This is a genomic window from Pseudoalteromonas sp. P1-8, assembly GCF_001399985.1.
Classification (GTDB): Bacteria; Pseudomonadota; Gammaproteobacteria; order Enterobacterales; family Alteromonadaceae; genus Pseudoalteromonas.
In genome coordinates, this window is record NZ_LJSO01000019.1 from 1 (window position 1) to 57,671 (window position 57,671).

The window sequence follows — 57,671 nt, forward strand, 5'->3', positions numbered from 1 at the left end:
GATGCGAGGGACGAGATGCGAGGGACGAGATGCGAGGGACGAGGTGCGAGGACCGGGGTGCAGGGTGCGGGGGACGAGAAGAAAGGAGGTGATCAATTTTAGAGTTGCTTGATTAAAGGCTTTTTATTTCGTTTATAACTGTTTTCATTCGCTTGGCTAATGGTCTATTGCGATGATGGCATGCATATATATCTTCACAAACGGGGTGCGTTAGCTTGTGTACTTGTATCTTTTCTTGATTATGAAACGCACGAACCGCATGAGCGGGGAGCACTGTAAAGCCAAGCCCTAAGCTTACAGGCTCTAGAATTAAGTTGATTTGATTCGAAAATCCACTGCACTCAAACTGAGCTATCGATTCAAACTCAGTAAAGTTCACGCTTAACAGCTGTTGTGCATGATGTTGTCCATCTGGGTGATTAATAAAGCCTAATTGGCACAGTTGCTGCCAATCTATGGTTTTAAACTGAGCAGGCGTTATCAATAACAAGGGTTCACTTGCGATTTTTTGCCCTGTAACCTCATGCATTTTGGGTGCTTGGCTCATAAAGCCAATGTCTATTTGATGGCTCGCTATGGCCTTTTCGACCCCAGAATTAGGCGCAAATGCATACTCTATATAAAGTTTAGGGTGCTTTGATTGCAAGCTTAATAATTCATTATAAAACTTTAGCCCACAACTTCCCGGCGATTGTATTTTTACTCGGCCTTCAAAAGGTGAATCATTTTTTATTTGTTGCTCCAAAAATTGCCACTCTTTTAATAACTGGCTACCTCTGTTGTATAAGCTTTGGCCCTGTGGAGTAAGTGTAAATTGTTTGCCGTGTCGCTCCAGTAATAAAGCCCCAACTTGCTGTTCTAACTTTTTTATGTGCTGGCTTACGCCTGACTGGGTCATAAACAGTCGCTCTGCTGTTTTTGTAAAGTGATTTACTTCGACTAGTTCACAAAATGTTTTTAACCAAACCGGGTTTATCATAACAAAATATACTTATTTACATGTTGAATGATAATTTAACTTAATAAATGGGTAATCGTAAACTATAAACTCATTCTTACTGAGGAGAGTTAATTATGAGTAATACATACCCGCGCACTTTTTCGCATATTGGTATTTCTGTTCCGGACCTTGACGCGGCCGTTAAGTTTTATACCGAAGTATTAGGCTGGTATCTTATTATGGAGCCAACTGAGATTACCGAAGATGATAGCCCTATTGGCCAAATGTGTACTGATGTCTTCGGTGCTAACTGGGATAAGTTCCGAATTGCTCACCTATCAACGGGTGATCGAATTGGAGTTGAGATTTTTGAGTTTAAAAACCAACAAAATCCAGAAAATAACTTTGAGTACTGGAAAACAGGCATTTTTCACTTTTGTGTTCAAGATCCTAACGTTGAAGAGCTTGCAGAGCGAATTGTTGCTGCAGGTGGTAAAAAACGTATGGAAAAACCACGTTATTATTACCCAGGTGAAAAGCCATACCGTATGATTTATATGGAAGACCCATTTGGTAATATTTTAGAAATTTACAGCCATAGCTACGAATTAACATACAGTGAAGGCGCTTATTAATTTTGCCTATCAATTAGTAATTAGGTAGCCCTTGTGGGAAGTAGCGATTTATTTATGTAAATCGTTACTTTTCTGAGCTCACCGGAATAATGAAAAACAAAACTTCGCCGATCTTTAATACTTTCACCGCCTTAACATTGCACAATTGGCAATTTACTAGCACTATTATGTATTAAGAAGACTTTAGTCTGAGGTAAGCATGCACGACAAGCAAACTCATTGCCAGCCAACAGGTTGCAATAACTGTAAAGACAAATTAGAACTTGGTTTTGATTTTACAATGGCTTTTCAGCCAATTATTGATTGCACCGATAAACATATTTTTGGCTATGAGGCTTTAGTTAGAGGGCCTAATAATGAGTCGGCTTATTCTGTTATCTCACAAGTTAACGATGAGAACCGTTATACCTTCGACCAGCTTTGTCGTATTAAAGCTATTTCGCTTGCAGCTAAGCTGAAGCTTGATTCTATTTTGAGTATTAACTTTTTACCTAACGCGATTTACAAACCTGAGCGCTGTATTAGAACAACCCTTGAAGCTGCTAAGCAATATGACTTTCCGGTAGAACAGATTATGTTTGAGTTTACCGAGGTTGAAAAGGTTGAAGACAGTACGCACATCAAACGTGTTGTTGAGTATTACCAATCACTCGGGTTTATTACCGCAACCGACGACTTTGGCTCTGGGTATTCTGGTTTAAATTTATTGGCTGATTTTCAGAGCAATATTATTAAGCTCGATATGGAGCTGATACGCGATATTCATTTAAATAAAGCACGACAAATCATAGTGAACCATTGTATTGCTATGTTTGAAGAGCTCAACATTACCGCCCTTGCCGAAGGCATTGAAACAGTTGAAGAGTATCAATGGTTGCGCCAAGCTGGCGTAAGTTTAATGCAAGGGTATTTCTTCGCTCGCCCAGGGTTTGAAAGCCTGCCAGAAGTTGATTTTAGTAAGTTGGGGTAAGTGGTTGAAACGAGAATCGAGTTGCGACAAAACAAGAGCGGTCAGCCGTAAGCCCTCAGACGCATGAAGACATTAGGTGCTAGGTGCTAGGTGCTAGGTTCTAGGCGCTTGGACGCGATGTTAAATCGCTGCTACTTGTTCGGCGTTAAAACGCCTCCTACATCTCGCAACTTTCTCCTCGTATCTCGAAACTCGCATCTCTTATCTCGTAACTTTCCCCTTTACTCTTTCCCCTTGTAACTCGCTAACTTAAGACACTTCCCGGCTAAAGCCAGTCCTACACGGGAAACATTAGGTGCTAGGCGCTAGAACGCGATGTAAAATCGCTGCTACCTCGAATCTCGAATCTCGAATCTCGTTACTCGCACCTTTCCCCTTTACTCTTTCCCCTCGTAACTTGAAACTTTCCTTTTTTAATAGCGTTATTAGGGGCTGATCTGTATAATCCGCGGCCTATTATTTACCCTATTGCTTGTTTATTTTCGCAGTTGCTGCGCCCATAACCCTGCCAGTATTTTTCTAGGAACAATTCGTTGATTTCAACCGCAAATATCACCATGCAATTTGGTGCAGAGCCTCTGTTTGAGAACATTTCAGCTAAGTTTGGTAACGGTAACCGCTATGGTTTAATTGGTGCGAATGGCTGCGGCAAATCGACCTTTATGAAAATTCTAAGTGGTGCGCTTGTGCCAACGTCTGGCAATGTGTCGATTGCACCGGGTTTAAAGCTAGGCACGCTAAGCCAAGATCAGTTTGCATTTGAGCAATACACTGTGGTTGATGCGGTGATCATGGGTGATGCAGAACTATGGAAAGTTAAACAAGAGCGCGACCGTATCTACTCACTGCCAGAAATGAGTGAAGAAGACGGCATGAAAGTCGCTGAGCTTGAAAGCATTTTTGCCGAAATGGATGGCTACACAGCAGAAAGCCGTGCGGAAGAAATTTTGATCCAAGCGGGTATTGAGCAAGAGTTTCATTATGGCTTAATGGCAAACGTTGCGCCGGGCTGGAAACTTCGTGTGCTGTTAGCACAAGCGCTATTTGCAAACCCTGATATTTTGCTGCTTGATGAGCCAACCAATAACCTTGATATTCACACCATTACTTGGCTAGCTAACGAGCTTAACCAGCGTAAATGTACGATGATTATCATCTCGCACGACCGTCACTTCTTGAACTCGGTGTGTACACACATGGCCGATATCGATTACGGTGAGCTAAGAATTTATCCAGGTAACTACGAAAAGTGGATTGAAGCTTCAAGCTTGCAACGCGAACAGCTACTTGCGGAAAATGCAAAGAAGAGCGCCGAAATTGACGAGCTACAAGAGTTCGTAAACCGCTTTGGTGCTAACGCATCAAAAGCAAAACTAGCGAGCTCTCGTGCTAAGCGCATGGATAAAATTAAGCTTGATGAGGTAAAATCATCAAGCCGTATTAGCCCATCACTTCGTTTTGACGAAGGCAAAAAGATGTATCGCCAAGCATTAGAGCTTACTAAGCTAGGTCATGGCTTTGATGGCGAAACTCTGTTCAGCGGTGGAGAGTTATTACTTGAAGCCGGCGCTAAGCTTGCAGTTATTGGTGAAAACGGTGTTGGTAAAACCACCCTACTACGTTGCCTAGTGAATGAATTACAAAGTAACGAAGGTGTGGTTAAGTGGTCTGAAAATGCCAGCATTGGTTATTGCCCGCAAGATAGCAGTAAAGACTTTGATAACGACTTAACTTTATTTGATTGGATGTCGCAGTGGCGCACCGCTAAGCACAACGATTTAATGGTTCGTGCTATGTTAGGCCGTTTATTATTTACCGCAGACGACGCTAACAAAAAAGCCCGTAATTGCTCGGGTGGTGAAAAGAACCGCCTATTGTTTGGTAAGTTAATGATGCAAGACATCAACGTGCTCATTATGGACGAGCCAACCAACCACATGGATATGGAAGCCATTGAAGCACTCAATAATGCATTAAAAGATTACCAAGGCACGCTGATTTTTGTAAGCCACGACCGTGAGTTTGTATCGTCTTTAGCGACTCGTATCATCGATATTAAAGATCAACAGCTTATCGATTTTCAGGGCACGTTTGACGAATATATGGACCATGTTGCGCAACAAGCGCAATAAGCCCTTCCAAGAAAAGGTGAACAAGTTAGCTCACCTTTTTTGTTTACGTTCAGTTACATATTCACTTTACTGAATTACCTGTTTTAGGTAACTTAAATTTCTTTGACTTCAATAGAACAATAAATTTAAGGGACCTAAATGAAAAAACTTCTCAGCGTATCGGCACTGACTCTGGCTCTAACAGCCTGTGGTGGCGGTTCATCAACAGATAAAACGCCAGATGTAAAAGTAGAGCAAAATACTGCACCGACGCTTTCTGGCTCACTCACTCTCTCAGCCAAAGCGCTTGAATCAACTAATTTAGTTGTTGATTTAAAAGATGAGCAAAACGACAGTGTGACAACAACGATTATTGATAAACCAGAGTGGCTGACTGTAACCACCAGCAGTAATCAAGTAACTTTTAGTGCAGAACCAAGCTTATTCGAAGTAGCTAACCATGCTTTTACTGTGGAAGTGTCTGACGGTAAAGCGAGTAATCAATATACTCTAACCGTTAATGTCGCCGAGAATCGTGCAGCATGGCAACCTATTGAGCTTAGCAATAGCGAAGTGATGGGTAATTGGCAATCAAGCGATGGTAGCGTAGAGCTGGTATTTGCTACTGAAGATGCCGGGGTAATTGCTCAAAATGGTGAGCTAAGCCGTTTTGATTGGTCGAACCCTGATGTGATTGCATTAAATACCCAAGCGATTGATTGCTTGCAAGAATGTAATCAACAAGCCCTTCTTGAAATGGAAGTGTTGGCTAAGCGCGATGATGCTATTCGTGTTGAGCTTTTTAATGTTTCAACCGATAAAGGCGAAGTCGTTACCCTTTATAAATCAAATACAGAGTTTAGTTCTGCGTACTACGCTGATGTAGAGCAAAGCTCATTCCACTCAGTTAATTTTTTAAGTGCAGCAGGTGAAGAAAGTTACTTTGAAGTACCTTTAGCAAGCTTTATTCCGACGGCTTCAGGAAATACTACGTCATTCCCTCATGCTGAATTTTCGGCAACGTTAGATGGCAAAACATTAAAAATTGAGAGTGATACATTAGTTGTAACTCAAAACACAAAACAATTTAGTAACCTTGGTCATGAGGTAGATGTCGCATTTGATCTTGATCTTGTTGATGCAGAAGTCATTGCCCAATTTGATGACTTTTTAGTGCTAAAACTACGTCATGCTCTAACTTATCAAGATGAAAGTGCTCAGAATTATATTAATGAGTCAGCCGAACTTGCTGAAGCATTGCAAGTAAAAACAACGATTAGCACACTGCGCAAACTTACTCCTATTGCGGTTCCTGAGCTTACAGTAGGCAAATCATATACAGGCCGTTTGAATAACAAAAATTCAGATACAGGTGAAGGCCTAACGTTCCGCTATTTACCAACATTTTTCACCATCACTGCCGCCGATACTGCAACGGTAACATTTAATACGCCTGAAAATACTGACTCGTTTAAGTGGCATTACGACTTAGACAATAATGGCGAAACAGTTAAAGTAACAGGCAATGGCCTAGATACTAGCTTACAATTTTTCACTCAGCCTGATGGCAAAATGATCATGGCGCGCGAACGAAATAAAGACGAACGCCAAGCTCGCTTAGGGTATGAATTTATGGAAGTGATTGATGATTCAACCATCACACTTGATGACTATAAGCAGCTATTTAGTTACTTACGTCAAGGCTATACCAGTGGCAACCAGAAGATATACTGGTATATAAATGATGATGGTAAAGGCAGCTTCTATTATGCTGACCAATATGGCCTAGAAAACAGAGCTAACTTTACGCCAAGTAGTTATTGGCAATTAGAAGCTGATAACAGCATTAGCTTTGCAATGATGTCACAGTGCCCAGGTGCAGTTGATTATGCTAGCTGTAAAAATGAAGTGTTAGCAAATCAAGAAGTTGCCTATTCATCATTACTCAATTTTAAAATTCTTGCTAAAGAAGGTGATAAGTACCTTTTTGATCGTCTGTTTTGGCAAAGCACGTATGCCTACAGTGAAAGAGAGTTAAAAGAGAGTATTTTTCAAAATAGTTATTGGTTTGGGATTGAGAAGTAAAAGAGCATCAGCCTTCAGGTCAGACGCGCGAAACAAGTTTCACGCCTACGGTGAAGACATTAGGTGCTAGGTTCTAGGCACTAGGACGCGATGTAAAATCGCAGGCTTTTAGTCGATAGAGGTCAGATGTTAGATGTCAGCAGATCTGTGGGGTTATTTAGGTCGAGTGTCCTTCTCAGCATTCGACCTTTTCACTTTCCAGGTAAGTTGGGTCGAGCGGAGCGACACCCAACATATAGAATCGGTCAGCTGTCAGCCTTCAGCGATCAGACGCGCGAAACAAGTTTCACGCCTACGTGTAGCAGCGGGTTTATCCCGCGTCATCAGCGAGGTTCTGGGTTCTAGGACGCGATGTAAAATCGCTGCCACCTGGCATCTCTTACCTCGTAACTTTACTCTTTCCCCTCGTAACTCGTGACTAACAAAAAAAGGCCACACAGTTAAACTGTGTGGCCTTTGTACTTAACGGAATTTTAAATTAAATATCGAAGCGGTCGGCGTTCATTACTTTCACCCATGCGTCGACAAAGTCTTTTACAAAACGTTCGTTGTTGTCGTCTTGCGCGTAAAACTCTGCGTATGAGCGTAGGATTGAGTTTGAACCAAACACTAAATCAACGCGTGTTGCTGTCCATTTAGTTACACCTGTGCTGCGATCAATGATGTCGTAATAGCCTTTACCTAGTGGTTTCCACGTATTAGCCATATCGGTTAGGTTAACGAAAAAGTCAGTACTGAGTGTGCCTACGTTATCTGTAAATACACCGTGTAAAGTACCGTTATGATTAGTACCAAGAACACGCATGCCACCAACAAGAGCAGTCATTTCTGGTGCTGTTAAGCCCATTAATTGCGTACGCTCTAACATTAGCTCTTCTGCTGAAACCGCATAGTCTTTTTTGAGCCAATTACGGAATCCATCGTGAATTGGCTCAAGTACGTCGAACGAATCTGCATCTGTCATCTCGTCTGTGGCATCACCACGGCCAGGCGCAAATGGCACGGTTATATCAACACCCGCTGCTTTTGCTGCTTGCTCAACCGCTGCTGAGCCACCAAGTACAATTAAATCAGCGAGGCTTACTGGTTTACTTAAACCCGCTTGTACTGACTCGAGTGCGCTTAATACTTTAGCTAAACGCTCAGGCTCGTTACCTTGCCAATCTTTTTGTGGTGCTAGGCGAATACGAGCACCATTTGCACCACCGCGATGGTCTGAACCACGGTAAGTACGGGCGCTATCCCATGCTGTTGCGATTAAATCTGCTTGGCTTACACCACCGTTAAGTAGCTTGGTTTTAAGCTCGCTAATTTCGCTGTCTGATAAGGTGTAATCAACCGCAGGGATCGGATCTTGCCAGATCAGATCTTCGCTTGGTACATCGGCACCTAAATAACGTGATTTAGGACCTAAGTCACGGTGCGTCAATTTGAACCATGCACGTGCAAACACATCACTAAAGTATTCAAAATCATCGTTAAAACGCTCGATAATCTTACGATAGGTTGGGTCCATCTTCATCGCCATATCGGCGTCGGTCATAATAGGATTTAAACGAATTGATGGATCTTCTACATCAACTGGTTTGTCTTCTTCTCTAATATCGATTGGCTCCCACTGCCACGCACCTGCCGGGCTCTTCTTAAGTTCCCACTCGTAGTTAAGCAGTAAGTAGCAATAGCCGTTATCCCACTTAGTTGGGTGAGTTGTCCATGCGCCTTCGATGCCCGACGTCATGGTATCGCGACCAATACCACGTGAATTGTGGTTGTTCCAGCCAAGGCCTTGCTCAAATACATCAGCTGCTTCTGGCTCAGGGCCTACGTTTTCTTCACTACCATTACCATGAGTTTTACCCACAGTGTGGCCACCGACTGTAAGCGCTGCAGTTTCTTCGTCATCCATTGCCATACGGGCAAATGTTTCGCGAACTTGTTCTGCCGTTTTAAGCGGGTCTGGGTTACCATTCACCCCTTCTGGGTTTACATAAATTAAGCCCATTTGTACCGCTGCCAATGGGTTTTCCATGGTGTCTGGTTTAGCTACATTTGAATAGCGCTCATCACTAGGTGCTAACCATTCTTTTTCAGCGCCCCAGTAAACGTCTTTTTCTGGGTGCCAAATATCTTCGCGGCCACCGGCAAAGCCAAAGGTTTTTAAACCCATTGATTCATATGCCATATTACCGGCTAAGATCATTAAATCTGCCCAAGAAAGCTTGTTACCGTATTTCTTTTTGATTGGCCAAAGTAAGCGACGTGCTTTGTCTAAGTTAGCGTTATCTGGCCACGAATTTAATGGCGCAAAACGTTGGTTACCTGTACCACCGCCACCACGGCCATCTTCTAAACGGTATGAACCCGCTGAGTGCCATGCCATACGGATCATTAAACCACCGTAATGGCCCCAGTCAGCCGGCCACCACTCTTGGCTTTCGGTCATTAGATTTTTTAAATCGGTTTTAACAGCTTCAAGGTCAAGAGATTTGAAAGCTTCTGCGTAATTAAAGTCTTTGCCGTAAGGATTCGTTTTGCTGTCGTGTTGATGAAGAATGTCGAAATTGAGCGCGTTTGGCCACCAGTCAGTATTTGATTGAGCAGTGACAGTGTTACTACCATGCATTACCGGGCATTGGCCCGTTTTTCCATTACTCATTATATGCTCCTCATAAGCTAAAAATATGACGAAACGCTAAAAAGTCGCTTTTATCCCTTTCGTCATAAAGAGAGATTTTCTAATAGTTATGAATAACTAATAGCAAATAAGTTCCTGTTGTTTAAAACTATAGGAGTTGAATATAAATAAAGCTAGATCTAGATCATGGTTTTAAATCGATTGCACCGATAGAAAAATCTGATTTGATTCATTTTGTAAAACCGTCCATTTTATAAGGGTATTTTTTAACAGCGAGTAGCCCTTATGAAAACTATTAATCCTGACGTTGCTAGACAACTAAGCATTAACTTTTTTATCGCCAATTTACCTATTTTAATGTTAACGGGGCTGGTAGTTGCTTCGCTTGTGGGGCTAACCTTTAGAAGTTCGGTGTTGTTTTGGCTGGCACTGTTAATCACACCTTTAAGCATAAATTATTTATATTCTAAAAAACGTATCAAACAGTTTTGCAAAGACAACAAATGCACTGATATTTCTTGCCTTGCTAAGCAAACTGATTAATTTTTAATTTTATTACCCAGTCACCAGATTATTTAGACAACAACTTGTATAAATATTAATTAGTTATGTGAGTTTTTGCGGCAATTTGAAGGTGACAGTAACGCCGTTATCAGGTTTACTATCGATGTTCACTTCGCCTTGCAGCGCTTGCGTTGCAAGGTTATAAACTATCGACATACCTAAACCACTGCCACCATTACCTCGCTTGGTAGTGAAAAATGGCTCAAATACCTTGTACATTACATCTTCGGTCATGCCATGACCGTTGTCTTTATAGGTTATGGTGTAACTATTGGTGTCGTTATCGATACTTACAGCGATATCTATGCGGTTTTGCTCACGGCCAACAAATCCGTGCACACAGCTGTTATTTACAAGATTTAAGAATATTTGGCTAAGCGCCCCCGGCACGGTTATAAGCGAAAAGTCATCAACACAGTTGATGTTTACTTCAACACTATGACTACGTGTAAGTGGCATTAAGCTATGTAAGATATTTTCAAAGTAATCTTTAATGTTGGTTTCGAGTAAATTAAGGGATGATTGATCAACCGCCGTTTGTTTAAAGTCGCTTATGAGCTTTGCGGCCCGCTCAAGGTTGGTAAACGATATTTTGATACACTCGTTTAAATGATTCATGCCTTCAAGTAAGGCCGCTTTTGTTAAGGTATTTGAATCTATGTGTTTATTAAGCGTGTTTAGCTTATCTTTTGCTGAGCTATTTGCTGTGACAGCTATGCCAATCGGCGTATTTACCTCATGAGCAATCCCCGCAACAAGGTTACCTAGTGAAGCCATTTTTTCGGCTTCAATGAGTTTTTCTTGCATCGCAGTCAGTTCAGATAAGGTTTTTTCAAGCGTACGAGTTCGTTCTGCAACACGTTGTTCTAGATGCTGATTGGCACGCTCAAGTTCAGCATTGATACGTTCGTTTTCTTGTGCCGAGAGCGCTCTGCCATAAAGATCTGCCAAAGCACCGATGAATGAGCATTCATCTTCTGTCCATTGCCTTGTTCCACCTATGTGCTCACAGCAAAATATTCCGATCATTTTTCCTTTATAGCGAATTGGCGCATCGAGCATTGCACCTATGTTAAGAGGTGTTAAGTAACTTTCGCTAAATTCAAAGGTGGCAGGGTCGGTATGAGCATCTACTGCGGTAATCGTACGTTGGGTGTCGAGCGCTTTAAAATAGGCAGGATATGCATCACGAGGGAGCACTAACATTTGAATTTCTTTGCCGTTTTCTCTATCAAGTAATAAACGGCATTCAATCGCCGTATTTTCGTCGTTTAACAGCCAGATCCCAGCTCGGCCAATTTCTAGGCCATCAAGTACAGCATTCAGAATTAAGCGTTCAGCTAATTCAACATTGCCACTATCAAGATCAGAAGAAATCGATACTCCATACAGCAGTTGGACTAGTTGTTGGCGCATACTCTCACCTTTTAGTTTTACGACTCCTTAAGTCTAGACGAACATTGTGATTCTGACAGAACGAATATAAGTTTTTAAAAACTCATTAAGTATTAAGTAGTTGTTCAGATTAAAATGGGTATATTGTACCTAACTCCTGTTGATACCCCTTACGACTTTATGTTGTTTAAGCAGTTTGGCCAGCTCTCCCCCGAGCTGGCTTTTTTTTGCCTAGTCCACAATGCTCACGCATGTTACAGTTACCTCAGAAATCACTAAAAATTAATATGTCATGCGTTATACCTTAATTTTAATCACTTTTTTAATGAGCTTTAGTACATTTGCAGCAGCTCAAAATGAGCCAGAAAACCGCCCTGCTTTAACCGAAGCAGAGCAACAACAAGCTCTCGATAAGCTTCAAGAACCTATGTATAAGCCATTGTTAGAGCGCTATATTCTTGATGAATTAAAATCTGTGCGCCAAGACCAACAAAAACTGCGCGAAGATGTGACAAAACAAGTTGCTCATACGCAACTAGATACTGCCGATCGAGCATTAACTTATACAACAGACACCATTAATAATGTGTTTTTCATTATTACGATTACTGCTTCAATTTTGGTTTTAGTTGGTTGGAATTCACTGCGTGATGTGAAAAACAAAGTAGAAGACATAGTAAACTCACGTGTTAGTGCGATTACACAAGAATACGAAGAGCGCCTAAAAGTACTTGAAGAAAAGCTACGTGAGCGATCTGAAGAGATCTTATTAAACCAACAAAAGATCTCAATCACTAATGAAGTTCACTCTTTATGGATGCGTGCCAATTTAGAAAGCGACGTTGCGAATAAGATTGAGATTTTTGACGAGATTTTAAAACGTAAACCAGAAGACGTAGAAGCCATTGCCTATAAAGCAGATGCACTGTTAGAAATTAACGAAACAGGTGAAGCTATCGAGCTTTGTAATCAAGCATTAGAAATTGATAGCGACTACGGCTACGCATACTGGCAGCGTGCTTGCGCCTATGCGTTACTGCACAAACACGCCGATGCAATGGCTGATATTCGTATGGCCCTTGAGTATTCTCCTAACCTACGTAACGAGCTATTACACGAAAGCGCGTTTGCCAGCCTACACGACAACGACAGCTTTAATTCGTTGCTAAACGAAACGGCATAGCCGAAACCCGTGTAGCAGTGGGTTTATCCCGCGTCATAGACGCTAGGGTTTAGGATTTAGGTCCTAGGCTCTAGGTCCTAGGCGCTAGGACGTGATGTAAAATCGCTGCTACAGACTCGAATCTCGCATCTCGCATCTCGCACCTTTCCCCTCGTAACTTGAGACTTGCTAACTTAAGACAATTCCCGGCTAAAGCCAGTCCTACCGGGGAAACATTAGGCGTTAGGCTTTAGGCTCTGGGTTCTAGGTCGCGATGTGAAATCGCTGCTACCTCGCGTCTCGTTACTCGCACCTTTCCCCTTGTATCTCGCTAACTTTACTCTCGCTAACTTGACCCCGCTAACTTTACCTCCTCTATTGCAAAAAAATTAAATACCGCTAAACTAATCATTAAAAATCTAATGATTATAAAAGTAATCAATATGCGTTCTGAACAGGCTACAAAAATGGCACAAAAGCTGGGAGATTTGATACGCCAGCACCGAACACTTCATTATACGCAAAGTACATTTGCGAAAATGATTGGGGTATCACGTTCGACTGTACAAAAGTTAGAGCAAGGTGATGTTGTGAAAAGTGACATTCTTTTTGAAGCGCTGGTTGTACTTAACTTACAGGGATCGCTTCTTGATGAAATAAATGAATTAGCGGCCGACGTAGGTGGATACAATGCTCGCCAGCGCAAACGAAATTCACCACAGGAAATCAATGATGACTTCTGAGTGCTATGTTTTTATAGATGGTTTAGAAGAAAAACCCGTTATCTGTGGTTACTTTAAATTAGATAATCAATCAGGTCGAGGTGAGTTCAACTATGGTAAGAGCTATTTAGCCCGAAGCGATGCTTTTGCTCTAGATCCAATACATCTGCCATTAAAGTCGGGGATTTTCAATTACAGTGCAAACAGAGGTGTATTTGGCGTATTGAGTGATGCAGGAGCCGACTCGTGGGGGCGCAAGTTAATTCTTTCACTTCATACTACAAAACCCAAAAACGAGTTAGAATTTTTATTAGCCGGGTCTGGGTATGGCGTAGGAGCTCTTGTTTTTAGTCTCTCGCGAAGTGCCTCAAAGCATAAAACTAACAAAAACACCTTGTCTGATTTAGCCTTGCTAGACCAAGCTAAAGATGACTTGCTGGCGAATAAAACAATTTCTGATGAAGCTAAGAAAGCATTTGAATTTGGCCAAAGCATGGGGGGAGCTAGACCAAAGACCTCTATCCAAATTGACAACAAACTCTACTTAGCAAAATTCAATCGCCAAGATGATTTATTCAATCTAGTCAGAGCTGAACATGCTGCAATGAAAATGGCGGAACAGCTTGGTATTCGAACGGCTCCTACCTTTATTCATAAAACACATACCGGTGATGTGCTACTTGTTGAGCGGTTTGATGTTAGTAATGGGTTACCAACACACCACTTTTTAAGTGCGAATAGCTTACTTCAAAAACCCAAAGTTGCTATGAGTGATCTTTCAAATGACTACTCATATGGTCAATTAGCTGAATTTATTAGGCACCAAACAATGCAAAATGCAGGTGATGCTGAAGAGCTGTTTAAGCGAATGGTGTTCAATGCGTATATTGGTAATACAGATGATCACACTCGCAATCATGCATTCCTATATTCATTTTCACAAAAAAATTGGCGATTAAGTCCAGCCTATGACATCACTCCAATCAACAACTCAAAACAACATGGTCTTGGCTTTGGTGATGATGGGCGTTATGCAAGTAAAAGCAATTTTTTATCTCAGGCTAAGCGATTTGGGTTAGCAAATTCAGCAGCAAAAAACATCATTAAAGAGATTGAAGAATATTGCAAAGATTGGCCGACTCACTTTAAACATTTTGCAGACGTTAGTGATGAAGATATCACCCGTTTAAAAGGTGTAATTCCTGAAATTAATGAAGATTAATAGCGCGAAACAAGTTTCACGCCTACGTTTTATCCCGCGTCATAGGCGCTAGGATTTAGGCGCTAGGATTTAGGCTTTAGGTTCTAGATATCCTAGGCGCTGGGACGCGATGTAAAATCGCTGCTACCTCATATCTCGCATCTCATATCTCGCATCTCGTTACTCGTACCTTTACTCTTGCTAACTTAAGACAATTCCCGGCTAAAGCCAGTCCTACGGGGGAAACATTAGGCGCTAGGCTTTGGGTTCTAGGACGCGATGTAAAATCGCTGCTACCTCGAATCTCGTACCTCGCTAACTTTACTCTCGCTAACTTTACTCTCGCTAACTTTACTCTCACTTTCACCCATAAAAAAAGAGCAGCTGAGCTGCTCTTTTTTCTAACGGAAGAATAACACTTTGGTTATTTTGCCATTTTCTATTTTGTAGCTGGTAACGAACTCAGAGCGCTTGTCGACGACTTTGGGGTCTTGTGTACAGGTTTCAGAGAGTTCGTGATCAATCACGATGTTGCCAAGTACAATGCGTTTTATTGGCGATGACTTAATGCACTTTAGCTTTTTAAACATGATGCCGTATCGTGCAATAAGTTTTTCTTTACCGGTGAACATCAACTCATTCGGGAATGTATAAAACTCAACGTTTTCATCGTACATCTTAATAAAAGCATCAATGTTACGAGCATTATAAGCTGCAATCAGCTGTTCAATCACCGCCATCGATTCACGTGACTGACGTGCTTTTTCTTGCTGCTTCGCTGTTAGTGCTTCTTTAGCTTGATTAACGGCTTTTTCTGCTTCTGCAACGGCTTGCTGTTTTTCGGCAACTGTTTTTGGTTGCTCTGCAGGTGCAGGGGTTTGTGTACCGAGTACTTTGCTATCATCAACTTCTGCAACCGCTTTTAAGGCTGCGGCTGTCGCTTTTTGTTCGTCGCTGCTTGTGGTTGTTTCACTCGTTGCCTTCGCGGCTTCTTCAGCTTTTTCTTCTACTTGAGCGGATTCTACAGTCGCTTTTTCAGTTTCAGACGCTGATTTTTGCTCTGTAGCTGGCTTTTCTTCAATAAACTCTAAGCTAGGTACGTCCTTCTTTTCGGCTTTTTGTTCATTGCTCGTTTGAGGTTGGGTTTGTTCGGTGGTTTCGTCACTTGCAATTGACTGCCAAGAGAGTAATAAACTGATTGCAAAAAATAACGGTTTCATACTTTTCCTAAATGCATCATTCCTGATTTGAGGCGCTAAGGTAGCAAATTCTAGCTGTTTGGCATAGTTTTTTACCAATATTGCTCTACTGTGATCTGCCCTGGTTCACGGCGTCTGTTGCGGCTAAAACCAAGCTCTAACAAAATAGCCGTAGTATCTTTTACCATTTGTGGGTTACCGCAAATCATAAATTGTGCGGTATCAGGTTCAGTTGGGCGCCCTATTACATCAAATAAACGATGATCTTTAATTACGTCTGTGATCCGGCCATTAAAACCGATTGTGGCTGACTCTCGGCTGACTACAGGCGAATAGTAAAGATTTGGGTACTGCTGCTGTAGTGCTTTAATGCGCTCCTGATAACTTAAGTCCTCATTAAGACGAACTCCATGCACTAAATGAACATGCTCAAACTTTTGCCACACTTCGCCCTGCTCTAATATTGAAATAAAAGGCCCAAGCGCAGTACCTGTACTCAGCATATAGAGCTGCTCACTGCTTGGTACTTCATCAAGGGTAAAAAAGCCTGTCGCGCGGCGCTCTATAGTCACAGAGTCACCCGGCTTTAATTGTGCGAGTTGCTGAGAAAGTTGACCGTCTTTCACATTAATAAGATAAAACTCGAGGTCGGGATTGTTCGGTGCATTCACATAAGAATATGCACGAGCTACACGTTTATCACCCACTTGCATCGCAAGCTTTGTAAACTGCCCCGCCGTGAATGGTTCGACATCGGCATTAACGATTAAGCTAAATAATGAGTCGGTCCACCATTTAACGCCTTTTACCTTAGCTTCAACCCAATTAGACATACACATCCTCAATTATTGTTCCTCTATTAAAAGTGGCAACAATTGGTTGAATTTTCAAGTTTTAAGGGCCGGTTGCGAGATGCGGGCAGGATTTTACGCGAGGTAAACAGGCAGCTATAAAAAAAGCCGCATAAATGCGGCTTTGAGGTTAGTCTCACTTCACTTTGGGCGTGTTTCCAAATTTCAGTGAATACGTTACCAAGGAACTTATTTAAATTGATTCTAAAGCAATTTTAACCATTTCGTTAAAAGTGCTTTGACGCTCTTCACTTGGTGTTGCTTCACCAGTGATTACGTGGTCACTTACAGTAAATAGTGCCATCGCTTTTGCGCCGTATTCGGCGGCTACGCCGTACATGCCAGCTGTTTCCATATCAACAGCAAGTACGCCTAGCTTGTCTAATTCTTGATAGAATGTGTTATCTGCTTGGTAGAATGTATCTGTTGTAAATACATTACCTACTTTCGCTTCAATACCTAATTCTTTTGCTGCGTTAACACCGTTAAGTAATAAACCAAAATCAGCAATTGCGGCAAAGTCGTAACCACGTACTCGCGCACGGTTTACGTTTGAATCTGTGCTTGCACCTTGTGCAAAGATAACGTCACGGATTTTGATATCGCTACCAATACCGCCACAGGTACCAATACGGATTAGATTTTTAACGCCGTAACTAACGATCAATTCACGGGCATAAATTGACATTGATGGAATACCCATCCCAGAGCCCATAATACTCACTGGTTTACCTTTGTAGGTACCGGTAAAACCATACATATTACGAACGCCTGTTACTTGTTTTGCGTCATCTAAAAAGTTTTCAGCAATGTATTGAGCGCGAAGCGGATCACCCGGCATTAATACCGTTTCTGCAAATTCGCCTACATTGGCGCTGATATGAGGAGTACTCATTATTGGTTTCCTTTTTTGTTCGCTAATAGCTTGTCGTTAAAACTATCACCGTATTCAAGTGCAGGAAGATTAAACCACTGGGCAAGGGTTTGACCTATGTCTGCAAAACTAGCTCGTTCTCCAAGCGGGGTGTTTGTCATTCCCGGTTGGTATGCAAGTACTGGCACGTATTCACGTGTATGGTCAGTGCCTGCTGCTGTTGGATCACATCCGTGATCGGCTGTGATAATTAATACATCATCACTATTTAGCTGATTTAAAATAGTCGGTAGGTAATCATCAAACTCTTTTAATGCTTCGGCATAGCCAACTGCATTACGGCGATGACCGTACTTTTCATCAAAATCAACTAAGTTTGTAAAAATCAAACTATGGTCAGGTGCGCTTGCGATGACTTCTGAGGTTTTCTCAAGTAAGTTCATTAGCCCTGGCGCTTTGTGTTTTTGGGTGATGCCTTGGTGCGCATAGATATCGGCAATCTTACCAATACTGATCACTTCACCGCCGTCTTGCGATAATTTATCAAGCAAGGTTGGCGACGGTGGCAGCACCGAATAGTCACGACGATTGCCTGTACGGGAAAAATCGTCACGGCTCGAACCCAAAAATGGCCGCGCAATCACTCTTCCTATGTTCATTTCATCAAGCAGCGCCCGTGCGATTTCGCAAACCTGATAAAGTTTCTCCAGTCCAAATGATTCTTCGTGCGCGGCTATTTGAAACACGCTATCAACTGAGGTGTAGCAAATCGGCATACCGGTTTGCATATGTTCTTCACCTAGCTGTTCTAAAATGGTTGTTCCTGAGGCATAACAGTTACCTAAAATGCCAGGAATCTCAGCGCGAGCAATTAGCTCGTCAACAAATTCTTGTGGAAAACACGGCTGTGTATTAGGGAAGTAACCCCAATCAAATAACACAGGTACACCGGCCATTTCCCAGTGCCCTGAAGGCGTGTCTTTGCCGCTTGATAACTCTTTAGCGTAACCCCATGCGCCAATAGGTGCTTGTCGGTCACTGACTAAACAAGGCTCTTTACCTGCGGCTTCGCATGCATCAGCTAAACCTAAACGGGTAAGATTAGGTAGCGATAAGTGCTCACCTGTTTCTTCTGCGTAGGCTTTAAGTAAATGAGCAAAGGTATTTGCGCCTACGTCACCAAACTTCTCTGCGTCAGGTGCTGCGCCAATTCCTAGGCTATCTGCCATTAAGATGAGTGCTCTTGCCATGGGTACCTCGTTATCAATATGTGAATACTTTATATGCTCTTCGAATTTTTGGTACAGGACATAAGTCCTGTTTCATAAAACAGAAACATTATAAATTTGCATCTCTAAGCGAAGCAAAAGAGATTAATCGTGTCTTTTTTGCTATTGTGATCTACCTAACAATGTTTCCTTCTGTGTGGGCGAGAACTTTAGTGACACGAACAATTATAGCTATTGCTGGCGCATCTGCGTCGGGCAAGTCTCTTTTTAGCAAGACAATTTATAACGAATTAGTCAATGAGCTTGAACCGGGCGCGATCGCAGTGATCGAAGAAGATGCTTATTACAAAGACCAGTCGCATTTGCCGTTTGACCATCGAACGCAAACCAATTACGACCATCCTGATGCTTTCGAGCATGAGCTTTTGCATGAGCACTTACTTCAATTGCGCGCTGGAAAATCAGTAGACGTACCAACTTATGACTATGCAATGCATACCCGTAGCGATGAAACGCGTCGAGTGGCACCTGCAAAAGTACTTATCGTTGAAGGTATTTTGCTACTGAGTGATCCGGCACTTCGAAAAGAATTTGATATTAAGGTGTTTATTGATACACCTTTAGATATCTGCCTTATGCGCCGTATGCAACGAGATATGGAGCAGCGTGGCAGAACATTACAGTCCGTTGTTGATCAATATCAAGCGACAGTGCGACCTATGTTTTATCAGTTTATTGAGCCATCAAAGCACAAAGCTGATCTCGTAGTCACACGCGGCGGTATGAATCGCGTTGCCATTGATATAATTAAAAGTAAAATAAAATATTTACTGCAACAATAACAACGGGAAATAGTCAGTATGACAACATTTATGAGCTTAGTAGGCATAGTTGTGCTACTAGGCATTGCTTTTGCGGCTTCAACGAACCGTAAAGCAATTAATTTAAGAACTGTGGGCATCGCCTTTTTACTTCAAGTATTAATTGGTGGCTTTGTCTTGTTCTTTGAAGTGGGCAAAAACGTACTGGCAAGTATGTCACGAGGAGTCTCATCGGTTATTGGTTATGCCAATGACGGGATTAGCTTCTTATTTGGCTCACTGGCATCGCAAGATACCTTAGGATTCATTTTTGCGATACAAGTATTACCCGTTATCGTGTTTTTCTCAGCACTCGTTGCTGTTTTGTATCACATCGGGGTGATGGATTGGATAATCAAGATTCTAGGCGGTGGCTTACAAAAGCTATTGAAAACCTCGCGCCCAGAATCGCTTTCTGCAACCGCCAATATTTTCGTTGGCCAAACAGAAGCACCATTGATTGTTAAACCATTTATCGCCAGCATGACAAAGTCAGAGCTATTTGCGGTAATGGTAGGTGGCCTGGCTACCGTAGCAGGTTCTGTTATGGCAGGTTACGTAACAATTGGTGTAGAGCTTAAATACTTAATTGCAGCCAGCTTTATGGCAGCACCTGGTGGTTTCTTAATGGCAAAAATGATTGTGCCAGAGACCGAAACACCAAAAGAAGATTTAGCTGATTTAGACGTACAAGAAGAAAAACCGGTTAACGTAATTGATGCAGCCGCATCAGGTGCCGCAAACGGTATGCAACTAGCACTGAACGTAGGTGCGATGTTACTTGCTTTCGTAGCACTTATTGCACTTCTAAATGGGTTATTAGGCGGTATTGGTGGTTGGTTTGATCATCCAACATTAACGCTACAAGAAATTTTAGGTTACGTATTCGCTCCAGTTGCATGGTTATTAGGTGTACCTTGGAACGAAGCAGTAATCGCAGGCAGTTTTATAGGTCAGAAGGTGGTAGTTAACGAATTCGTTGCTTACCTCGACTTTATTAATTATCGCGATACGTTAAGTGCGCACACACAAGCGATTGTCACATTCGCGTTATGTGGGTTTGCTAACTTATCATCGATAGCAATTTTACTAGGTGGATTAGGCGGTATGGCGCCTAGTCGGCGAAAGGATATCGCACGCTTAGGGCTCAGAGCAGTGTTAGCAGGATCTATGGCTAACCTCATGAGTGCAGCAATTGCAGGTTTTTTCCTCTCGCTAGCTTAGAAACTTAATGAGATGAGCCGTAGTTGCAAAACAATAGGATAGGACTTTAAGGGGTTAAAGGTCTATCTGACTTGAACGATACTTCACCAAGGGCCGCAAGGCCCTTTTATCGTTTTATGTGCTAAGATTTAATTACTAAGTCCTTTTAAGTACATAAATGAACTATTTACGACTTTATTTGCTAATTCTTTTCTTTAGTTGGCCAGCACTGAGTAAGCCGACCCTAACCGTTGTGACTGAACTGTCGCCACCTAATCAAACTCTAATCAATAACCAAGTTGCCGGTGAGAGCACTAAGCTTGTGAAAGCCATTTTTGCTAAAGCTAATTTGAACGCGAATATAGAGCTTTACCCTTGGGCCCGTGCCTACAATATGGCACTGAAGAAACCGAATATATTTATTTATAGTATGGCGAAAACTGCTGAACGCGAAAAACACTTTCATTGGATTGGTGAAGTGGCAACCTATCAAATGGGCTTTGTTAAGTTGAGCTCTCGCAGCGATATAAACATCACTTCAAATGAGCAAGCCAAGCAATATAAGATAGCGGTACAACGTCATGACCTAGCAGCGCAGCGCCTAACAGAACGTGGTTATACTGTAGTATATACCTCTGATATTAATAAGTCGTATCAGCTGTTGATGTCGGGCAAGGTTGATTTAATCATTGATGATAAGAACTATATTGCGGCCATGGCTGAGCAATTAGCACTGGATGAAGCTCGTTTCAGCTTTGCTCATGCAATCGACTTTTTAACCATGAAAGGTTATCTCGCAGCAAATATTAATACCGACCAACGCTATATCGATGCCTTAAAAGCAGCGTTTAATGAAGTAATAATGACACCTAAATACGATGCTGTGATGATGCTAGCACAGCGCCCTTAATTTGCTTTATATTGCTCAATATAAGTCTCTAACAGGCCCTGCTTACTCAGCTTGTCATAACTTGCCTGTAATCGGCTGACTAGCTCTTCGGGTAAGGCCTTATTTAAGGCTAGAAAGTTTCCTACCGTGCCATTTAGAGGCAACTCAACTAACTTAACCACTTCTCGCCCTTGGTGACCGTACTGCATTAATTGGTACTTAAACGAAAGCTCAGATCCAATAATGAGCTCTATTTTATTTTTGAAAAATAAATTAATACACTCGTAATAGTGACTCACTTTGAGGAGGTTTTTATCCCCTTCAAAGCCAATGCTCTCTACAAATTTTTCGTAAATACTGTCTCTAACAACACACAGGCTATGATCTTTCACTTGCGATAAATCGATAGGATTAATACGGTCATTTGATTGTAAACGATAAAAAAAGTTACGAGAGGATGCCATTGGACCAATCCACTTGAATAAATCTTCACGGTCGGGAATACGTGCCGTAGAGACCAGACCTGACAGCGGCTTTTGCTGAGCTAAGTGATACGCCCTAGACCAAGGTAAGAGCTCGAATTGACATTCAATATCTGCATCAACACACATTGCTTTGACAAACTCGAGGTTTATGCCCTCTAAGTGCCCTTTGTTTGAAAAATTATACGGCGGAAATTGCTCGGTGTAGATGGTGACACTATCTTTTGCCAATACTACAGGTGCAAAGCTTAGGCATGCTAACAACAAATATTTTAAGATAATTAATACACTCTAATGACATAGCTGCATTAAATATAGAAATATTCACTAGCTCAGTCAATTTTTAGGCATAAAAAAAGCAAGCCGTAGCTTGCTTCTTCTTAACTTTTACTAAAAGTAAAAATTATAACGGAGTGATGTTATCCGCTTGAGGGCCTTTTTGACCTTGTGAAAGAGTGAACTCTACACGTTGGCCTTCAGCTAAAGTTTTGAAACCTTCGCTTTTGATAGCGCTGAAGTGAGCGAAAACGTCTGGACCATTTTCTTGCTCGATGAAACCAAAACCTTTAGATTCGTTAAACCACTTAACTGTACCTGATACGATGTTAGACATAGTATTATTCCTGATATAAAAAATTAAACATGCCCTAGTGGGCGGGTGTAGCAAAAAATGAGATGGTACTTAAAAACTTCAGGACGGTACTACAAGTATTACTTATACAACAACGAAATAAAGATTTATTAATTACACGCTTTCTTTCTAGCTGGTGCCCACTATATAGAGTTAGTTTGATAAGTCAAACACTATCGACATTAAAATTCAAACTCTAAAGCCAAGCGAAAGCTATGATCTTTGCCTGATTGGCTAAGCTCACTAATAAAACCTGCTTCCCATTTTAGCTGGCGTTTAGGGCTAAATCTGTGTAAGCCAATAAAGCCTGGCCCCACACCAATAAAGTCCTCACCCGCGTAGACTTCTATTGATGGTTGAAAAGCCGAACGATAGCGATAACGATACTGTAAGCGAAACTCACTTTCCCACTCGTTTTCAATATCAGCCCCCCATTCATACACTAAAAAAGCGTTCATAGTCAGGCTTGTACGACCAAACTCTTTTTCCCATAAAAAGCCGGTCGTTGCTTCGTAAGCATCTAGGGTATGCTGTTTTTCAAGCTCAAATAACGCCCCCCAATCGGCCCACAAACGGCCTTGCTCGACCAACTGCCAGCGTAACTCCACTTCATATGAAGATAAACCAAAGTCACCGTTATCATCGCGCTCGCCAACCAAGTAGCCTTCAAGGCTCATGGTGTCGTTAATTGCGCCGCCAAAGCCTGCACGCTGTGCAAGTACATTGCCGCTATCGGTTTGCCTAGACACCAAACGCCACTCAACTTCACGTTCAAACGGCATCACATAAGGGTGATATACCTTATCAACCACCATGCCATCTGCCTGCGCAAATTGGCTGATACTTATTAAAAACAAGCAACTTAAACTAACTATTAAGAACCGCATACAGGCTCCTTGGTCTTTTTGATTTTTAACACGCGAACTAAGGTGATAAATGCCAATGCTGCAATGACATACACCCAAAGCGCGGTTTTACTCGGCGTAGCTTCGTAACCGACTAAGGCTTTTAATACGCGCCCAAGCTCTGAGTTTTCAACTAAAAACCCGCGCCAATCTAAATAATTTGAGGTCACATCGAGTAAATCGATCTGACTTGCTAAATCAATAAATATCAATAGCTTTGCTGTTGCATTTAAGGCAAGTAACACAACCAAAGGCTGCACGCCCACGCGCTTAGTAATACTCTCAAGCAAAAAGAACAGTAACACGCCAAAGCTAATACAAATCCCCACACCTAAAAATGTACCCAGTAGCAATGGCTCAGCAGTATCTCTGCTATGCCAAAAGCTGACTAAATAAATCATGTAATGGCTTAAATACAACGTCATGGTTGCAATCAAGGCCAGCGCAGCCGCCATTTTTCGTTGCTGACAGCTAATTAATGCAGCGATAAAGATGACAATACACAGCAGCATTTGAATGAACTCTAAGCCTCTGTGATCAAATAACTGGCTCAGCCAAGCAGCGCCTTGCACAAACACTAAGCTTAGTAGCGTACCAATCACTGCATAAACACTCAGTTGGCGCTGGCTTAAAGGCACAATTAAACTCAAAAGCACGGCTAAAATCACCACAGGCAAAAGCTGATTAATGCTCATTAATAAACTAGTTATCAGCATCATTCACCTCCGTAGCCACGACAGTTCCTCTGGCTGTATTAGGCGAAAATTCACCAAAAAAGTCATAACGCCCAGGGCTGAGCGGCCCAATATAAATGACGCTCGTGCGACCTGGGTAAAGCACTTTTTCACGATTTAAGTCAAAGCTATCGAACTCTTCTGGAGTGTCATCTTGGTTTTCGATCAAAAGCCGCAGCTTTTTATTGGCAGGCACTTTTATTTCTGCAGGATAAAACAAATGGTCTTTTAAGATCAGCTTGTACTCTTTGGCATAGACTAGCCAAGACGGCATGCATAGTAGCAACATAGAAAGCGCCAAAATCCATTTATTCACTGACATCTCCTTGCATGAAGGAGACACTCACCCGCAAGCCACCAAGGTGACTGTCAGCTAAAGCTATATCGGCGTTATAAATCGACACTATGTGCTCAACAATGGCCATACCAAGACCTGCTCCTTGCTCACCTGATGGATGTTTATCGCCACCCACACGGTAAAAACGGTTAAAAATGCGCTGTTTTTGAGCTTCATCAATACCGGGGCCCGAGTCATCTATCTGCCAGATAAAACGATTTTTTTCGGTTTTCAGAGTAATAGAAATCTCTCCCGCAGCTGGGGTATATTTTATGGCGTTACTCAGTAAATTGCCAAACAAAGTAACTAAGGTGAATTCGTCACCGGCAATGATAAAATCATCGCCATCGATGCTAATGGTATGATCTTTTTCGTCAATACGATCATAAAGTTGTGAGGCAACTTGTTGGCTAATTTCTAACACCGACACGGGGCTAAATTGCGCTTGCCATTGCTCTGGATAAGTACGCCCCAAAATCAGCATTTGCTCAACGATATTGCTTAGTTTATCAACGCCTTTTTCCATCGCATCAAGCTCAACACTCTCAACACCTTGAGCCACTAAATTATGCACATTGATTTTTAAACTACTGAGCGGGGTACGCAGTTCGTGGGCCGCATCAGAGGCAAAAAAGCGCTCTCGTAAATAGGCACTTTCAACGCGTTTAAATAGATCGTTCAAGCGGCTAATTACGGGTTTTATTTCTTGCTCTGGGGTTTGCCAAGGGATTGCAGTAAAGTCATTTGCTTGACGGTGTTTTAGTTGATTAGATAACCGAGTTAGTGGTGCAAGCCCTTGTTTTACAAACACACTAATAAGGAGTGCAAGAATAGGCACACTCCATAACAGCGGCGTCATGGCCGACAAAATCACGGTTTCGGTTAGCGCCACACGTTTACTCAAAGGTTCTGCAATAAGCACGCGCTTATTACCTTCGCTTAAGCGATACACTTTGACTCGTTGCCCAGCCAAGTTCTCAACACTAAACCCGGTTTGCCACTGGCTTTGATTGCTAGGGTTATGCTGCAATGATTTTGAGCTTGAGGCCAAGCTGTCATCGACCCAAACTTGAAACAATAGCTGTGGTAAATCACTGGTATAAGCTGGGGTTTCTTTACTGAGTGGCTGTTCGATTAACACATGTGCCAGCGTTACCAACTCATTATCGAGCAGTGCTTCAGCCTGATTCATGCTTTCACGGTAACCTTTAGTGAAAGCCAAAAAGCAGGTTAAGATCACCATAGACAAAATGAGTAAAGTCAGCCTTTTACGAATTGACACTAGCGTTTACCCACCACATAACCAATACCGCGTAAGGTTTTAATAAACTCTTTAGGGAATTTTTTACGCAAGTGATGAATGTGTACTTCGATGGTATTAGACCCCACCTCTTCACCCCATTCATACAGTTTACTTTCTAACTGCTGTTTTGATTGCACACGACCTTGGTTTTCTAGCAAGGCTTTAAGAAGCATAAACTCTTTGCGCGGCAAGTTTACTGGCTCACCTTGAAAGCTCACGGTAAAAGCGGCGGTGTCCATTTCAACATTGCCAACTTTTAAAGTGCTGGTTTGTGCTTGGGTCAAACGCCTGCTGGCAACCCGTAGACGGGCAAATAATTCTGCGGGATCAAAGGGCTTTGCTAGATAATCATCAGCGCCTAAATCTAGCCCCATGACTTTATCATCAATACTGCCCCTGGCTGTTAAAATCACCACAGGTATATTTTTACGATGCTTTTTGATGTGCTTTAGAATATCAATGCCGTCACCGTCTGGTAGCCCTAAATCAAGGACTACCAGCTCAATTTCTTCACTTTGCAGCCACTGCATTGCTGATTGAACAGTAGAACTATGTTCAACACTGTATCCTTGTTGACGTAAAGAACGACATAGGCCTTCTGCCACTAAGTGGTCGTCTTCAACGAGCAATAAATGCATAGTTTATCTCTTTATTTTTTTCTCTACCTTAGCCAGTAATTTAGTAATTTCTTGCTGGCGGTAAAGATCTGCTTTTGGTCTTTCAGGACGCGCTGGCGCTTGCTGTGCAACCAATAAAAACTCTTTAGCTGATTTATATTTACGCTCGTCATACAAGAATGACGCATATAAATAGTTGCTATCGATACCACGCGGGTTTAGTTTAAGCGCTTGCTTAAACAATTTTTTCGCTTCATCGTCATCACCAAAACCAATTGGCCAACCTGGTACTTTACCGTATAAGGTTGCAAGGCTTGTGTATGCCGAGCCATCAAGCGCTTTTGGATCTAGGCTTAGCGCTTTTTCAAATTGCGCTTTAGCGTCTTTTGCAAGGCCTAGCGCGCCTAAGCCTCCTTTCGCCCCCGCATAGCTCGATAGCACAATACCGTACCAAATATGGCTGGCTGCTTGCTGGTCGTTCGCTTTGGTAAACTCTGCGGTTTCGCTTGCTAATTTTTCGAATGCATCTAACTGCGCATCGTCAACTAACTCGTAATTAACCACTGCCCACTGCTTTTGCACCGAACTTAAATCGCTATTAAAGTCGGCTTTTGCAGGCGCAGCCATGATAACACCTAACATCATTAGGGCTTTTAAATTTAGTTTAGTCATAATCATTCACCTTGATCAATTTAGTTGGCAAAAAAACTTTTAATTTTAGGAAGTTGTTTTGCTATTGCGTTATCAACGAGTGATGGAAATGCGCCGTTAATACGGGCAAATAATGTTTCTGGAAAACCAATAAAACGACGACGTTTTTTTGATTTAATTAAATCTATTAATGCATCAGCCACTTTTTCTGGCGGATCCATGGTGTTACCCAGCTCTTTATTCATCGCGCGCACTTGTGGCGAGTTAATTGCGGTGTCAGTTGCACGAGGCGCTAAATACAATACTTTCACATCGCTGTGGCTGAGCTCTCTGGCAAGAGCTTCGGTCATCCCTCTTAGGCCAAACTTGCTAGCGCAGTACAAGGTTTGATACGGATAACCAATGCTGCCAAACGATGAACCAATATTGACAATCGTGCCTTTATTGCGGGTCACTTGTGGTAAAAACAGCTGACACAATTTAATGGGCACATGCAGATTAATATTTAACAGGTGATCAATTTGCTGTTCGCTAATTTCACTAAACCCCTGCATTACATTAACGCCTGCGTTGTTGATTAGTAACGTTGCCCCGCCAATTTGCTGAGCAAACTTAGCAAGATCATCGCGAGATTCGCTGTTACTTAGGTCAGCCTGAAAATACTCAGCATCATTGCCACATTCCAATTGCAGTGCAGCAAGTTGCTTCACATTTCGACCAACAAGTAATAAACGCCAACCTTCTTTTGCAAGGCGAAGGGCAATTGCACGGCCAATGCCCCCTGTTGCACCGGTTAGCACACAAACTGGGCTACTCATGCGCTTTGCTCCAAGTCAGCCTCGCTAAAGAAAGGCTCGATATCGAGGTCACGGAAAATATTGCCGTACAATTTATAAAAACATTTTGCGGCGTGAATAATGGCTTGCTGGTCGTCTTCGTTGTCTATTTTGTTCATCAGTGATTCGAAGAACTTAACGTGTTCAATATCCAGTGCACCGTGCGAAGTAAGGTAGGTAAACGCCTTTTTAGGCAAACCTACAACCTCACGGATTTGCCCTGCTGCATTATCGGCTAATGCAATCGAAGTGCCTTCAAGCACATGAACCATGCCAAAGAATGCCAAAGGGTTACCGCGATTAATTGTATCGTAGGCGTACGACACCATTAATTCGGTCGAAAACTGTGGACGAGAATCGCGCACTAGCTCTTTATCAAAACCGCATGCTGCAATATCGTTTAGCACCCATTCTTGGTGGCCTAACTCTTCTTCGATGTATTCTGCAACGGCTTCGCGCAACCACTCTTGTTTATCGCTCAGCTTTGCACCGACTGCCATTAGCAGTGGCACTGTGTGTTTAACATGGTGATAAGCTTGCGTTAAGAACGATGCATACTCACTCAGGCTTACTTCACCTTTAAAAACGCGGCTAATAATTGGCGCAGCTAAAAGATACTCACGCTCAGTTTGTGTTTCGGCTTGTAATGTATTGAAAAATTGACTCATGCTCGTCGCCTCTTGATAAAGTGCTGAAATTTCTGTAGCAAAAAAATGATTGATAACATCGCGTTTAGGGCGATTATTGCTGGTTAATAAACCTTGCGTGTGGCTCATAGGCTCTGCCATTCGATGCCATTTTTTAATCTGTGCGTATTCGGGTAATTGCGCGTTTTGTGCCCTAATATGGGCAGCAAGTTCAGCGTCACTCATCGCTTGGTTTGCATAGATAAGTGCGGCTAGAAATGCCTGACCTTCGCCAATCACCACCGCTTGTTGTACCTGGCTGTGGCTAAGCAATAACGACTCTGGCCACTCAGCACTGATATTGCGACCAAAGCTGGTGATAAGTTGGTTTTTCAAACGGCCTTGTATAACCAAGCGACCTGCTTGCTCAGTAACGAGATCGCCAGTTGCATACCAATCGTCAGCATTATGTGCAGCTTGACCTAAATAGCCCAAAAACAATGAACCCTTGATATAAAGCTGACCATTTTCAATTTTGTATTGAATGTGCTTAAGCACTCGCCCTGCGGTGTCAATGTCATCATCATCGCGAGTGTTTAAACTCACTACCGATGACGATTCAGACAAACCATAGCCTTGATAAACGGGTAAACCGAGCTCACGGGCTTGCTTAATAAGCGCTTGGCTTACAACAGCACCACCTACTGCAATAAACTTTAAGCTTTTAGGTGCTTGCCAGCCTTGCTTTGCAAAAGCCACTAAACAAGTCAGTAGCTCAGGCACTAAAATAAGAGTATTTGGCTCAGTACGTTCAATTGCGGCTATTAATTTATGTGGTTCAAGTAGCTGCGCACCAGAAAAACCAAGTTCAGCTAAAGGCACTAAATTAACCGTACCGCCCGCTAATAGCGGCGCATACACACCGGCTAAATTCTCAAGCAAGACCGGTAGCGACAACAAACACAAATGGTTTGGTTTTTCTAAACCAATGCTTTGATAAAGTGATGTTGCCACCTGCAATTGGCTTTCAAGCGATAAACACACGCCTTTTGGTGTGCCTGTTGAGCCCGACGTAAAGGTGATCTTTTGCGTGTTTGCAAAATATGGCACAGGCTGTGTATTACTCAATTGGTAAACATACAAAGGGTAATGCTTGCATACATCGACTAACGCCACTAACTTTGCATGCTCACCTTCATAAGCGCGGTCACATACAAATAGCCCTGCTCCGCTATTTTGCAAACCAAACGCAACTTGCTGAGCCGTAAAAAACGTTGGTAGCGGAATTGCCACTCTTTTAAGTTCGCTAAGCGCAGCTTCTAATACACACCAAGCAGGTGTGTTATCTAATTGATAAGCCACACCTTGGGCATCAAATTCTGCCAAAGTAGGTAGTAAACGAGTTACTTGCTCAGTAAATTCTTTTTTAGTTAGTGAGCGCACACCATCGCTTTTGTGGCAAACCATTAAGGTATCGCTATCTTTATGTGGTAATTGTGTCAACCAACTCATAACACCTCCAAAAATACAGCAAGCTCACGCGATGACTGCAAACACTGCTGTTTGATATTGAATAAAACTGGGGTGTTTAGTACACGTTGATGTGCTTCGTTTAGATCAACCACACAAATGGTTGGTTGATTGTCGTAATAGCTACCCCAGCTTGCTGGGTCTTGTAGTGCTTGTGCATTGGCAACACCGATTTCTTTGCAATTCACACCCAGCATTTTTAATAGCGCTCTCACTTTACGGGTTGCGCAAAACACTAAATATTTTGCGCCTACTTGATAGAGCGCTTCATTCATTAAAACAAAATGTGCCAAGGTGGCTTTTCGATGCGTTGAGCATAAATTACCGAGCTCAAAAATGTGCTCACGCTTGGCACCAACAAAGTGCTCAATAGACGCAGGGAGGTATTGTTCAATAAACAAAGGTTGTGATGCAGAGCGAAGGCCTAACGTACATAATTCATCATCAATATTAAGCTCACAAAGAAGCGGCATGAACTGCGAAATTTTCGCGTCATAGGCTGCAGCAAAACCTTGCTTAATATTACGCTCAAGGCGGTCACGTAATTGACCTCCTTCACGCGTGCAAACAAAGGCAGGCTCTTGAACTTGAGTTTGATGTGATTGTTGAACTGAAAGCATAATTGTTCGCTCCACTTAGGTTATGTGTAAAATTTATCGAGCGAAACTTAAATAAAACTTAAGAAAAATTAATTTTTATAAATATTTTCAACCTTATGAAATTAAATGATTTTATTTTCATTAAAAACAAAAATGCCAGTCTGTTAGACTGGCATTTTAATACTTAAATTAACGTTAAACTTAGATTACTTAACGATAGCCATCTCTTTAAGTAGGTTCTGAGCATTATCAACTTTATCCATCACCCACAATATGTATCGTGAATCAACGTGAATTGAGCGATTTAAGTTTTCATCGTAATCCCAGTCACCAATAATGCTTTCGTACACACCATCAAACAACAAACCAACGAGCTCAGCATTGCCGTTTAACGTTGGAGAGCCTGAGTTACCACCTGTGGTATCTACATTAGATAAAAAGTTAACCGGAACCGTATTCATACCGCCTGTGTAATCGCCATAAAGCTTTTGCTTAATTAACTCGTTTTGTTTCTCTGGTGAGTTAAATGGTTCAACACCGGTGTTTTTAGCAAGTAGTCCTTCTAAAGATGTAAAGGGGGTTGCCACTAAGCCATCTTGCGGTGAATAGCCGCCTACCGTACCGTAAGTTACACGCAGGGTGCTGTTAGCATCAGCATAAACTGGCTTATTAAGTGCCTTGTTATAAGCGATGATTGCTTCCATTAATGCAGGGCGAGCAGCTTGCTGTTTACCAGCTAGTTCTTTTTTAGCATCTTCAATATCTTTTGTGACCGCAAAGATTGCATGCGCATACTGAATAAATGGATCGCTACTTTGCTTTAACTGAGTAAGGTCAAGGCCTGCCATCCATAAACGTTTGCTTTCATCTGCAAGAACCGATTTAGCGTACATGTCATCAAGCAAGGCTTGTTGTTTTTGTTTATCAAAACCGTTAGTTAGACCAAGAGCTTTATCAACCTCTGCAACTCGCTCGTCTTTAGGTAGTGCAGCATATTGCTCAATAAAGTACAGTAAAATAGCTTTATCAACGGCTTCATCATAACGACGGCTCATGCTTTTTAAACGAGACTCGATACGTGGCATATCACGCTCTTGATAACCACTTTCGCGCTCAGCATCTGGCTTTTGTTTTTCGTAAGCTAAACGGTATAAACGTCGAGCAGTTGCGATCATTTGTGAGCGGTGTACGTAACCTAACATGCGGTCGCGCTGGTTATGCTCTTGCGACTGAGCAACTAGCGCAGATAAATCAGCAAGTACATGTCCGTATTTAGCTTTGCGCTTACTATCTTCGTTGATCCACGCAGTGAGATCTTTTTCGAATTGTTGCTTACGGCTATACATTGACCCTTTATTGAAACTCTCAATCATTGAGCCATAGTTTTTAATGTAGTTGTTGTAGCCCGCAATCGTGCTTTCATAAGCGATACGTGCCTCTGAGCCTTCAGGCGCATTTTCTTCAATTAACGAGACATATTTAGAGTTATATTTACGCGCTAATGGGTAAGCTGTGTTAAACACGTAATCAACTTCAGGCGAAATACGGTAACGGTTTGTGCTGCCCGGATAACCAGTAACCATCACAAAATCGCCTTCTTGAACGCCTTTAGCGCTTACTTTTAAAAACGCATCACTTTGGTACGGCACGTTATCTTCTGAATATTCAGCTGGCTTGCCATCTTTGCCAACATACGCGCGATAGAATGAGAAATCACCTGTGTGGCGCGGCCACATCCAGTTATCGATATCACCGCCGTATTTACCTACGCCCATAGCAGGTGCATACGCTAAACGTACATCTTTAATTTCTAGCGATTTAATAAGGTAATATTCAAGACCACCATGGAAAGTATACACATTACAGCGGTAGCTCTTGTCTTGCTCACACTCACTAACAAGTGCTTTTTCATTTGCTTGAATAGCATCAAAACGTGCTTTACCGGTTAACTTTTCAGTGCCTTTATTTACTTTATCTGTAACGTCAGTTACTTGCTCTGTTACAAAAACACGAGAACCCGGCGCAGCAGGGACTTCTTCGCCGGTAGTTTTAGCTAAAAAGCCATTTTCTAAAATATTGTTTTCGGTGGTCGAGTTATATTGAATCGAACCATAGGCACAGTGATGATTTGTGACAACTAAGCCTTTTGGCGAAACAAACGAAGCAGTACAACCACCAAGGCTAATTACCGCGTTCATCGGAAACTCTGTTAATTTAGAAATTGACTCTACATCAATGCTCAAGCCTTTCGCTTTTAACACTGACTCAAGCTCTGGTAACTGGTGAGGTTGCCACATGCCTTCGTCGGCAACAGCAACATTTGCTACAGCGAGACCCACTGCAGCAGCAATAAATTTAAAACGCATAGTCGTCCTTTATATTTGTTATGTTTATCTTTTTAGCGCTCGTATCATTATCATTGTGCTAGCCAATAGCAATAATTTGCGACCGCTAATGTCAAAATTTGTAAACCATTTTAGGTTCATGGCCTAATACCATTAGACTCATGAGCTTAATATTTAGATTCATGAACCACAGCATTGTGGCCATGTAAGCTTTCTTGGTGTTCAACCTTAAACTGGTAATCAGCAATACTCGGCATGGTTTCGAAGCACTGCTTCAATCGCCTTGCTGCATCTTCACAAAACAGTAAGTTTTTAGCGTTAAGGGCGGCAAATGCTTGCTCATCTTCACGTTTAACAGCGGTTTGGACTGGAGTGCCAATAGCTTGTTCACATTCTGTGATAAAGCCGCCAATATCTGGCAACTTCCCACTACTAAACGTGACATCAATATACGCATATGAACGCTGGCTATGAGGGGTTGCAATAGAGCCTTGTTCACTTGCAAGCCAATTGAGTAAAGAAGCTTTATCTATATTCGCATCACTAAATTGCTTATCGACTGCTTCGCTCAAAAGCTGCCTCGACAATGCCGCTGAACACGGGCAGGTGCTACTGTAGGCAATATCGACTTTTAAGTTAATGGCAAGCGTTTGCTGCTTTGTAATAGTTAAAACGACAGGGTAAGCATTGTAACCTGCATTGTCGCTAAGTAGCGCTTGTTTTAGCTCGGGTAAATCAAAATGCAGCACCAGTTTTGCGCCTTTACTTAAGCCTTTTTGTGATGCTAAAACAGCCTCCATAAACTCATTAACACGCTGAGTCGTTAAACTTTGTTTAGCCAGTAGCTGATTAAGTAGTAAATAAAGACGCGACATATGAATGCCTTTAGCATCGCTATCAAGGCTAACGAACACATCAACTTTGGCATTCAGGTGCACATCAACATGAGTTTGTGCAAGCTTCAAAGGCAATGCTATTTTTTCCATGCCGACCCATTTTAAAGGCGACTGAAAATCTACATTAGAGTGCGAGGTAATATCGGGTAATTGCATATCAACTTCTTTTAACGATTGAATGTTAAGGCCATAGCGGCCTTTTTGTGCGGGGTTACGTGCTGCCCATCAAAGACACACTCACCATTAACAAAGGTATGTGTGATTCGGTTTGAAAAAGTGGTGCCATTAAATGGCGTCCATTGGCATAAATAATGTGTGTTTGTATGCTCGACGTGCTTTTCTGCGTTTGGGTCAACCAGGACTAAATCAGCAAAATAACCTTCTCTGATAAACCCCCGCTCTTCGATAGCAAATCGCTTTGCCACGTTATGCGCTGTTTTTTCAACGACTTGCTCAAGGCTCAACGCACCACGTTTTACCTGCTCAAGTAACGATAGTAATGCATGTTCAACTAGAGGGAGGCCAGCTGGTGCAGCGCTGTATTGTTGCTGCTTTTCTTGCCAAGTATGAGGGGCATGATCGGTGGCAATAATATCAATGCGACCATCGCGTACTGCTGCGAGTAGCGCTTGGCGGTCTTGCTCTGATTTTATGGCGGGGTTACATTTAATTTGATTGCCATAGTTTGCGTAATCGTCTTGGTTAAACCACAAATGATGTACGCAAGCTTCGGCGGTTATGTGCTTTTGCTCTATGGGTGCGTTACTAAATAGTTCTAGCTCTTTTGCTGTTGTTAGGTGTAAAGCATGCAGCTGTGAACCATAACGTTTTGCCAGCGACACGGCATACGATGATGATGCATAACACGCTAACTCATCACGAATTAACGGGTGATGTTCTATTTGTAACTCGCCATAACGTTTTTCTATACGGCGCTGATTTTGTTGAATAACCTCCCCTTGCTCGCAGTGAGTGGCAATGAGTACTGGGCTTTCCCGAAAAATGGCTTCAAGGGCATGAGGGTGTTCAACTAGTAAATCGCCTGTTGATGCTCCCATAAACACTTTAACGCCACATACCTTTTTGGCATCAAGAGCCTTAATTTCATCGAGGTTGTCTGGGGTCGCGCCAAAGTAAAACGCATAATTCGCAGCGCTCGTTTGCGCTGCTATCGCGTATTTATCAGCAAGTGCTTTTGCCGTGGTAGTCGAAGGTGAAACATTGGGCATTTCCATAAAGCTTGTAATGCCACCGGCCACTGCTGCGGCAGATTCACTGGCAATCGTGCCTTTGTGGGTAAGGCCAGGCTCTCTAAAATGAACTTGATCGTCGATCATGCCTGGTAATAGCAACAAACCGCTTGCATCAATTACTTCATCATTGGCCTTAGCACTAATACCTTTGGCAATTTCAGCGATTCGATTGCCCACAATTCGTACATCGTTTATTTCGCGCTGCCCTTCATTAACGACGCAGGCGTGTTTAATTATGATAGCCATATGACTCCTTGCTTATTCAGCAACATTTGCAACTTATCGTAAAAAAATGCACTCCATGGCAAGATTGATTGCAGAATAAATTGTTACAATATAACATACCACAAAGTTTTTATTTGGACACTGTTATGAGTCAAAAAGATCAATTGGGTCGGGCTATTTAAGCTGTAAAGTTATAAGTGGCTTTCCGATCTTAGAGAATTTTAACGGCTTATCGCAGCCAATAATCACCTTATCGCAACGTATGAGGTCAATTGTAATAAGACACAGTATGCTGGGCTCATTGATCACATGGTGATACCTGCCTCATATAAGTGCTTTTTTAGCATCTTTTTGTAATCCGTTTTAACCGCTATGCAAATCAAGAGCTTATAAAAACTTTGTGGTATGTTATATCGACACAATTTAATTTTAAAAATGACAAGAGAAAAACTATGAAACACCTAATCGCAACCGCGATCAGTTCTGCGCTGTTACTCACAGCCTGTTCAGAACCGCAAACAACAACATCAACGCCTAAATCAGAGCAATCAGCACCTGTTGCTGCAAAAGAGCAAGCTAACCCACTGTTTGTGAAAAGCGTATTACAATACGAAACGCCTGATTTCAGTGCGATTAAAGATGAACATTTCATGCCGGCATTTAATAAAGGCATGTCTGAGCAAATGGCTGAAGTGCAAGCTATTATCAACAATCCAGCAAAGCCTGATTTTGCCAATACAATTGTTGCGCTTGAGAAAAGTGGTGAGCTATTAACACGCACACGCAGTATTTTTTATAACTTAGCGGGTACGGATTCAAACCCGGCACGTCGTGAATTACAAAAAGAATTAGCGCCAAAACTAGCTGCTCATAACGACAATATTTTCTTAAATAAAGCACTCTTTGAAAAAGTGGCTGCTATTCACAGCGAAGCTGACAGCCTTGCCTTAACTGCTGAAGAAAAGCGTTTATTAGACGTTTACTACAAACGTTTTGTGCGTGCTGGGGCAAAATTAAGTGCAGAGCAAAAACAACAAATTCGTGATATCAATACGAAGCACTCAAGCTTAACAACTCAGTTTTCACAAAACTTATTAGCGCTGACTAAAACAAATGTTGTTTTAGTGGATGACAAATCAGAGCTTGAGGGCTTACCAGCTGGTCAAATTGAGCAGCTTGCCAATGCCGCAGCAGAGGCTGGCCATCCAGGCAAATACCTAATTAAGATCACAAACACCACGCGTCAGCCTATTCTGGCAACACTGAAAAACCGTGATTTACGTGAAAAAGTATGGCGTGCATCGGCTGAGCGTGCATTATCGGGCGAAAATAGTAACCGTGATATCGTGGCAGAACTTGCTCAGTTACGTGCTCAAAAAGCGAAACTATTAGGTTACGACAGCTGGGCTGATTTTGGTTTAGAGTCACAAATGGCGAAAAAACCACAAGCTGTATTTGATATGTTTGCGAGTATGATCCCTGCATTAATGCAGAACGTCAACGCTGAAGCGGCGGCTATTCAAGCTAAAATTGATGAATCAGGTGAACAATTTAAATTGCAGCCATGGGATTGGTTATTCTACGCAGAGCAAGTGCGTAAAGATAAATACAACCTTGACGAAAATGCTGTGAAAGAATATTTCGAGTTCAACCGCGTTTTAGAAGACGGCGTATTCTTCACTATGAACCGTTTATACGGCATCACCTTTAAACCACGTAACGATATTCCGGTTTACCACCCTGATGTAAAAGCCTATGAGTTATTTGATGAAAATGGAAAGAGCTTAGCCATTTTCTTTGCTGACTACTTTGCTCGTGAAGGTAAGCGTGGCGGTGCATGGATGAGCTCATTCGTTAAACAATCTGGCCTTAAAGAACAAAAGCCAGTTGTCGTAAACGTTATGAACATTCAAAAAGGCGCGAATGGCGAACCTACGCTTATCAGCTATGATGAAGCGACAACGATTTTCCACGAGCTGGGTCATGGCTTACACGGCATGTTCTCAAACGTGAAGTACCCGACTCTATCTGGCACCTCAGTATCACGCGACTTCGTTGAGTTCCCATCAACTTTTGAAGAAGATTGGGCCATGTACCCTGAAGTTATCGCTAACTATGCAAAACACCATAAAACTGGCGAGCCGATTCCTGATGAGCTACTGAAAAAAGTAATTCAATCACGTAGCTTCAACCAAGGTTTTGATACTCTAGAATACGTTGCAGCTGCATTACTTGATATGGAGTGGCATTCACTTTCTGCTGATGCACCATTACAAGACATTGAAAAGTTTGAGCAACAAGCGCTTGCAAAACATGGTGTTGATGTACCGTTTGTACCACCACGTTATAAGTCAGCCTTCTTCTCACACTCAATGGGCGGCGGTTACTCAGCGGGTTACTATGCTTACATGTGGAGTGAAATCTTAGCGGCAGACGCCTTTGCTTATGTTCAAGAGCAAGGTGGTTTAACTCGCCAAATGGGTGATAAATACCGCAAAGAAATTTTAGAAGTGGGTAACTCTCGTGACCTAATGGAATCGTTCAAAGCATTCCGTGGTCAAGAGCCAGACACCTCAGCGCTATTAAAACGCCGCGGCCTAAAAGCAACGGTTCAATAGCTCACCTTGAGCTTTAAGCTTAAAGCTTTAAGCTCTAAGTCAGAAATGTGGGGTTGTCGAGTGTTTATAACCCCACTACGATAGTAAAAGGAGCTGTCAGCCTTCAGCTATCAGCGGTCAGACGCGCGAAACAAGTTTCGCGCCTACAAAAAGGCGCTAGGTGTTAGGTTCTAGGCTCTAGGCGCTAGGACGCGATGTAAAATCGCTGCTACCTCGCATCTCGCATCTCGTATCTCGCATCTCGCATCTCGTATCTCGCATCTCGTATCTCGCATCTCGTACCTCGCATCTCGCATCTCGTATCTCGTATCTCGCATCTCGCATCNTTCCCATATACTTCTCGTATCTCGCATCTCGTACCTCGCATCTCGCATCTCGTATCTCGTATCTCGCATCTCGTACCTCGCATCTCGCATCTCGCATCTCGCATCTCGTATCTCGTATCTCGCATCTCGCATCTCGTATCTCGGAACTCGCTAACTTAAAAACAAAAAAGCCCTTACAGCGAACTGTAAGGGCTTTGTTATCACTATTTAAAAGTCTTATTTACGTTTACGGCGACGGCCGATAAGCGCTAGTGGTGCAAGTAGTAGTGTTAAGAAACCAAAGCTACCGTTGCTAGATTTAGTTACTTTCTTCTCTTCTACTGGCTCAGCTTCGTTAGTTACGGCAACAGTGAACTGCTCTGATACAGAGTCTGTACCATCGCTTACTGTTACTTCAAATACTAACTCATCATCGCTTGAGATAGCACCTGGCGTAAAGCCTAGAGTTGCAGTGTCAGCACCTGTAAGTGTTGCTGTTGTGCCGCTTAGTTGCGTCCACGTGTAGCTTAGCGTGTCATCACTGTTACGGTCTGACGCTGTTGCCGTTAATGTGCCTGAAGCAGACTCAGAAACAGACTCATCACCCGATACAGAAAGTAATGGTAGTGCGTTATCACATGCTAATGCATCACCAGCAATCACGTTTGAGAAGATTGGTGACGTTACATTGCTAACAGTTACGTTATCAATCCACCAGCCGAACTCACGTACTGCGCTGTCTGATGACATACGGAAACGTAATTTTGCACGGTTACCGTTTAGTTCAGTACCGAAACGAATTGTTTCGTAGTTACCATAAACACCGTTACCATCAACATTGTTACCTGTGAAGGTATCGCGATCTTGTAGCGCTTGCGCATCGTTTTCGATTAGTGGGCCATCGTAACCAACATCAAATGTACCGCCCATTTCAGTAACATCTACCCAGTTACCACCGTTCACGCTGATCTCTACAACACCACCATCCCATTCGTTTTCGATTAGGTAGAAGTGCCAGAATGAAACTTCAAAATCACCAGCAAAACCGATATCAAACTCTCTTGATTCAACCGCAACATCTGACTGGAAGTCATTGTTGTTTAGGTACATGGTTTGCTCGCCAAGACCGAAGCCAAAGCTGTTGAAGAAGTTAACATTACCGCCAGTTGCCATGCTTTGTGTGCCAACAGCTAAGTCATCACCTGTCATTACGTTTTCTTTCCAGTCACGTAATGAAGCGCCTGCTACTTCCATATCGTCAGCAGTTTGTGAGCTAACTGGTGCTTTATCTTCAAAGTCCATGTTCACAAGGTAAGATACTGTATCGCTTGCTGCTTCAACAATCTCGTCATCTGCAGAAAGCTCTGGGAATGACACTTCGATTTCAAGTGTATCAGCAGTGCCTGCATCATTTAGTGTAAACGTGATAGGTGCGCTTGTTTGTGAAGCGTAAGGAGTTGTATCGTCAAAAGTGATTAAACCATCATTTTCGAACGTTACATCGTGACCACTAACAACCGTTAACTGTGCTTGAGTACCAGTTAGTACTTCACTACCTGTGTTCATGATGCTAACTGTTAACGTGCCTGTTTCACCTTTGTCTAGCACGTTATCGTTTGAACAATAACCTAGCTCTTCACCGTTGTAGTTTGGATCCATTGCCACATCTTTGAATGTGAAGCTAGCAAGTTTCATTTTGTCTGATTCAACAACACCTGTTAAATCTTCGCTGAAACGCTCTGGCGCTTTAGCACCTAAGCCCATACCACGCTTAGCAAATGCACCTAAGATTAGTTTGTAATCTTCTGGATCAACTGCGTACGCAGCAGCCAAGATAGCATCACGTGCTTCTGTGTATAGCGGAGCAACTGGAGTTAGCTTGTAACCAGCAACTAAGTAGTTAGCCATACGGTTTTGAGCTTCTTCAAAGCCGTGCTCGTTGATAAGTGCTACATAGCTTTCCCAAAGCATAGTTGCCCAAATTTCACCTGCTGCGTGTGGTGAACCAACATTAGTTGGAGCAATACCTACATCAGCACCTTCATTTTCAGTAATGTGGCGGAAAGACAGCGGGTTTACTTCCATATTGGTTGAATATGGAACACGACGAATACCATAGTAGAAATCTTCTACGAATGTACCGCTACCGTAGGCTTTTTGGAACTTGTCGTTACCTGGGATGTTAATATCATCAGCTTTAGCAATGAACATCAATGAGTGGAAATCACCCCAACCTTCGCCCATCGCACGGCCTTGGAAGTTGATAAGACCTGATGAGTTACCCACTAAACGGTTACTGATATAGTGACCCCATTCGTGAGCAATAATACCGTTATCTAGCGTACCGTCTTTTAACGTTGCTTTGTTGAACATATTAACAGTAACTGTGTCGCCTGCAGCGATACCATCGTAAAGTGCGTGACCGTCAGCATAGTTCAGACCCATGTTAGGAATGATAACTGCATCATCTTCACCGCCCATTGGCGCTGGCTCATCTGTATCTGGGTTGTTGTTTACAACGATAGCACCAATTGCACCCGCTTCTTGAGCGTGTAGTACTTTTGCTGTGAAGTTACAAGAACCACGATCGACTAGCGCAATTTTACCAGCTAGTTCTGCTGCATTTGTTGCAGGTTCACAGCCGTCTGTTACGCTACCAGAATCTACGTCATTGCCGTCAACTAAACGAACAACTTCGCCTGCGATATCAGCAAATTGCATTTGACCAAAGCCAGATACTTTAGAAGATTCAAGTAGACCAATTGTTTCATCTGATGTAACAACCACACCGAAATCTACACCCACTTTCGCATCTTTCGAGTTGTATAAGTACATTTGCATACGTGGGCTTGCACCGTCAGCAGGTGTTGCCATATTAGCGTTATTTAAACCGCTATTATCTTGCGCTTGTGCTTCGATTGGGTCGCCTTCTACACCACCACGGCCGTAGTTTGATACTTGTGCAACATTTGATGTTTCGTCAAAACCATGGTCATAGAAGAAATCGTGTAAGAAGTTGTTCATGTAGAACAAGTTAACGATCGCCGCTTTACGGTTGTCGTAGCTGTTTGCTACTTGATCAACTTGGTAAGGGTAATCGAATGTGTAATCTGATGTAGTTTCAGCAGTGAAGTCACCTTCTGTGTAACCTTGAGGTGCAATTACATCAGCATAAGCAAATACGTTGTTACCTGATGTTGTTGTAGCGTCATCAGCAAGCCACGGATCCATCGTGCTTAGTTTTTTGTAGTAAGACAGGCTTACAAGTGGTGCATCTAGGATTTCAGTTTCATCAATTTGATCTGGACCATCAGCTGGGATCACGTCACCGTGTGGACCTTCCCACGGGTAACCATCTTCGTCAGCCCATACACGGTAGTTAAAGTCTGCCGCGTGTGCTTTTAAGTCTTTCTTGAAATAAACTTTGCTGTTTTGCGCGCCAATAACGTAGCTGAAGTAATCGCTTTCTAGGCTGTTTTTGTCAGCAACTTCTACTTCAACATAGTATGCAGACTGCAGCTCACCCGCTACTTCAAAGAATACTTTCTTAGCACGAGGCTGACCTAATACAACTTTGTAACCACTTTGGTTAGACACAGTGTACTTAACATAGTCACCTTGCTCAGTTGATTTAGTTAACGACACATTGATGTCAGCAAGTTCTTTAATTGCACGTTTAATGCTTTGCTCAGCACCAACAAACTCAGCAAGTGGCGCGAACGACTGCGTTGCATTTGAACTTGTGTTAGCGAAATAACCAGAACCAGCAACTAGGTTATATTCTTTATCCATGATCAGGTTGTATTCACGGTTGAATACTTCAATGTCATGAACTTTTTGCTTGTATTTAGCTGTAATTGAACCAAGCTTTTGCTCAGATAAATCTGCTAATACAGCGCTTGATATACCTTTTTTAGCTGTGCTAACACCTGTTAAGGCATTTAAATAAAAATCTGCAGCGTAAGCATTACGTTGCTCAGGAAGCACCATTGCCATATCAGGCTTAGCTTGACCTACTGCATTCCATAGGAAAGTAGCTTTACCTAATTGCGCATCGAAAATAGATTTGTGACCCGATACAGTGCGACGCTCAGCTAATGCACGTTGCTGAGATACTTGAGGATTAAATTGTACTTGAGAGCTAACGCTTGAAGCATTATAAAAGCGAGTTTGTTCACTTGCCTGTACTTGAGATGATGCCAAGATAGCCGTTACCATGGTAGCAACTGCTGTTACTTTAAATTGAGACATTCCTTACGTTCCCTATTGTTATATTTTTATTTTCGGTTAACAATCATAACCGCGGCCAATGTACCCAATATGGCAATTAAAAAACAGAATTAATTGTAAACAAAAGTAACAAACAAGCAGGAACATAATGAACCAAACAATTAAGATACAAGCACTTACACTAGCATTAGTACTAGTATCAGGCTGTCAAAAAAATGAAATAAGCGAGCAAAATACAACACAGCAGCCAACAACCAGTTCACAAAAAGAACAAGTTTCAGTTAAAGATGTTAAAAAAGCTGTCGAAATCAACAAGCAAAAATCGACGAACGCTTTTAGTAATAATGGCGAAAAAATTACCTTTGATGCACCGACTTTAACCAAGGGCACAGAAGTCTTTAATCACGCAATGCAAGAGCGCGGAATCGCAACGGGTGCAATTTACTTAACGCTAAAAGAAAACAGCTTACCAGTAGCGCTTAGCAGTCAATATACGCTGAAAAAAATGACCAACAAAAGCTATCGCTACCTTGCTGAAAAAGACACTGATTTATTAAAAGTGCAAAACGCTTTTAAACAAAATGCCAATGTCGATATTGTTGAAATTAAAGTTGATTATTCACCGATAAAAGATGTGATGTAGTAGAAAAGCTGTCAGCCTTCAGCTATCAGCCGTCAGACGCGCGAAACAAGTTTCACGCCTACTTGTAGCAGCGGGTTTATCCCGCGTCATCAGGTTCTGGGGGCTAGGCCCTAGGTTCTAGGACGCGATGTAAAATCGCTGCTACCTCGAACCTCGCTAACTTTACTCTTTCCCCTCGCTAACTTTACTCTTTCCCCTCGCTAACTTACTACTCCACCACAAAATCAAAATAGGTGGCGGGATATGCTTGCGGTTGGTAGGTAAAATGCCACCATTCCATTGAATAAGGAGCAAAACCGGCCTCTGTCATCAGGCTTTTAAGTTTATATCGATTGGCTTTTTGCTCTGCACTAATGCGCGGGTCCTCGGTATTAGAAAGAGTGTCGAACATATCAAACGGTGAGCCCATGTCGAGCTCTTTACCTTTCGCATCTACTAAGGTTAAATCAATCGTTGAACCACGGCTGTGACCCGATTTAGCGGCGATGTAATCACCAAGCAGCTTGTCTTTGCCTAAGTTTGGATAAAACTCAGCTTTAGTGCGGGTATCTTCTAAATCGTTAACCCAACGCACAAAGTGATCAACGGCGCGCTGCGGACGATAACAATCAAATATTTTTAAGCTCAGACCTTGGATTTGCGCTGCTATTTGCACATTTTTAAGAGCCTTAGCAGCACTGTTGTGCAATAAACATTTAGGTGCGTTGTAACCATCAACTGGTTTGCCAACAAAGTTATGATGACCAAAATAACGGATATCTAACACGGCATTAGGTAGCAAAGAACCTACATCCACAAATTCGCTACGTTTATCATCGCTAGGGTTTGCACAAGCAGCACTTGCACTCATAAGCGCAATACCTAACAGAGAAGTAGATTTAGTTAAACGAGCCAACAAAGTGAATGCCATTTTGATTTTCCATAAATAACTTAATAGCATCCACTATTGCACATTAAATAACTTATTCCAAGATTGAAAGCTCAGAAACTGGAGCAAGATCTTGGCTATATGTGGCATCGACAACTGAGCGGTTACGCCCTGTTTTTTTAGCTTGATATAAAGCTTGATCAGCAAGCTTAAATACTTCATCAATGTTTAATTGCTCAATTGGCCAGCCTGAAATACCAATCGATACATTAATGCAGCCAACGGGGTCTATGTAGCTTTCTGACACCCGCATACGCAAACGCTCAGCCAGTTGATACGCACGTTTTGCTTCAACTCTTGGCATGATCACAATGAATTCTTCACCACCTGTACGAGCAACCACATCACTATCGCGAGTGACATCTAACAAAATTTTAGCCAACGACTGCAGTACCACATCACCAATGTCATGACCAAACTCATCGTTTACCCGTTTAAAATGGTCGATGTCGATAGCCAATACAGCAAAAGGACAACGCTGAGCTATCAAATGGCTAATTTGCATATCAAGGCTTCGGCGATTATGAAGGCAAGTGAGGGGATCAGTTTGCGCTTCTTGACGCAATAGCCCTATTTTACTTTGTAATAGCCCTACCCCTTTTAACATGGCTTTTCTGAGTTCATTACTTTCAAAATACCATGAGCGAATTTGTGTCAGCTCAAGTGACGTTGAAGGGCGATCTAAAGTATTTGCAGTTTCGGCTAACTGCCTCAAAGGCTGAGCAATTAAACGTGCTAATACCCAAATGAATATAAAAGTCAGCAAACCAATTGGGGCAGTTTTTACAAACACTTGCCACATTAAATTATCAAGCGGAGCAAGTGTGTTTTCGAGTGGGCGCTGAGTGACGACCCCCCAAGAAGCGACCGTCATAGGTGCGTAGCCTGCAAGCATCTCAACGCCTTTGCTGTTGGTAACAAGCTGTGTGCCGGCGTTTCCTTTTAATACCTCTTCAATTACTTTGTTATCAAACACTTGCTCTCCAATACGGCTTTTATCTGGGTGATACAGTAAGCGATGATTTTCATCAACCACATACAAATAAGAGCCGTCTTGATAGTAATGAACTTGCAGCAGTTCATTTAAAATACTGGTACGTTTTAAGTATAAGGTGCCGCCTACATAACCAATAAAATTACTTTGTTTGTCGAATAAAGGCTGCGATATAAAGATCAGTAAATTGCCCGCCATCGAAATATACGGCTCGCTGATCATTGGGGTGCGATACGATAAAGCGGCTTTAGTGCCAAAGCTATCTACTTTACGGTTTTGTAGCTTCAATGACTTTGGAGAAACCCCTAGAATATCACCCTGCGCATTAACAATAATGGTCGAATTAAAACTATTAGTTTGTAGCCTTAGTCGGTCTGCCTCAGCATTAATCAAGCCTTGATTATTAAAATCGTCTTCAAGAATTTTTCCAACATAAGCAAGCTGTTGCTGAGCATTAAGTAAAAAATTATCGGTCGCTGACACCAGCTTAGCGGCGTATGCTTTATGATTATTAAGGGTTTTATCTATTAGTTGTTGCTTTTGAACTTGGTAGCTCGAGTAATAACTATTTAGAAAGGTTATAAGCGTTGCTGAAAACGCTAACACTAAAATTAAGCGGCGTAGATTTAAACCACGACTAAGACTATTAAGCACGATACTTCTCACATACAGGCCCAAAGTCCATATTGGGAATATCTAATACCTTTATACTAGCAAGATGTTCTGTGTACCTCTATAAAACTTTTGTCATAATTTGATTTAGCGCAAACAAATGAGTGCAATTACTCTAATTAATTAAAGTAACTCTGTTTAATAACTTCAGCTACCAAGCACTCGTTAAACATGAAGTGCATCAAAACCACTTACCAACAACCCTCGTTATTTAACATGTTGAATTTAATAAACTATAAAGCTTAGTACTGTTAAAAGAACAGCTAACAAATAGGATTTCTATTGTTTAAAAAGCAGCTTGCTTTGATGTAATAATTTATTACACTGTAAAAACAAAACAACAATAAAGTTTTCCTATGCGTCAACACTGTGCTGAAATCATCAACAAACTCCCTTCACATCGCCTCATGGCGTTAGATGTAATGCGGGGCTTGACTATTACTGCCATGATATTAGTGAATAACCCGGGTAGTTGGGGAGCGATGTATTGGCCTTTGAAACATGCACAGTGGCATGGCTGGACACCTACCGATTTAATTTTTCCGTTTTTTATTTTTATTGTCGGCATGTCTATCACGCTTTCAGTAAATAGCTTGCGTACTAAAGGGGTCAGTGATCAACAAATACTAAAAGCGGGGGTTATTCGCACCATTAAACTCATTGCCCTCGGTTGGTTTTTAGCCTTGTTTTATTACAACTTTCGAGACCCTTCTTTTAGCTGGCTTGATGACAAGTTATTGCAGCTGCGTGTGTTGGGTGTGCTGCAACGTATAGGTTTGGTGTATTTAATTGCTCTGTGTTGTTTTCTCTATTTATCGCCTAAGAAAATAGCCATTACTTGCATCGCTCTTTTATTGTTTTATGGCGCCGCCATGCTTTATATCCCTTATACCTTGCCAAACGGCAAGGTAGTGAGTGGCTTATGGTTACATGGCAATAACTTAAGTGCCTTTATAGATAATGCCGTACTTGGTAGTCATCACCTGTATTATGCCAATGCTAAGCCACTGCCATTTGACCCTGAAGGGCTGTTCTCAACACTGCCAGCCATTGCAAGTGCGCTTAGCGGTATCTTGGCTGCGGTTTATTTAACTAAGCAAACCGACCTTAAAAAACAAGCCCGTACACTTATTTTTCTGGGCACTTTAGCTGTTCTTGTCGGCTATGCTATTTCGCCATTAACGCCTATCAATAAAGCCTTATGGACGCCGAGCTATGTGCTGCTCAGCTCAGGGCTGGCAGCGATTTTCTATGCACTGTGCAGTGCTATTTTAGATATTTATAAGCTGCGCAGCTGGGGCGCTCCGTTTATTGTATTTGGTGCGAATGCAATATTATTTTTTATGTTCGCAGGCGTGTTTGCACGGCTATTAATTATGATCCCGCTCGGCGATAGCAGTTTAAAAGGCTATATTTATGGCCTAATACAATTAGTGTTCAGCAATGATTACCTCGCTTCTTTTAGCTTTTCACTGCTGTTTTTAGTGGTGTCTTATGGGGTGATGTACAGCTGCTACCGCAAAGGCATTTTTTGGAAAGTGTAAGCTTTAAAAATAGATGAGCCAGTCAGCAACTGGCTCATCAAATTAGCAATTAAGCCCTGTTATATTGCATGGCTTTGCTTATCGAGTAGATACAAAATAGACTGATAACTAATGCCACTGTGTTCAGTTAAACCAATTTCGCAACTACGGCTATTAGACACGCCACGACTACAGTTTTTTGGTACTTGTTGTTTAAGGATTTTTAACGCGTTGCCATTGAGCGCTGGCAAGTTAAAACCCTTATCACCGGCAAAACCACAGCACTCAATATCAGCTGGAATAATCACCTCGTTACTACATGCCTTGGCAAGTGATACTAGGCTTTGCTCTTTACCTAATCGCTTTGAGCTACAGGTAATATGGAGCATTACCGGCTCATTCACTGGCGTTACTTGTAAATTAGGCAGTAAATGCTGGGCAGCAAAATCAGCACTTTCATAAATTGTGAGTGCCGTATTTTGCGCGGCATTTAGAGTAGTAAGGGCACAAGGGCTGGCATCAAAAACGATGGGATATTGGCCATTATTTGAAAGCGCCTCAAGCTCAGTAAGTAACTGCTCACTTTTGTTTTTAGACTCTTTATTAAAGCCTTTACTAGCAAATGGCATACCGCAGCAAAGTGAATCGGCTTGTTGCGGAAGTAGCACTTCATAGCCTGCTTTGGCAGCGAGTGAATAGATAACATCAAGCAGTGGGCGCTTATCATCAGCAAGTTTATCGGCCGCAAAAATTCGGCTTGCGCAGCTTGGCATATACACCAATTTTTTCGCTTGTTGGGATTGGTGAAGTTTTCTATTAATTGGCTGCTCAGCCCTTGGCCACGCCGAGTAATACAACGGTATACCAAGCAACTTATTAGCAGGTTTACTCAGGCTTCTAAGGTTACTGCTGCCGATTGCATTTTCAAGCACCTGCATCACGGTTAAACCAAACCGTGCACCCGTAGCAACAACCGCAAAATGCTTACTAGCAAAGCGAGATAATGACCGCGCAACCTTGTTTGATGAGGCTTTCTCTGCTCTGAGTGATTTTATAAATTCGCCCGTGTTTATCCCCACTGGGCATTTAAGACCACAAAGACCCGTTGCCGCGCACGAATCAATACCAAGGTATTTAAAGTCAGCCTCAATAACACTGAGCTTTTGATTTAACTTCTGTTTGCTTGCTACATCTTCGGTTGTAAGTAATTGATTGTGCAGCTCTGTGCGGTGTCGCCATAAAGTAATACGCTGCCTCGGTGTTAAGGTAAGCCCTTTTGATGGACAAACAACTTCGCAAAAGCCACATTCAATACAGGTATCGATAATATCATCACTTTTTGGCATGACTTTTAAATGCTGAGTGTGAGCATTTTTGTCGTGATTAATAATAACCCCAGGGTTAAGAATATTTTGTTTATCGAATAAAGCTTTAAGCGCAACCATCACCGCAAAGCCATCGTCTCCCCATTCGGTAGCAACAAACGGCGCCATGTTACGCCCAGTGCCATGCTCAGCTTTTAATGACCCTTTTAGTTCAACCGCCACTAAGTTCGCCACATCAGCCATAAATTGTTCGTATCGGCTTACTTGCTCTGGTGTATCAAAAGCTTGGGTGAATACAAAATGCAGATTTCCGGCAAGCGCATGCCCAAAAATAATGGCTTCATCATAACCATATTTAATAAATAATTGATGCAGCGCATTCACGCCCTCAGCTAATTTATCAAGAGCAAAGGCAACATCTTCAATAATTACAGTGGTGCCAGTTTCGCGCACTGCGCCAACCGCAGGAAAGGTGCCCTTACGGATATTCCAAAGTGCCGCATTACGGGCGCTGTCTGCTGAAAACTCAATCGCTGCCAGTTGACTTTGCTTAAACTCAGCAAGAAGTTGCTCGGTGACCTTTGTGAGCGCATCGAGAGCCTGAGCATTTTCAGCTCTTAACTCAATTAGCAGTGCCGCTGATTGCTCAGGGTAGCTAGCCACCTCTTTTGGCATTATAGCGTGTTCAGACACCGACATAAGGGCACGTTTATCGAGTAGTTCAACGGCCGCAACATCAAGCTCACTAAGCCTTTGTACCAGCTCACACACCTTGCTGATATCGTCAAAAATAAAGAAACCTGTGTGTTTGTACTTATGCTCAACCACGGTGTGGTAGGTGATATCGGCGATAAAAGCTAACGTACCCTCAGAGCCAATAATGAGGTGCTTAATGATTTCGATTGGATCAGAAAAATCCAGCAGTGCATTTAAACCATAACCCGTGGTATTTTTTAAACGGTATTTATGGGCGATACGCTCACTCAAATCGGGGTTTTGCTTTACGCTATCAACCAGGTTCATTAGCTCATCAACCCAAGGGCTATGACTTTGCAAAAAGGCATTACAGCTTTGGCTATCAGCCGTATTAAGCACTGTGCCATCGGCAAAAATGAGGGTCATATCTTTTACTGTATGGTAGCTGTTTTGTGCTACCCCACAACACATGCCCGATGAATTATTTGCCGCCATTCCGGCTATTTTGCAGCTATTAATTGAAGCGGGATCAGGGCCAATTTTTTTACCAAACGGGGCTAATACTTGATTTACTCGAGCACCGATGATTGCCGGTTGTAAGCGTATTGCCTCAGCGTCATCAAGGATTTCAAACTTGCTCCAACTATCGCAAAGTAAAACCAATACCGAGTCGGTAATTGCTTGCCCTGATAAACTCGTTCCAGCGGCGCGAAATGTGATGGGTACGTGTTGTTCGTTGGCGGCAATGATCACTTGCCTTGCTTGATTTTGATTGCTAACTAATACAATTAACTCAGGGATTAATCGATAAAAGCTGGCGTCTGTTCCGTACGCATAACGGCGCGAGTAATCTTCTATTAATGCTGACTCTGGTAAAAAAGGTTTAATTTGCTGTTTAAATGCGTGTAATCGAGTTAAAGCCATCTCGCCCCCAGGCTTGTCATATTTACGCTGATGATTATGGAATATATTATTACTTTAAATTGTACTAAAAAGCGACCCATTAAATTGATAAATTATCAACTTGCCACGCTTTTAATAAGCATAAAGGTTTGGTTATTTAAGCCTGTTAGCCCTATTTGGTGATCTAACTTAGCTTTTTGCAGTCGAACTCAAAAACCGCTAGGGTAGCAAAAAAATACTGTATTTATATTTAAAAACCCATTAACATCAAGAATAATTTATTCTAAAAACTAAATAAGCGTTTTGCTTTGGAGCTTGCTGTGTTAAATAAGTTTGCACTATCGTCACTGGTTATCGGATTAGGATGTTTCATGCCATTACAATCATCATTTGCTGAGTCTGCATTAACTTTAAAACAACAGTTAGGGCAAAAGCTCATGCTTGACCTACGTTATTACTGCGAGCAAGACCCGGGTGAACAAAAATGCCGTACACCGGTGACAGAGCTGCCAGCCGATTTAGCGAATATCATCACTAAACATAATATTGGTGGGGTGATTTTATTTGCAGAAAATATCGATACCGTGCCGCAAGTGATCAAACTTAATAATGACCTACAAAAAGCCGCTGCTAAGTCAGAGTTAGGCTTACCGCTGTTTATTTCGATAGACCAAGAAGGTGGCCGAGTTGCCCGAATTCCTCGTGATGTTGGTACGTCGTTTACCGGTAACATGTCGATTGGCGCAACCTATAAAGAACATGGTACCCACTTCGCGACTGAGTCTGCACACATCATTGCCGACGAGCTATTGGCACTGGGTGTTAATGTTAACTATGCCCCGACGGTCGATGTAAACATGAACCCGGATAACCCGGTTATTAACGTGCGTTCTTACGGTGAAGATCCGCAATTGGTTGCAAAACTGGGCGGTGCCCAAGTGGCAGGGTTTGAAAACAACGGCGTTATTTCGTCGTTAAAGCACTTTCCGGGGCATGGCGATACAAATGTAGATAGCCACACAGGCCTGCCAAAAGTAATGCATGATAAAGAAACCATTTGGCAGCAAGATCTCCCCCCTTTTAAAGAAATTATTAAAAACCAACAACCGGGTATGATCATGACGGCCCATATCCAATACCCTGCCCTCGACGACAGCACGTTTGTTAGTAAAGAAGGCAGAACCATGATCAAACCTGCAACGATGTCGCGCAAAATCATCACCGACTTATTACGTGATGAACTCGGTTATCAAGGTGTGGTGATCACAGATGCCCTCGATATGGCGGGGATCAGCCACTTTTTTGAACCAATTGAAGCGGTAGTAAATACCTTTGCAGCGGGTGTTGATATTGCCCTGATGCCAATCGAAATCAGAAGCCCTAAAGACTTAGCAGTACTTGAGGCTCTGATTGAGCGATTAGAGCAAGAAGTACAACGTGGCACGTTAAATGCCAACGAAATGAGTGCTTCTGCAACACGCATTTTAAAACTTAAAGAAAAGTTTAAACTTACCTCTTCACTTGATGACGAAGCAGCCATCAAAAAAGCGCAGCTTTTACTCGGTGATCAAAGCCATAGAAAAGTAGAAGCCGAATTAGCATTAGCTGCTATCACCGAGGTGAAAAACGAGAAAAACACCCTACCGCTTAACATTAAATCGGGCAGCAAAGTGCATATTATTATGCCTGATACCCGCAAGTGCTATGCTTTGCAGCAGGCGTTAATTGATAACACCGATAAGCTAATCAGCTTTAGCTGCACAAGTTTGCAAGGCTATGAGCCGCTTGCAACATTAAAAGAAATTAACGAAGCCGACATAATCATTGCCGCTAATGCATCACCAAAACAAAGTGTTGTTGAAGTCGGCGGAATGGATGATTTAGCTGATAACCCTGAGTTTGCAATTGCTAAATCCGATCAATCAGCGGCATTAGAATCATTGTTAAAACAAGCAAAATTAGCCCATAAAAAGACCGTATTTGTCAGCTTACGAGCCCCTTACGATATTGCCCAATTTGGAAAATTTGGCGATGCTGTACTTGCCACCTATGCTTACAATATAGATGTAGATACAGATGAAAAGATTGCTGGCCCTGCTTTTACAGCGCTGGCAAACGTTTTACTAGGGAAAGCCCCTGCTAAAGGGCAGCTGCCCGTTACTATTAATGACCTGAACTGAGTGTTATTGTAGCAACAATGGGCAAGTGTTAATTTCAAGGAGAGTCACATGCAAAAAAATGCATCTTTAACCACTCCAGCGGCTATTCGTAAAATGGTACGCGAGGGTGACTACACTGGCAATACATCGGGCTTTGCTCCGGGCTTTGTGCAAGCTAATTTAGTGATTTTACCTAAACAATATGCGTTTGATTTTTTGCAGTTTAGCCAAGCAAACCCGAAAGCTTGCCCAATCATTGCAACTAGCCGCATACCGGGCGTTACCGATATGCCAACTGTTGGTGAAGACATTGATATTCGTAGCGACTTACCTCGTTACCGCGTCTTTAAACATGGCCAAATGGTTGAAGAGGTTACTGATATTACGAGTCACTGGCGCGACGATTTAGTCACCTTTTTAATTGGTTGCTCGTTCTCATTTGAAGAAGCGCTGATTGCCGCGGGTCTTGAGATCAGAAACATCAGCGAGCAAAAAAATGTGCCTATGTATGTGACCAATATGGCTTGCCAGAGTGCAGGGATTTTTCACGCCAATATGGTTGTAAGCATGCGCCCGATGAAACCTGCCGATGCCATTCGCGCGATCCAAATTTGCAGCCGTTTTCCAAGTGTACATGGTGCGCCTGTGCATTTTGGCGACCCTGCTGCAATTGGCATTAAAGATATCAACAAACCTGAGTTTGGTGATGCGGTGACCATTAAAGAAGGCGAAGTGCCCGTATTTTGGGCCTGTGGTGTGACTCCACAAGTTGCAATTGCCAACGCGGCACCTGATTTTTGTATCACGCATAGCCCAGGGCATATGCTGATCACCGATATTCCAAATAGTAAAATGGCAGCGTTATAAATGACGATGAAACTAAACTGTGACCTTGGCGAAAGCTTTGGCATGTGGAAAATGGGCTTAGACGAGCAAGTTATGCCACATATTGATATGGCAAATATTGCTTGTGGCTTTCATGCTGGCGATGCCGATGTGATGGCAAACACCCTAACCCTCGCCAAGCAGCACAAAGTAATGGTTGGCGCACATCCAAGTTACCCAGATAAGCAAGGCTTTGGTCGCCGCTCAATGGCTATGAGCGAAAAAGAGCTGACCAATTGCCTGCATTATCAAATTGCTGCAATTGATGGTATGGCTGCAGTACATGGTTTAACGCTTGAATACGTTAAGCCACATGGCGCATTGTATAACGATATGATGAGTGACGAACAAACGCTGAATATTGTTATGCGCGCAGTGGCAAGTTATGCAAAGCCATTAAAGTTGATGATTTTAGCTACCAACCAAGCAGCCAAACACAAAGTACAAGCAAAAGAGCTTGAACTAGAACTCATTTTAGAAGCGTTTGCCGACCGCCAATACACAGACGAAGGTAAACTTGTTGCACGTTCTTTAGCGGGCAGCGTACACGACAAACCGGCGTTAATGGACCAGGTAAAACAGTTAATTGCACATGGCACAGTTACAACGCGAAGTGGTCAGCAACTGGCACTTAATGCCGATAGTCTATGTGTTCATGGCGATAATGAAGCAGGTATTGCGCTCATTCAAGAGATCAAAGCACTATGTCAGCAAGTCTAAGCGACGCAGCGCTCAGCCAACACATTGAAACCTTGATGGTTGAACAAAACCCGCGTGGAATGCAGCATTTATACGCAAAACAACTTACTGGTACGTATTTACGCGCAGCAAAACATCTTCATCAAGCAAAAGGTACTGTGTTGATAGGTACGGGCTTTGCGGTCAACAATACCTTCGAGACTGATGGTCCGGTTGGTGCAATTGCACTTTACAAGGTACTCGAGAAGCTTGGTAAACAGCCCATTTTGGTTACTGGCAACCCCCTTTACAGTGCTCTAAAAAATGACTTTAATTGTTTTGAGCTGCCAATTAATAGCATTGATAATGCACACACTTTTAGCATTAAAGCCCTTGCGCAGCTAAAACCTGATTGTGTTTTATCAATAGAACGCCCAGGGCTTAACGAGCATCAGCGTTATTATAATATGCGCGGTATTGATATTTCTGAGCATTGCGGCTGCTTTGATTTTTTTGTAACAGAAGCACCTTGCCCCACCATAGCGATTGGTGATGGCGGTAACGAAATAGGCATGGGTAACCTTGCACAGCATATGCAAGCGCTAAACATCACTCCTTGTTTAACAACCTGTGATGAGCTGTTACTCGCCGATGTATCTAACTGGGCAGCATACGGGCTCATTGCCTTTTTAAGTCGCTGGCATAACACTGATTTGCTGGCTGATATTGAGCCACTCAACATTTTACATTACCTAAGTGAGCGCGGTAGTGTCGATGGCGTCACCCATAAAAATGAGCTCACCGAAGACGGCCTGCATGCAATGCATGGTCAACAATTAATAACTCGGCTTCGCCAACTTGGCGGCTTTACGACAGAGAATGAGGTTTAACAATGGGAACGGTATACCTAAACGGTGAATACCTTGGCGCTGATGAAGCAAAGATTTCACCAATGGATCGCGGCTTCTTATTTGGCGATGGCATCTATGAAGTGATCCCATCATACCAAGGCAAAATGCTTGGCTTTGGCGCACATATTGAGCGTATGAATAACGGTTTAAACGAACTTGAAATTAAGCTCGATTACAGTGCCGATACATGGCGTAAAATCTGTAATGATTTATGCGAGAAAAACCAAGGTGATAACCTAGGGATTTATTTGCACGTTAGCCGTGGCGCCGACACTAAACGTGCCCACGGTTACCCAACTAATATTACCCCGACCGTATTCGCGTTTGCTTTTGAAATTCCGGCAGAGCCAAAAGGCGATATCGACAATGCAACAACTTACACTGTATCGCTTGAGCAAGACCGTCGCTGGCAACGTTGCCATATTAAATCAACGGCTCTGCTTGGCAATGTGATCCATTATCAACATGGCGCAGCAGCCGGTAACAAAGAAACCATTCTATTTAACCGCTTAGAAGAAATTACCGAAGCTAGTTCAAGTAACGTGTTTATTGTTAAAGATGGTGTGATCAGTACGCCACCACTTGATAACCAAATTTTACCGGGGATCACCCGCTGGTTAATCCTCAATATTCTTCACAGTTACAGTGACTTTAACGTGCAAGAGCGCATTATTAGTAAAGATGAGTTACTTGATGCCGACGAAGTATGGATCACCAGCGCCACTAAAGAAGTTGGCCCAGTTGTAAAAGTAAATGGCAAGTTAGTTGGCGATGGTAAGCCTGGTGCAGTTTGGCAGCAAGTGCAAAGCTTGTTTACCAAGCATAAGTTTGATTACTAATTTAATCGTACTCAAAAACAAACGCCTACTCAGAGTAGGCGTTTTTGTTTTAGCTTTTATTTGCTTTATAAGGCCAAGCTTGCAATAGGCCATCACTGGTTTCTGAATATAGTTGCTTACCATCGTAAGCCACACTCAGAACCGACGTACGTTGGCGCTATTGTTTAGCTTCGTATTCAGCGATTAATTCACCATCTGCAACGCGATATAAACGCATCTTCATTTTTGGTGAGCCCGTTAATAGCCATTTATCTTGATTAACAAATTGCGATGCGGTGAATTCAATAAAGTTAGAGTATGAGGCCACTTCTGATAACTCTTTTTTATTGGCTAAATCAAAAAATACACGATCATCAACCGAGTCAATTGCAAAGCCCAAGCTTGCTGTTTTATTTAAAGTAACATGATTCACTCTAGTCGCTAAACGCTCTTCAAAGCGAGTGCTACCATCACTCGTTGACCAAAGCTTTACGTACTTGTCGCTTGAGCCGGTAAACGCCCACTGACCATCAGCCGATAACGCCACGCTATTAATATCTAAACGATGAATATCAAAACGCTTAGTATCACCTGTACGGGTATTTATTACCTCAGCCTTGCCGCTACGATAAGCGATAACCAACGTATCGCCTACGGCTGAAATAGCGATGTCTCTAGCGATTTCTTGCCCGGTAAGCCAAGTACCAATACTACGCCCAGTGCGAGTATCGTATAAAGTCACCGATAATCGATTTGAAATGAAAAAACGAGATTTATTAGCGCTAAAGCCCACAAGCTCAACATGTTCAGCGCCCTGGCCTGTTATACAATCGTATAGACGCGCTTTTAACTGATTATCCCAAATGCACACCTCAGATTGGGTTGCCACTAACGCGTGACTCGCATCCTCACTAAGCGCCGTGGCACTTAGTAACTCATTACCATGGGCAAATTCACTACTAGCAGGGGCAGTAAACACCTCACCTCCACCACAGCCCACAAGGCTCAGTGCAAATACACAGCACAGAGGTTTAAACAGTTTCGACGTCATGATCATTCTCAATTTTTATAATTATTTTGTATAGAAGCAGTGTAATGAAAATAAGCGGAAGTTGGTAGGGGAACTAGCTGTCAGCTTTCAGCCGTCAGCCATCAGATTAAAAGTCGAGATGCGAGGTGCGAGATGCGAGGTAGGAGGTACTCTTGGATTACCCTACGATTTTCTTGTAGGCGTGAAATTTATTTCGCGCGAAGCGCTGGCTGTTGTGCGATGCTGCGGCGCGCCATGCGAGCATGGCGCCTACTCTAAACGATTATTGGTCTGTTCTGCTCACGATTTCGTAGCCTTCAGCTTCATAATCATTGATGCATTTTTGAAATTTATTTTGAAGTTTTATTTCATCAAAAAAGCCTAGTGAGTATGCATCACACTTTACTTTCATATGCTCACTGTTTTCCAAAACCGCATTTAGTTTGAGCTCAGCAAAACCAAATTTATAGGCTAATTCTGTGAACTGTGAATACAGAACCAAAAGCAGTACAGCAAGCAGGGTAAGTGTAAGCGTATTTTTCATTTTTATTTCCTTTAAAAGTGTTGGTAAAAAGACTGGAGCAATTATCGAACCAACAATATAACCTTATATAAATCAATATAATAAACTATTCACGCAAAAGCATAGTTGATATTTCCACCAATAAATAGTGAAAAAGACAACTATTTCCTAAAATAAATACAACTTTGAAGTGATGAGTGTTTTTTAGGTGCGAGAAACGAGAAACGAGAAACGAGATGCGAAGTATGAGATTCGAGGTGAGAAATGCGAGGTACGAGATGTGAGGTAGGAGGGATTACCCTACGATTTTCTTGTAGGCGTGAAATTTATTTCGC

At 42.4% G+C, this 57,671-nt stretch carries 46 protein-coding genes and 1 pseudogene; 19 read left to right on the forward strand and 28 right to left on the reverse strand.

Annotated features, from left to right (window positions below; translation table 11 throughout):
• Positions 1-112: 112 nt before the first annotated feature.
• Positions 113-979: a LysR family transcriptional regulator gene (locus tag AN213_RS18645; RefSeq protein ID WP_055199328.1), complete on the reverse strand. Its 867-nt coding sequence runs from the start codon at positions 977-979 to the stop codon at positions 113-115.
• Between the two features lie 95 nt (positions 980-1,074).
• Here AN213_RS18645 and AN213_RS18650 point away from each other — a divergent pair, with 95 nt between their 5' ends.
• The 4 genes from AN213_RS18650 to AN213_RS18665 all read left to right on the forward strand — a co-directional run bounded on the left by AN213_RS18650 (position 1,075) and on the right by AN213_RS18665 (position 6,741).
• A complete protein-coding gene (locus AN213_RS18650) occupies positions 1,075-1,575 on the forward strand; it encodes a lactoylglutathione lyase family protein (protein ID WP_055199329.1) in 501 nt (166 codons plus the stop codon).
• A 199-nt stretch (positions 1,576-1,774) separates the two neighbouring features.
• Positions 1,775-2,545 (forward strand): EAL domain-containing protein, encoded by a 771-nt coding sequence (locus AN213_RS18655; RefSeq protein ID WP_054563209.1) that lies wholly within the window; start codon positions 1,775-1,777, stop codon positions 2,543-2,545.
• Between the two features lie 533 nt (positions 2,546-3,078).
• A complete protein-coding gene (locus AN213_RS18660; protein ID WP_095209795.1) occupies positions 3,079-4,677 on the forward strand; it encodes an ABC-F family ATPase in 1,599 nt (532 codons plus the stop codon).
• A gap of 138 nt (positions 4,678-4,815) precedes the next feature.
• On the forward strand, positions 4,816-6,741 hold the full coding sequence (locus tag AN213_RS18665; RefSeq protein ID WP_055199330.1) for a hypothetical protein: 1,926 nt from the start codon (positions 4,816-4,818) through the stop codon (positions 6,739-6,741).
• A gap of 478 nt (positions 6,742-7,219) precedes the next feature.
• On the opposite strand, the gene katG is transcribed toward AN213_RS18665, so the two are convergent.
• Positions 7,220-9,397, reverse strand: a complete 2,178-nt coding sequence (gene katG, locus AN213_RS18670) for a catalase/peroxidase HPI (RefSeq protein WP_055199331.1) — start codon at positions 9,395-9,397, stop codon at positions 7,220-7,222.
• A gap of 264 nt (positions 9,398-9,661) precedes the next feature.
• Between katG and AN213_RS18675 the strand changes: the two genes are divergently transcribed.
• Entirely contained in the window at positions 9,662-9,919 is a 258-nt protein-coding gene (locus AN213_RS18675) for a hypothetical protein (protein WP_054563202.1), read from the forward strand.
• A gap of 63 nt (positions 9,920-9,982) precedes the next feature.
• On the opposite strand, the gene AN213_RS18680 is transcribed toward AN213_RS18675, so the two are convergent.
• Positions 9,983-11,356 (reverse strand): GAF domain-containing sensor histidine kinase, encoded by a 1,374-nt coding sequence (locus AN213_RS18680; protein WP_055199332.1) that lies wholly within the window; start codon positions 11,354-11,356, stop codon positions 9,983-9,985.
• A gap of 271 nt (positions 11,357-11,627) precedes the next feature.
• Between AN213_RS18680 and AN213_RS18685 the strand changes: the two genes are divergently transcribed.
• The 3 genes from AN213_RS18685 (at position 11,628) to AN213_RS18695 (ending at position 14,441) form a co-directional block, all read left to right on the forward strand.
• A complete protein-coding gene (locus AN213_RS18685) occupies positions 11,628-12,518 on the forward strand; it encodes a TPR end-of-group domain-containing protein (protein WP_054563200.1) in 891 nt (296 codons plus the stop codon).
• Between the two features lie 422 nt (positions 12,519-12,940).
• A complete protein-coding gene (locus AN213_RS18690) occupies positions 12,941-13,240 on the forward strand; it encodes a helix-turn-helix transcriptional regulator (RefSeq protein ID WP_054563199.1) in 300 nt (99 codons plus the stop codon).
• Positions 13,230-14,441 (forward strand): type II toxin-antitoxin system HipA family toxin, encoded by a 1,212-nt coding sequence (locus tag AN213_RS18695; RefSeq protein ID WP_055021789.1) that lies wholly within the window; start codon positions 13,230-13,232, stop codon positions 14,439-14,441. Before AN213_RS18690 ends, AN213_RS18695 begins: the two co-directional genes overlap by 11 nt.
• Positions 14,442-14,821: 380 nt before the next feature.
• Here AN213_RS18695 and AN213_RS18700 read toward each other — a convergent pair whose 3' ends face one another.
• From AN213_RS18700 to AN213_RS18715, 4 genes are all read right to left on the reverse strand, one after another.
• Positions 14,822-15,640: a nuclear transport factor 2 family protein gene (locus AN213_RS18700; RefSeq protein ID WP_054563197.1), complete on the reverse strand. Its 819-nt coding sequence runs from the start codon at positions 15,638-15,640 to the stop codon at positions 14,822-14,824.
• A gap of 71 nt (positions 15,641-15,711) precedes the next feature.
• The gene (locus AN213_RS18705) at positions 15,712-16,452 is read right to left on the reverse strand and encodes a ferredoxin--NADP reductase (RefSeq protein ID WP_055199333.1); all 741 of its coding nucleotides are present in this window, start codon (positions 16,450-16,452) and stop codon (positions 15,712-15,714) included.
• Positions 16,453-16,663: 211 nt separating this feature from the next.
• Positions 16,664-17,365, reverse strand: coding sequence for a purine-nucleoside phosphorylase (gene deoD, locus AN213_RS18710; protein WP_036972525.1), 702 nt, complete (start codon positions 17,363-17,365; stop codon positions 16,664-16,666).
• Positions 17,365-18,594: a phosphopentomutase gene (locus AN213_RS18715; protein WP_055199334.1), complete on the reverse strand. Its 1,230-nt coding sequence runs from the start codon at positions 18,592-18,594 to the stop codon at positions 17,365-17,367. The genes deoD and AN213_RS18715 overlap by 1 nt, the downstream gene beginning before the upstream one ends.
• Before the next feature lie 191 nt (positions 18,595-18,785).
• Here AN213_RS18715 and udk point away from each other — a divergent pair, with 191 nt between their 5' ends.
• The 3 genes from udk (at position 18,786) to AN213_RS18730 (ending at position 21,546) form a co-directional block, all read left to right on the forward strand.
• On the forward strand, positions 18,786-19,415 hold the full coding sequence (gene udk, locus AN213_RS18720) for a uridine kinase (protein ID WP_054553619.1): 630 nt from the start codon (positions 18,786-18,788) through the stop codon (positions 19,413-19,415).
• Between the two features lie 18 nt (positions 19,416-19,433).
• Positions 19,434-20,657 carry a NupC/NupG family nucleoside CNT transporter gene (locus AN213_RS18725; RefSeq protein WP_054563193.1) on the forward strand — a complete coding sequence of 408 codons (1,224 nt, stop codon included), beginning with the start codon at positions 19,434-19,436 and terminating at the stop codon, positions 20,655-20,657.
• A gap of 157 nt (positions 20,658-20,814) precedes the next feature.
• A complete protein-coding gene (locus AN213_RS18730; protein ID WP_055199335.1) occupies positions 20,815-21,546 on the forward strand; it encodes an ABC transporter substrate-binding protein in 732 nt (243 codons plus the stop codon).
• On the opposite strand, the gene AN213_RS18735 is transcribed toward AN213_RS18730, so the two are convergent.
• The 15 genes and pseudogenes from AN213_RS18735 to AN213_RS18800 form a co-directional block, all read right to left on the reverse strand.
• On the reverse strand, positions 21,543-22,238 hold the full coding sequence (locus AN213_RS18735; protein ID WP_082422996.1) for an ABC transporter substrate-binding protein: 696 nt from the start codon (positions 22,236-22,238) through the stop codon (positions 21,543-21,545). The two genes, AN213_RS18730 and AN213_RS18735, sit on opposite strands and share 4 nt — an antisense overlap.
• Positions 22,239-22,410: 172 nt before the next feature.
• Positions 22,411-22,620, reverse strand: coding sequence for a cold-shock protein (locus AN213_RS18740; protein WP_004587186.1), 210 nt, complete (start codon positions 22,618-22,620; stop codon positions 22,411-22,413).
• Between the two features lie 200 nt (positions 22,621-22,820).
• Positions 22,821-23,525, reverse strand: coding sequence for a hypothetical protein (locus AN213_RS18745; protein WP_054563182.1), 705 nt, complete (start codon positions 23,523-23,525; stop codon positions 22,821-22,823).
• On the reverse strand, positions 23,513-24,262 hold the full coding sequence (locus AN213_RS18750; protein WP_236702939.1) for an iron transporter: 750 nt from the start codon (positions 24,260-24,262) through the stop codon (positions 23,513-23,515). The genes AN213_RS18745 and AN213_RS18750 overlap by 13 nt, the downstream gene beginning before the upstream one ends.
• Positions 24,246-24,566 (reverse strand): cupredoxin domain-containing protein, encoded by a 321-nt coding sequence (locus tag AN213_RS18755; protein WP_082401691.1) that lies wholly within the window; start codon positions 24,564-24,566, stop codon positions 24,246-24,248. The genes AN213_RS18750 and AN213_RS18755 overlap by 17 nt, the downstream gene beginning before the upstream one ends.
• Positions 24,567-24,585: 19 nt before the next feature.
• Positions 24,586-25,896 (reverse strand): ATP-binding protein, encoded by a 1,311-nt coding sequence (locus AN213_RS18760; protein WP_054563179.1) that lies wholly within the window; start codon positions 25,894-25,896, stop codon positions 24,586-24,588.
• Positions 25,896-26,555 carry a response regulator transcription factor gene (locus AN213_RS18765; protein ID WP_055021781.1) on the reverse strand — a complete coding sequence of 220 codons (660 nt, stop codon included), beginning with the start codon at positions 26,553-26,555 and terminating at the stop codon, positions 25,896-25,898. Before AN213_RS18765 ends, AN213_RS18760 begins: the two co-directional genes overlap by 1 nt.
• Before the next feature lie 3 nt (positions 26,556-26,558).
• A complete protein-coding gene (locus AN213_RS18770) occupies positions 26,559-27,206 on the reverse strand; it encodes a hypothetical protein (protein WP_055199337.1) in 648 nt (215 codons plus the stop codon).
• A 20-nt stretch (positions 27,207-27,226) separates the two neighbouring features.
• Positions 27,227-28,003 (reverse strand): SDR family oxidoreductase, encoded by a 777-nt coding sequence (locus tag AN213_RS18775; RefSeq protein WP_054563176.1) that lies wholly within the window; start codon positions 28,001-28,003, stop codon positions 27,227-27,229.
• On the reverse strand, positions 28,000-28,689 hold the full coding sequence (locus AN213_RS20295) for a TenA family transcriptional regulator (protein ID WP_201779636.1): 690 nt from the start codon (positions 28,687-28,689) through the stop codon (positions 28,000-28,002). The genes AN213_RS18775 and AN213_RS20295 overlap by 4 nt, the downstream gene beginning before the upstream one ends.
• A 12-nt stretch (positions 28,690-28,701) precedes the next feature.
• A pseudogene (locus tag AN213_RS18780) lies at positions 28,702-30,159 on the reverse strand (AMP-binding protein); the annotation flags it as partial.
• Positions 30,156-30,797 (reverse strand): thermostable hemolysin, encoded by a 642-nt coding sequence (locus tag AN213_RS18785; protein ID WP_055021779.1) that lies wholly within the window; start codon positions 30,795-30,797, stop codon positions 30,156-30,158. The gene AN213_RS18785 and the pseudogene AN213_RS18780, both read right to left, overlap by 4 nt.
• A 185-nt stretch (positions 30,798-30,982) precedes the next feature.
• Complete coding sequence (locus AN213_RS18790) at positions 30,983-33,142, reverse strand: S46 family peptidase (protein ID WP_055199338.1); 2,160 nt, start codon at positions 33,140-33,142, stop codon at positions 30,983-30,985.
• Positions 33,143-33,288: 146 nt separating this feature from the next.
• The gene (folE2, locus tag AN213_RS18795; RefSeq protein WP_055199339.1) at positions 33,289-34,173 is read right to left on the reverse strand and encodes a GTP cyclohydrolase FolE2; all 885 of its coding nucleotides are present in this window, start codon (positions 34,171-34,173) and stop codon (positions 33,289-33,291) included.
• A gap of 11 nt (positions 34,174-34,184) precedes the next feature.
• Positions 34,185-35,516 carry a dihydroorotase gene (locus AN213_RS18800; RefSeq protein ID WP_055199340.1) on the reverse strand — a complete coding sequence of 444 codons (1,332 nt, stop codon included), beginning with the start codon at positions 35,514-35,516 and terminating at the stop codon, positions 34,185-34,187.
• A 431-nt stretch (positions 35,517-35,947) separates the two neighbouring features.
• On the opposite strand from AN213_RS18800, the gene AN213_RS18805 reads away from it, so the two are divergent.
• Positions 35,948-38,113, forward strand: coding sequence for a M3 family metallopeptidase (locus AN213_RS18805; RefSeq protein ID WP_055199341.1), 2,166 nt, complete (start codon positions 35,948-35,950; stop codon positions 38,111-38,113).
• Between the two features lie 542 nt (positions 38,114-38,655).
• Here the strand turns inward: AN213_RS18805 and AN213_RS18810 are convergent.
• A complete protein-coding gene (locus tag AN213_RS18810) occupies positions 38,656-42,669 on the reverse strand; it encodes a rhombosortase-dependent M36 family metallopeptidase (protein WP_055199342.1) in 4,014 nt (1,337 codons plus the stop codon).
• A gap of 127 nt (positions 42,670-42,796) precedes the next feature.
• Between AN213_RS18810 and AN213_RS18815 the strand changes: the two genes are divergently transcribed.
• The gene (locus AN213_RS18815) at positions 42,797-43,291 is read left to right on the forward strand and encodes a hypothetical protein (RefSeq protein ID WP_054563169.1); all 495 of its coding nucleotides are present in this window, start codon (positions 42,797-42,799) and stop codon (positions 43,289-43,291) included.
• Between the two features lie 208 nt (positions 43,292-43,499).
• Here the strand turns inward: AN213_RS18815 and AN213_RS18820 are convergent, their stop codons facing one another.
• The gene (locus AN213_RS18820) at positions 43,500-44,201 is read right to left on the reverse strand and encodes a M15 family metallopeptidase (protein ID WP_055199343.1); all 702 of its coding nucleotides are present in this window, start codon (positions 44,199-44,201) and stop codon (positions 43,500-43,502) included.
• Positions 44,202-44,253: 52 nt separating this feature from the next.
• The gene (locus AN213_RS18825; RefSeq protein ID WP_055021793.1) at positions 44,254-45,867 is read right to left on the reverse strand and encodes a sensor domain-containing diguanylate cyclase; all 1,614 of its coding nucleotides are present in this window, start codon (positions 45,865-45,867) and stop codon (positions 44,254-44,256) included.
• A 374-nt stretch (positions 45,868-46,241) separates the two neighbouring features.
• Between AN213_RS18825 and AN213_RS18830 the strand changes: the two genes are divergently transcribed.
• Positions 46,242-47,429, forward strand: coding sequence for an acyltransferase family protein (locus AN213_RS18830; protein WP_055199344.1), 1,188 nt, complete (start codon positions 46,242-46,244; stop codon positions 47,427-47,429).
• A 59-nt stretch (positions 47,430-47,488) separates the two neighbouring features.
• Here the strand turns inward: AN213_RS18830 and AN213_RS18835 are convergent, their stop codons facing one another.
• A complete protein-coding gene (locus AN213_RS18835) occupies positions 47,489-50,353 on the reverse strand; it encodes an FAD-binding and (Fe-S)-binding domain-containing protein (protein WP_055199345.1) in 2,865 nt (954 codons plus the stop codon).
• Between the two features lie 350 nt (positions 50,354-50,703).
• Here AN213_RS18835 and AN213_RS18840 point away from each other — a divergent pair, with 350 nt between their 5' ends.
• The 5 genes from AN213_RS18840 to AN213_RS18860 are packed head-to-tail and all read left to right on the forward strand — an operon-like array spanning position 50,704 to position 55,804.
• Positions 50,704-52,512 carry a glycoside hydrolase family 3 protein gene (locus AN213_RS18840; RefSeq protein WP_055199346.1) on the forward strand — a complete coding sequence of 603 codons (1,809 nt, stop codon included), beginning with the start codon at positions 50,704-50,706 and terminating at the stop codon, positions 52,510-52,512.
• Between the two features lie 48 nt (positions 52,513-52,560).
• Complete coding sequence (locus AN213_RS18845) at positions 52,561-53,358, forward strand: putative hydro-lyase (RefSeq protein ID WP_055199347.1); 798 nt, start codon at positions 52,561-52,563, stop codon at positions 53,356-53,358.
• 6 nt (positions 53,359-53,364) lie between these two features.
• Complete coding sequence (locus AN213_RS18850; RefSeq protein ID WP_055199353.1) at positions 53,365-54,096, forward strand: 5-oxoprolinase subunit PxpA; 732 nt, start codon at positions 53,365-53,367, stop codon at positions 54,094-54,096.
• On the forward strand, positions 54,081-54,944 hold the full coding sequence (locus AN213_RS18855) for a glutamate cyclase domain-containing protein (RefSeq protein ID WP_055199348.1): 864 nt from the start codon (positions 54,081-54,083) through the stop codon (positions 54,942-54,944). The genes AN213_RS18850 and AN213_RS18855 overlap by 16 nt, the downstream gene beginning before the upstream one ends.
• Positions 54,945-54,946: 2 nt before the next feature.
• On the forward strand, positions 54,947-55,804 hold the full coding sequence (locus AN213_RS18860) for an aminotransferase class IV (RefSeq protein WP_055199349.1): 858 nt from the start codon (positions 54,947-54,949) through the stop codon (positions 55,802-55,804).
• Between the two features lie 157 nt (positions 55,805-55,961).
• Here AN213_RS18860 and AN213_RS18865 read toward each other — a convergent pair whose 3' ends face one another.
• Both AN213_RS18865 and AN213_RS18870 read right to left on the reverse strand, forming a co-directional pair.
• Entirely contained in the window at positions 55,962-56,834 is an 873-nt protein-coding gene (locus AN213_RS18865; RefSeq protein ID WP_055199350.1) for a WD40 repeat domain-containing protein, read from the reverse strand.
• A gap of 262 nt (positions 56,835-57,096) precedes the next feature.
• Positions 57,097-57,357, reverse strand: coding sequence for a hypothetical protein (locus tag AN213_RS18870; RefSeq protein ID WP_054553385.1), 261 nt, complete (start codon positions 57,355-57,357; stop codon positions 57,097-57,099).
• Between the last annotated feature and the right edge of the window lie 314 nt (positions 57,358-57,671).

Bases quoted from the DNA above. Each gene is read 5' to 3' on its own strand.
- AN213_RS18645 (WP_055199328.1), bottom strand. From the start codon at position 979: ATGATAAACCCGGTTTGGTTAAAAACATTTTGTGAACTAGTCGAAGTA.
- AN213_RS18650 (WP_055199329.1), top strand. From the start codon at position 1,075: ATGAGTAATACATACCCGCGCACTTTTTCGCATATTGGTATTTCTGTT.
- AN213_RS18655 (WP_054563209.1), top strand. From the start codon at position 1,775: ATGCACGACAAGCAAACTCATTGCCAGCCAACAGGTTGCAATAACTGT.
- AN213_RS18665 (WP_055199330.1), top strand. From the start codon at position 4,816: ATGAAAAAACTTCTCAGCGTATCGGCACTGACTCTGGCTCTAACAGCC.
- katG (WP_055199331.1), bottom strand. From the start codon at position 9,397: ATGAGTAATGGAAAAACGGGCCAATGCCCGGTAATGCATGGTAGTAAC.
- AN213_RS18675 (WP_054563202.1), top strand. From the start codon at position 9,662: ATGAAAACTATTAATCCTGACGTTGCTAGACAACTAAGCATTAACTTT.
- AN213_RS18680 (WP_055199332.1), bottom strand. From the start codon at position 11,356: ATGCGCCAACAACTAGTCCAACTGCTGTATGGAGTATCGATTTCTTCT.
- AN213_RS18685 (WP_054563200.1), top strand. From the start codon at position 11,628: ATGCGTTATACCTTAATTTTAATCACTTTTTTAATGAGCTTTAGTACA.
- AN213_RS18690 (WP_054563199.1), top strand. From the start codon at position 12,941: ATGCGTTCTGAACAGGCTACAAAAATGGCACAAAAGCTGGGAGATTTG.
- AN213_RS18695 (WP_055021789.1), top strand. From the start codon at position 13,230: ATGACTTCTGAGTGCTATGTTTTTATAGATGGTTTAGAAGAAAAACCC.
- AN213_RS18700 (WP_054563197.1), bottom strand. From the start codon at position 15,640: ATGAAACCGTTATTTTTTGCAATCAGTTTATTACTCTCTTGGCAGTCA.
- AN213_RS18705 (WP_055199333.1), bottom strand. From the start codon at position 16,452: ATGTCTAATTGGGTTGAAGCTAAGGTAAAAGGCGTTAAATGGTGGACC.
- deoD (WP_036972525.1), bottom strand. From the start codon at position 17,365: ATGAGTACTCCTCATATCAGCGCCAATGTAGGCGAATTTGCAGAAACG.
- AN213_RS18715 (WP_055199334.1), bottom strand. From the start codon at position 18,594: ATGGCAAGAGCACTCATCTTAATGGCAGATAGCCTAGGAATTGGCGCA.
- AN213_RS18725 (WP_054563193.1), top strand. From the start codon at position 19,434: ATGACAACATTTATGAGCTTAGTAGGCATAGTTGTGCTACTAGGCATT.
- AN213_RS18730 (WP_055199335.1), top strand. From the start codon at position 20,815: ATGAACTATTTACGACTTTATTTGCTAATTCTTTTCTTTAGTTGGCCA.
- AN213_RS18740 (WP_004587186.1), bottom strand. From the start codon at position 22,620: ATGTCTAACATCGTATCAGGTACAGTTAAGTGGTTTAACGAATCTAAA.
- AN213_RS18745 (WP_054563182.1), bottom strand. From the start codon at position 23,525: ATGCGGTTCTTAATAGTTAGTTTAAGTTGCTTGTTTTTAATAAGTATC.
- AN213_RS18750 (WP_236702939.1), bottom strand. From the start codon at position 24,262: ATGATGCTGATAACTAGTTTATTAATGAGCATTAATCAGCTTTTGCCT.
- AN213_RS18755 (WP_082401691.1), bottom strand. From the start codon at position 24,566: ATGTTGCTACTATGCATGCCGTCTTGGCTAGTCTATGCCAAAGAGTAC.
- AN213_RS18765 (WP_055021781.1), bottom strand. From the start codon at position 26,555: ATGCATTTATTGCTCGTTGAAGACGACCACTTAGTGGCAGAAGGCCTA.
- AN213_RS18770 (WP_055199337.1), bottom strand. From the start codon at position 27,206: ATGACTAAACTAAATTTAAAAGCCCTAATGATGTTAGGTGTTATCATG.
- AN213_RS18775 (WP_054563176.1), bottom strand. From the start codon at position 28,003: ATGAGTAGCCCAGTTTGTGTGCTAACCGGTGCAACAGGGGGCATTGGC.
- AN213_RS20295 (WP_201779636.1), bottom strand. From the start codon at position 28,689: ATGAGTCAATTTTTCAATACATTACAAGCCGAAACACAAACTGAGCGT.
- AN213_RS18785 (WP_055021779.1), bottom strand. From the start codon at position 30,797: ATGCTTTCAGTTCAACAATCACATCAAACTCAAGTTCAAGAGCCTGCC.
- AN213_RS18790 (WP_055199338.1), bottom strand. From the start codon at position 33,142: ATGCGTTTTAAATTTATTGCTGCTGCAGTGGGTCTCGCTGTAGCAAAT.
- folE2 (WP_055199339.1), bottom strand. From the start codon at position 34,173: ATGCAATTACCCGATATTACCTCGCACTCTAATGTAGATTTTCAGTCG.
- AN213_RS18800 (WP_055199340.1), bottom strand. From the start codon at position 35,516: ATGGCTATCATAATTAAACACGCCTGCGTCGTTAATGAAGGGCAGCGC.
- AN213_RS18805 (WP_055199341.1), top strand. From the start codon at position 35,948: ATGAAACACCTAATCGCAACCGCGATCAGTTCTGCGCTGTTACTCACA.
- AN213_RS18810 (WP_055199342.1), bottom strand. From the start codon at position 42,669: ATGTCTCAATTTAAAGTAACAGCAGTTGCTACCATGGTAACGGCTATC.
- AN213_RS18815 (WP_054563169.1), top strand. From the start codon at position 42,797: ATGAACCAAACAATTAAGATACAAGCACTTACACTAGCATTAGTACTA.
- AN213_RS18820 (WP_055199343.1), bottom strand. From the start codon at position 44,201: ATGGCATTCACTTTGTTGGCTCGTTTAACTAAATCTACTTCTCTGTTA.
- AN213_RS18830 (WP_055199344.1), top strand. From the start codon at position 46,242: ATGCGTCAACACTGTGCTGAAATCATCAACAAACTCCCTTCACATCGC.
- AN213_RS18835 (WP_055199345.1), bottom strand. From the start codon at position 50,353: ATGGCTTTAACTCGATTACACGCATTTAAACAGCAAATTAAACCTTTT.
- AN213_RS18840 (WP_055199346.1), top strand. From the start codon at position 50,704: ATGCCATTACAATCATCATTTGCTGAGTCTGCATTAACTTTAAAACAA.
- AN213_RS18845 (WP_055199347.1), top strand. From the start codon at position 52,561: ATGCAAAAAAATGCATCTTTAACCACTCCAGCGGCTATTCGTAAAATG.
- AN213_RS18850 (WP_055199353.1), top strand. From the start codon at position 53,365: ATGAAACTAAACTGTGACCTTGGCGAAAGCTTTGGCATGTGGAAAATG.
- AN213_RS18855 (WP_055199348.1), top strand. From the start codon at position 54,081: ATGTCAGCAAGTCTAAGCGACGCAGCGCTCAGCCAACACATTGAAACC.
- AN213_RS18860 (WP_055199349.1), top strand. From the start codon at position 54,947: ATGGGAACGGTATACCTAAACGGTGAATACCTTGGCGCTGATGAAGCA.
- AN213_RS18865 (WP_055199350.1), bottom strand. From the start codon at position 56,834: ATGACGTCGAAACTGTTTAAACCTCTGTGCTGTGTATTTGCACTGAGC.
- AN213_RS18870 (WP_054553385.1), bottom strand. From the start codon at position 57,357: ATGAAAAATACGCTTACACTTACCCTGCTTGCTGTACTGCTTTTGGTT.